This window comes from Proteus sp. MB838, assembly GCF_054767435.1.
This window is the reverse complement of record NZ_BAABMO010000014.1, coordinates 1-57671: the sequence shown is the minus strand read 5'-3', so window position 1 is coordinate 57671 and position 57671 is coordinate 1. Positions and strand designations below refer to the sequence as shown.

Annotated in this window: 52 protein-coding genes, 1 tRNA gene and 1 pseudogene (1 of these 54 running past the window's edge); 20 read left to right on the top strand and 34 right to left on the bottom strand. The window is 38.4% G+C overall.

Annotated elements, in window-relative coordinates; all coding sequences use genetic code 11:
• The 15 genes from ACYUCW_RS08265 to yceD all read right to left on the bottom strand — a co-directional run.
• Positions 1–298, bottom strand: the 5' portion of a protein-coding gene (locus ACYUCW_RS08265) for a YcfL family protein (protein WP_004247095.1). The gene continues 104 nt to the left of window position 1, outside the view; only the first 298 of its 402 coding nucleotides appear in the window; the start codon lies at positions 296–298; the stop codon falls past the left edge of the window.
• Positions 299–339: 41 nt separating this feature from the next.
• Entirely contained in the window at positions 340–690 is a 351-nt protein-coding gene (hinT, locus tag ACYUCW_RS08260; RefSeq protein ID WP_004247827.1) for a purine nucleoside phosphoramidase, read from the bottom strand.
• A 64-nt stretch (positions 691–754) separates the two neighbouring features.
• On the bottom strand, positions 755–1540 hold the full coding sequence (locus ACYUCW_RS08255) for a metal-dependent hydrolase (protein WP_004247093.1): 786 nt from the start codon (positions 1538–1540) through the stop codon (positions 755–757).
• A 67-nt stretch (positions 1541–1607) separates the two neighbouring features.
• A complete protein-coding gene (holB, locus tag ACYUCW_RS08250) occupies positions 1608–2594 on the bottom strand; it encodes a DNA polymerase III subunit delta' (protein ID WP_163748244.1) in 987 nt (328 codons plus the stop codon).
• A complete protein-coding gene (gene tmk, locus ACYUCW_RS08245) occupies positions 2591–3235 on the bottom strand; it encodes a dTMP kinase (protein WP_020945515.1) in 645 nt (214 codons plus the stop codon). The genes holB and tmk overlap by 4 nt, the downstream gene beginning before the upstream one ends.
• A gap of 2 nt (positions 3236–3237) precedes the next feature.
• Positions 3238–4260, bottom strand: a complete 1023-nt coding sequence (gene mltG, locus ACYUCW_RS08240; protein WP_004251852.1) for an endolytic transglycosylase MltG — start codon at positions 4258–4260, stop codon at positions 3238–3240.
• A 17-nt stretch (positions 4261–4277) separates the two neighbouring features.
• Positions 4278–5105 (bottom strand): aminodeoxychorismate lyase, encoded by an 828-nt coding sequence (gene pabC / locus ACYUCW_RS08235; RefSeq protein WP_004247824.1) that lies wholly within the window; start codon positions 5103–5105, stop codon positions 4278–4280.
• Positions 5106–5249: 144 nt separating this feature from the next.
• Positions 5250–6491, bottom strand: coding sequence for a beta-ketoacyl-ACP synthase II (gene fabF, locus ACYUCW_RS08230; RefSeq protein WP_004247823.1), 1242 nt, complete (start codon positions 6489–6491; stop codon positions 5250–5252).
• A gap of 74 nt (positions 6492–6565) precedes the next feature.
• Entirely contained in the window at positions 6566–6802 is a 237-nt protein-coding gene (gene acpP / locus ACYUCW_RS08225; RefSeq protein WP_004247087.1) for an acyl carrier protein, read from the bottom strand.
• A gap of 157 nt (positions 6803–6959) precedes the next feature.
• Entirely contained in the window at positions 6960–7694 is a 735-nt protein-coding gene (gene fabG, locus ACYUCW_RS08220) for a 3-oxoacyl-ACP reductase FabG (protein WP_004247085.1), read from the bottom strand.
• Positions 7695–7702: 8 nt separating this feature from the next.
• A complete protein-coding gene (fabD, locus tag ACYUCW_RS08215; protein ID WP_012367763.1) occupies positions 7703–8635 on the bottom strand; it encodes an ACP S-malonyltransferase in 933 nt (310 codons plus the stop codon).
• Between the two features lie 19 nt (positions 8636–8654).
• On the bottom strand, positions 8655–9608 hold the full coding sequence (locus tag ACYUCW_RS08210) for a beta-ketoacyl-ACP synthase III (protein ID WP_004247821.1): 954 nt from the start codon (positions 9606–9608) through the stop codon (positions 8655–8657).
• Between the two features lie 4 nt (positions 9609–9612).
• Positions 9613–10650: a phosphate acyltransferase PlsX gene (plsX, locus tag ACYUCW_RS08205; protein WP_012367762.1), complete on the bottom strand. Its 1038-nt coding sequence runs from the start codon at positions 10648–10650 to the stop codon at positions 9613–9615.
• Between the two features lie 24 nt (positions 10651–10674).
• The gene (gene rpmF, locus ACYUCW_RS08200; RefSeq protein WP_004247080.1) at positions 10675–10845 is read right to left on the bottom strand and encodes a 50S ribosomal protein L32; all 171 of its coding nucleotides are present in this window, start codon (positions 10843–10845) and stop codon (positions 10675–10677) included.
• A gap of 5 nt (positions 10846–10850) precedes the next feature.
• Entirely contained in the window at positions 10851–11384 is a 534-nt protein-coding gene (gene yceD, locus ACYUCW_RS08195; RefSeq protein WP_004247079.1) for a 23S rRNA accumulation protein YceD, read from the bottom strand.
• Between the two features lie 141 nt (positions 11385–11525).
• Between yceD and ACYUCW_RS08190 the strand changes: the two genes are divergently transcribed.
• Together ACYUCW_RS08190 and ACYUCW_RS08185 are read left to right on the top strand one after the other, a co-directional pair.
• On the top strand, positions 11526–12125 hold the full coding sequence (locus ACYUCW_RS08190) for a Maf family protein (RefSeq protein ID WP_460408362.1): 600 nt from the start codon (positions 11526–11528) through the stop codon (positions 12123–12125).
• Between the two features lie 44 nt (positions 12126–12169).
• A complete protein-coding gene (locus ACYUCW_RS08185; protein WP_004247077.1) occupies positions 12170–12568 on the top strand; it encodes a hypothetical protein in 399 nt (132 codons plus the stop codon).
• A 106-nt stretch (positions 12569–12674) separates the two neighbouring features.
• Here ACYUCW_RS08185 and rluC read toward each other — a convergent pair whose 3' ends face one another.
• Complete coding sequence (gene rluC / locus ACYUCW_RS08180) at positions 12675–13628, bottom strand: 23S rRNA pseudouridine(955/2504/2580) synthase RluC (protein WP_004247076.1); 954 nt, start codon at positions 13626–13628, stop codon at positions 12675–12677.
• 531 nt (positions 13629–14159) lie between these two features.
• Here rluC and rne point away from each other — a divergent pair.
• On the top strand, positions 14160–17681 hold the full coding sequence (gene rne, locus ACYUCW_RS08175) for a ribonuclease E (protein ID WP_063215325.1): 3522 nt from the start codon (positions 14160–14162) through the stop codon (positions 17679–17681).
• A gap of 173 nt (positions 17682–17854) precedes the next feature.
• On the opposite strand, the gene tmaR is transcribed toward rne, so the two are convergent.
• Positions 17855–18193: a PTS system regulator TmaR gene (gene tmaR / locus ACYUCW_RS08170; protein ID WP_004247073.1), complete on the bottom strand. Its 339-nt coding sequence runs from the start codon at positions 18191–18193 to the stop codon at positions 17855–17857.
• A 260-nt stretch (positions 18194–18453) separates the two neighbouring features.
• Positions 18454–19716: an MFS transporter gene (locus ACYUCW_RS08165; protein ID WP_004247818.1), complete on the bottom strand. Its 1263-nt coding sequence runs from the start codon at positions 19714–19716 to the stop codon at positions 18454–18456.
• Between the two features lie 419 nt (positions 19717–20135).
• Here ACYUCW_RS08165 and sbcB point away from each other — a divergent pair, with 419 nt between their 5' ends.
• Positions 20136–21566, top strand: coding sequence for an exodeoxyribonuclease I (gene sbcB, locus ACYUCW_RS08160; RefSeq protein ID WP_004247817.1), 1431 nt, complete (start codon positions 20136–20138; stop codon positions 21564–21566).
• Between the two features lie 81 nt (positions 21567–21647).
• Here the strand turns inward: sbcB and dld are convergent, their stop codons facing one another.
• Both dld and ACYUCW_RS08150 read right to left on the bottom strand, forming a co-directional pair.
• Positions 21648–23417, bottom strand: coding sequence for a D-lactate dehydrogenase (dld, locus tag ACYUCW_RS08155; protein WP_460408359.1), 1770 nt, complete (start codon positions 23415–23417; stop codon positions 21648–21650).
• A 217-nt stretch (positions 23418–23634) separates the two neighbouring features.
• Entirely contained in the window at positions 23635–24528 is an 894-nt protein-coding gene (locus ACYUCW_RS08150; RefSeq protein WP_460408357.1) for a LysR family transcriptional regulator, read from the bottom strand.
• Between the two features lie 149 nt (positions 24529–24677).
• Here ACYUCW_RS08150 and ACYUCW_RS08145 point away from each other — a divergent pair, with 149 nt between their 5' ends.
• A complete protein-coding gene (locus ACYUCW_RS08145; protein ID WP_460408356.1) occupies positions 24678–26327 on the top strand; it encodes an alpha-keto acid decarboxylase family protein in 1650 nt (549 codons plus the stop codon).
• Between the two features lie 317 nt (positions 26328–26644).
• Positions 26645–29578: an autotransporter domain-containing protein gene (locus tag ACYUCW_RS08140; protein ID WP_460408355.1), complete on the top strand. Its 2934-nt coding sequence runs from the start codon at positions 26645–26647 to the stop codon at positions 29576–29578.
• 64 nt (positions 29579–29642) lie between these two features.
• Here the strand turns inward: ACYUCW_RS08140 and ACYUCW_RS08135 are convergent, their stop codons facing one another.
• From ACYUCW_RS08135 to yieE, 5 genes are all read right to left on the bottom strand, one after another.
• Complete coding sequence (locus ACYUCW_RS08135; protein WP_460408354.1) at positions 29643–31022, bottom strand: APC family permease; 1380 nt, start codon at positions 31020–31022, stop codon at positions 29643–29645.
• A complete protein-coding gene (locus ACYUCW_RS08130; protein ID WP_017628390.1) occupies positions 31012–31221 on the bottom strand; it encodes a hypothetical protein in 210 nt (69 codons plus the stop codon). The genes ACYUCW_RS08135 and ACYUCW_RS08130 overlap by 11 nt, the downstream gene beginning before the upstream one ends.
• A gap of 750 nt (positions 31222–31971) precedes the next feature.
• Entirely contained in the window at positions 31972–33978 is a 2007-nt protein-coding gene (locus tag ACYUCW_RS08125; protein WP_460408353.1) for a ligand-gated channel protein, read from the bottom strand.
• 780 nt (positions 33979–34758) lie between these two features.
• Positions 34759–36246, bottom strand: a complete 1488-nt coding sequence (locus tag ACYUCW_RS08120; RefSeq protein WP_004247812.1) for an amino acid permease — start codon at positions 36244–36246, stop codon at positions 34759–34761.
• Between the two features lie 122 nt (positions 36247–36368).
• Positions 36369–37259, bottom strand: a complete 891-nt coding sequence (gene yieE / locus ACYUCW_RS08115; protein WP_460408352.1) for a DNA-binding transcriptional regulator YeiE — start codon at positions 37257–37259, stop codon at positions 36369–36371.
• A gap of 184 nt (positions 37260–37443) precedes the next feature.
• On the opposite strand from yieE, the gene ACYUCW_RS08110 reads away from it, so the two are divergent.
• The 5 genes from ACYUCW_RS08110 (at position 37444) to yeiP (ending at position 42268) form a co-directional block, all read left to right on the top strand.
• Entirely contained in the window at positions 37444–38529 is a 1086-nt protein-coding gene (locus ACYUCW_RS08110; protein WP_004247810.1) for a YeiH family protein, read from the top strand.
• A 147-nt stretch (positions 38530–38676) separates the two neighbouring features.
• Positions 38677–39522, top strand: coding sequence for a deoxyribonuclease IV (nfo, locus tag ACYUCW_RS08105; RefSeq protein WP_163748250.1), 846 nt, complete (start codon positions 38677–38679; stop codon positions 39520–39522).
• An 84-nt stretch (positions 39523–39606) separates the two neighbouring features.
• Positions 39607–40023 (top strand): nucleotide triphosphate diphosphatase NUDT15, encoded by a 417-nt coding sequence (locus ACYUCW_RS08100; RefSeq protein ID WP_004247058.1) that lies wholly within the window; start codon positions 39607–39609, stop codon positions 40021–40023.
• A 296-nt stretch (positions 40024–40319) separates the two neighbouring features.
• Positions 40320–41561: a tryptophan permease gene (gene mtr, locus ACYUCW_RS08095; protein ID WP_004247056.1), complete on the top strand. Its 1242-nt coding sequence runs from the start codon at positions 40320–40322 to the stop codon at positions 41559–41561.
• Positions 41562–41695: 134 nt separating this feature from the next.
• Positions 41696–42268, top strand: coding sequence for an elongation factor P-like protein YeiP (gene yeiP, locus ACYUCW_RS08090; protein WP_004247807.1), 573 nt, complete (start codon positions 41696–41698; stop codon positions 42266–42268).
• A gap of 134 nt (positions 42269–42402) precedes the next feature.
• On the opposite strand, the gene ACYUCW_RS08085 is transcribed toward yeiP, so the two are convergent.
• Together ACYUCW_RS08085 and ACYUCW_RS08080 are read right to left on the bottom strand one after the other, a co-directional pair.
• On the bottom strand, positions 42403–42729 hold the full coding sequence (locus ACYUCW_RS08085; RefSeq protein ID WP_004247806.1) for a hypothetical protein: 327 nt from the start codon (positions 42727–42729) through the stop codon (positions 42403–42405).
• A 264-nt stretch (positions 42730–42993) separates the two neighbouring features.
• Complete coding sequence (locus tag ACYUCW_RS08080) at positions 42994–43305, bottom strand: hypothetical protein (protein WP_004247804.1); 312 nt, start codon at positions 43303–43305, stop codon at positions 42994–42996.
• A gap of 346 nt (positions 43306–43651) precedes the next feature.
• Here ACYUCW_RS08080 and ACYUCW_RS08075 point away from each other — a divergent pair, with 346 nt between their 5' ends.
• Together ACYUCW_RS08075 and mepS are read left to right on the top strand one after the other, a co-directional pair.
• Complete coding sequence (locus ACYUCW_RS08075) at positions 43652–44374, top strand: phosphatase PAP2 family protein (protein ID WP_004247803.1); 723 nt, start codon at positions 43652–43654, stop codon at positions 44372–44374.
• 348 nt (positions 44375–44722) lie between these two features.
• The gene (gene mepS, locus ACYUCW_RS08070; RefSeq protein ID WP_004247050.1) at positions 44723–45337 is read left to right on the top strand and encodes a bifunctional murein DD-endopeptidase/murein LD-carboxypeptidase; all 615 of its coding nucleotides are present in this window, start codon (positions 44723–44725) and stop codon (positions 45335–45337) included.
• Between the two features lie 185 nt (positions 45338–45522).
• Here the strand turns inward: mepS and ACYUCW_RS08065 are convergent, their stop codons facing one another.
• The 3 genes from ACYUCW_RS08065 to rsuA all read right to left on the bottom strand — a co-directional run bounded on the left by ACYUCW_RS08065 (position 45523) and on the right by rsuA (position 48310).
• On the bottom strand, positions 45523–45870 hold the full coding sequence (locus tag ACYUCW_RS08065) for a YejG family protein (RefSeq protein WP_004247049.1): 348 nt from the start codon (positions 45868–45870) through the stop codon (positions 45523–45525).
• A gap of 515 nt (positions 45871–46385) precedes the next feature.
• Positions 46386–47570: a Bcr/CflA family multidrug efflux MFS transporter gene (locus tag ACYUCW_RS08060; RefSeq protein ID WP_004247802.1), complete on the bottom strand. Its 1185-nt coding sequence runs from the start codon at positions 47568–47570 to the stop codon at positions 46386–46388.
• Positions 47571–47605: 35 nt separating this feature from the next.
• Positions 47606–48310, bottom strand: coding sequence for a 16S rRNA pseudouridine(516) synthase RsuA (gene rsuA / locus ACYUCW_RS08055; RefSeq protein ID WP_004247801.1), 705 nt, complete (start codon positions 48308–48310; stop codon positions 47606–47608).
• A gap of 194 nt (positions 48311–48504) precedes the next feature.
• Between rsuA and ACYUCW_RS08050 the strand changes: the two genes are divergently transcribed.
• Together ACYUCW_RS08050 and rplY are read left to right on the top strand one after the other, a co-directional pair.
• Complete coding sequence (locus ACYUCW_RS08050; RefSeq protein WP_004251887.1) at positions 48505–50268, top strand: DEAD/DEAH box helicase; 1764 nt, start codon at positions 48505–48507, stop codon at positions 50266–50268.
• A 140-nt stretch (positions 50269–50408) separates the two neighbouring features.
• Entirely contained in the window at positions 50409–50693 is a 285-nt protein-coding gene (gene rplY / locus ACYUCW_RS08045) for a 50S ribosomal protein L25 (protein WP_004247799.1), read from the top strand.
• A gap of 83 nt (positions 50694–50776) precedes the next feature.
• Here the strand turns inward: rplY and yejK are convergent, their stop codons facing one another.
• Positions 50777–51781, bottom strand: coding sequence for a nucleoid-associated protein YejK (gene yejK, locus ACYUCW_RS08040; RefSeq protein WP_004247043.1), 1005 nt, complete (start codon positions 51779–51781; stop codon positions 50777–50779).
• A 163-nt stretch (positions 51782–51944) separates the two neighbouring features.
• On the opposite strand from yejK, the gene ACYUCW_RS08035 reads away from it, so the two are divergent.
• The 4 genes from ACYUCW_RS08035 to ACYUCW_RS08020 all read left to right on the top strand — a co-directional run bounded on the left by ACYUCW_RS08035 (position 51945) and on the right by ACYUCW_RS08020 (position 54983).
• Complete coding sequence (locus ACYUCW_RS08035; RefSeq protein WP_004247042.1) at positions 51945–52172, top strand: YejL family protein; 228 nt, start codon at positions 51945–51947, stop codon at positions 52170–52172.
• Between the two features lie 23 nt (positions 52173–52195).
• Positions 52196–53929, top strand: a complete 1734-nt coding sequence (gene yejM / locus ACYUCW_RS08030; protein WP_460408351.1) for an LPS biosynthesis-modulating metalloenzyme YejM — start codon at positions 52196–52198, stop codon at positions 53927–53929.
• 126 nt (positions 53930–54055) lie between these two features.
• Positions 54056–54132 (top strand) — tRNA-Pro (locus ACYUCW_RS08025).
• Positions 54133–54356: 224 nt separating this feature from the next.
• Positions 54357–54983, top strand: coding sequence for a LysE family translocator (locus tag ACYUCW_RS08020; RefSeq protein WP_460408350.1), 627 nt, complete (start codon positions 54357–54359; stop codon positions 54981–54983).
• Between the two features lie 112 nt (positions 54984–55095).
• Here ACYUCW_RS08020 and ACYUCW_RS08015 read toward each other — a convergent pair whose 3' ends face one another.
• Together ACYUCW_RS08015 and ACYUCW_RS08010 are read right to left on the bottom strand one after the other, a co-directional pair.
• Positions 55096–55674, bottom strand: coding sequence for an RBBP9/YdeN family alpha/beta hydrolase (locus tag ACYUCW_RS08015; protein ID WP_012367750.1), 579 nt, complete (start codon positions 55672–55674; stop codon positions 55096–55098).
• Between the two features lie 162 nt (positions 55675–55836).
• A complete protein-coding gene (locus ACYUCW_RS08010) occupies positions 55837–55959 on the bottom strand; it encodes a hypothetical protein (RefSeq protein ID WP_020945455.1) in 123 nt (40 codons plus the stop codon).
• Positions 55960–56524: 565 nt separating this feature from the next.
• Here ACYUCW_RS08010 and ACYUCW_RS08005 point away from each other — a divergent pair.
• A pseudogene (locus ACYUCW_RS08005) lies at positions 56525–57271 on the top strand (SAM-dependent methyltransferase); the annotation flags it as partial.
• A 177-nt stretch (positions 57272–57448) separates the two neighbouring features.
• Here the strand turns inward: ACYUCW_RS08005 and ACYUCW_RS08000 are convergent.
• On the bottom strand, positions 57449–57625 hold the full coding sequence (locus ACYUCW_RS08000; protein WP_004247793.1) for a hypothetical protein: 177 nt from the start codon (positions 57623–57625) through the stop codon (positions 57449–57451).
• Between the last annotated feature and the right edge of the window lie 46 nt (positions 57626–57671).

Below are 57671 nucleotides of genomic sequence, written 5' to 3'. Positions count from 1 at the left end.
CTGCCGGAGAAATTTCCAGTCCTTGCTCGTTATACCAATAAAAACGATAACGAATAGAGACAGGATAAGATCGCGTATTCGATAACGTCACCGTGGCGCGACTCCCCTGTTCATAACGCGTCAATAATGGTTTGCCTGCCACAATACCTACAGCTAAAACCGACGGCTCCATCACAATAGATTGTTGACGATTAAAATAGAGTTTATTGTCTGAATGAGACGCAAAACATCCAGCCAATAACGTTGTCATCAACAATACTATAAGTAATGAATAAACCCTTTTAGCTTGTTTTATCATGCTGCTACCTTGTTGCCATGATGATCTATTATCACATTAGATTATTTGCTTAATAATGGCCCTAATGGTTTTCCACCTAAAAGATGCATATGAATATGGAAAACTTCTTGCCCACCATGTTTATTGCAATTCATTACTAAACGATATCCCTCTTCTGCAATACCTTCTTGCTGAGCAATTTTAGCTGCCACAACAAATAGATGACCTAAAACTTGTTCATCTTGTGCAGTAACATCGTTTACCGTTGGAATAAGTTTATTGGGGATAATTAAAATATGAGTAGGCGCTTGGGGTGAAATATCACGAAATGCAGTGACAGTATCATCTTGAAAAACGATATCTGCAGGAATTTCACCACGAATAATTTTACTAAAAATTGTCTCTTCTGCCATTTTTATCACCTTATTATTTATTTTAATTCCTAGCCATCACTCGCCAATATTTCTATTGAACAACTTAGTCTGCGAGGTTTGGTATTTGAAAAAGTGTTGCAAAATTACGGGTGGTTTGCTGAGCAAGCTCTTCTATGCTCACCCCTTTTAATACGGCCATATACTCAGCAACATCACGTACATAAGCGGGTTGGTTCTCTTTACCACGATGAGGCACTGGCGCTAAATATGGTGAGTCCGTTTCAACCAGAATACGATCAAGTGGTACGATACGTGCAGCTTCTCTAATTTGCTCGGCATTTCTAAATGTCACAATGCCTGAAAAAGAGATGTACATACCAAGATCAAGTAGCGCCATTGCTGTTTCTTTATCTTCCGTAAAACAGTGCAATACACCGCCACAGTCTTGAACCTTTTCTTCTTTTAAAATAGTTAGCGTATCTTCACGAGCGCTACGCGTATGTACAATAACAGGTTTATTAACTTGGCGCCCAATGCGAATATGTTCACGGAAAATTTCACGCTGAAGTGACGCATTTTCTTGTTGATAATAGTAGTCTAAACCTGTTTCGCCTAATGCAACAACATCGGCCTCAGCTGCAAGGCGCGCAAGCTCAGCGACATCGTGTCCCTCATCAAGGTTTAATGGGTGAATCCCACAAGAAAAAGCCACATTATCACGCTTGCCGATCAGTTCGCGCATATTTTTAAAGCCAGGTAATGTTGTTGCGACAGCTAACATATATTTGACATCACGCTGTTGTGCTTTTTCTACAACATCATCAATATTTTTGTGCAGTTTTTCATAATCTAAGCTGTCAAGATGGCAGTGTGAATCAACTAAAAACATAATGTACTCTCATCGTTATATAACTTTATATTATTTCTTTTACTTGTCTGCTAAATGGAAAGGGAAATTATTTCCCTAGAGCAACTAGCTGGGCTTCCCAATCAAGTAACTGTTCTGCCAACAATAGCTCTTTATTGATTGCTGGAATGGTAACTAATTGATGGCGACACTGTTTCCAACTTTCGCTCACCGCTAACAACATTGCAGAAGGCAACTGTGATAACGCCATAATTAATGGCTGCTTATCTTGGTTGACACAATACACTTCAGCATGAGTTTGTCGTTTTAAAGCATCCAACAGTAATGATAATAACCAATAGATCTTACGTTCAGCATTATCTTGATTGAACTGAGCTAACAACCCATATAAATTTCGTTGTTGTAAGCTAACATATAACGCTTGGCAGAAGACTTCCCTTTCTTGCCATTCTTGTTTTAGTAATGATAACGCTAAAACGGGCGCACCTTGAGATAGGTTTAATGCTGTGACACCATCGGCATAAGCCATATTAGGTAGCTGCTGTTGTAACCAATGTATCGCATAATTCATCTCAGGCGGTGCTAAATGGTAATAGAAACAGCGACTACGTAGTGTTGCTAGCAATATTTCAGGTTGTTGACAATTCAATAAAAAATAGCAATTAACTGGTGGCTCTTCTAAGGTCTTTAATAACGCATTGGCTGCCGCTTCTGTTAATGCCTCAACCTCTTTTATCCATACCACTCGTGAGCCACCTTGTTGTGCATGGTGCTCAAGCTTTTCGGTGACTTTTCTAACCGCTTCGATCCCTATTGATGACTTTCCCTTTTCATTTTGCAAGATATGCCAATCTGGATGTGTTTCTGCCAACATCAAACGGCAACTATGACACTCATTACAGCTTTTTGAACCCTGCTTATTCTGACACATTAACCAACGACTTAACCCATAAGAAAGTGCATCAGCCCCCATTCCTTGAGATGCATGCAACAAAATCGCATGATGACCACGCCCTTCTTGGTACATATTTACCAGTTGTCGATATGCCTGATTTAACCAAGGATACCAATTCATAATGCGCTATTTTCCTGAGTCAGCCACTGATTGAGTACATCGCGAATATCCGCTTGTACTTTATCAATATCTTGTGATGCATCAATGGTAATAATCGAGGCGTCTTCTTTTGCTAATGCTTGATAACGTTCACGAGTGCGGTAAAAAAAGTCCATAGACTCTTTTTCTATTCTGTCCAATTCACCTCGTGCTCGTGCTCTGGCTAGACCAACGGCCGGATCTAAATCAAGATAAAGGGTAAGATCAGGTTTAAAATCTGCTAATACCGTATCACGTAGTGACTTCATCAGGGCTTTGTCTATTCCTCGACCACCACCTTGATATGCTTGTGAAGAGAGATCGTGTCTATCTCCTATCACCCACTTACCTTGGGCTAAAGCTGGTTTTATCACATTTTCAACCAGTTGCACACGTGCAGCATATAACATTAGCAATTCAGCTTTATCAGTAACTTTTTCGCCTTTAATACCTTGTTTAATCAATTCCCGTAATTTTTCTGCAAGCGGAGTTCCCCCCGGCTCGCGCGTAAAGGCCAAATCGGTGATCCCTTGTTGTTTTAATGTATCAACAACCGTTTGAATAGCACTGGTTTTGCCAGCCCCTTCTAATCCTTCAATAACAATAAATTTGCTGTTTTTCATAATTATCTTTGTTGTAAGCGTCGGTATTGTGCGACGGCTTTATTATGCTCCGCCAACGTTGTAGAAAATTTATGCCCCCCAGTGCCATCTGCGACAAAATAGAGATAACGCGTATCCGCAGGATGTGCTGCGGCTTTAATGGAAGCAACACTTGGCATAGCAATCGGTGTTGGCGGTAGCCCATCAATTTGGTAGGTATTGTAAGGCGTATAGCCATTAAGATCACTGCGATAAATCGTACCGCGATATTTATCACCTAACCCATAAATCACAGTGGGATCAGTTTGTAAGCGCATATTACGTTTTAAACGATTAACAAACACCGAGGCCACTTTGTTTCTTTCTGCATCAATGCCAGTCTCTTTTTCAATAATCGATGCCATAATCAACATTTCATAGGCAGATTTATAGGGTAAATCACTATCGCGTTTTAGCCACTCTTCTTCTAATGTTTTTTCCATTTGCTGATAAGCACGTTTTAAAATGGCGATATCCGTCGTGCCTGCGGTGTAATGGTAAGTATCAGGAGCAAACCAACCCTCAAGATGGGTAATTTCAGGCTTCATTCCTATCTCTTGGCGTAACTTATCGCTTTCCATACCATTTGCGACAATCTTTAACTCAGGGGCTTTATCAAAAATAGCTTGCCAATCACTTAAACGGCTACCCTCGATAAATCGAATCGTAAACTGCGCCTCTTTGCCACTTTTTATTAACAGCAAAACATCCCGCAGTGTCATACCTTTTGTTAAACGATAAGTCCCTGCTTTAAATTGACTGAGTTCTGGTTTTACTTTTAATAAAATTTGAAAATAATCTCCTTGTTTAAGAAGATTATTCTTAATAAGCAATTGTTCCATCGCAATACGCCCTGTTCCTGCCGGAACAGTAAGCAGCATTTCATCTTGCTTTACCACAACATTGTTCTCTAACCCACGAAGGCTTTGCATAATATATAATGTGGCTGCGCCAGCGCTAATCAATAATGCAAAAAAGGCTATCCAAACTAATTTTTTTATCTTCATTTATAACTCATCAAACGTTAAGTCAGTGACAAACAGTGTTGTAAAACAACATGGTAAGCGTCTCTATCGCGATATTGATAGTGCTTATCATCTGAAAAATAGATCTGTTTTACGGGAATAATGGGCATCAGTGCATTGGTTAACCAAATTTCATCTGCTTGATAGAGCGTTTGCGGTTTTTCTCGCACAATGTGAATATCCCAGTCCAATTGTTGCGCAAAATCTAATACCTGCTGGCGCATGATCCCATTCACCCCCGAAAGGCTAATATCCGGAGTAAATAATTGATTTCCTTTACGCCAGAAAAGATTTGCGGCATTCGCTTCAACTAAATATCCTTCATTGTCACACACTAACATGTCATCAAATGGGGTTGTTTCTAAATGGTGTTTAATCAGCACTTGCTCTAAGCGATTAAGATGCTTGATACCGGCTAATAAACTATTTTGTCCCAATCTCACTGGGCTAATGGCTAAAGAAACCCCTTGCTTTTGTAATTTATGATAATAAAACGGGTAAGTTGAGCAGGATGTGATCACTGTGGGTGTGTCAAAGCCTTTCGATGAATAGCCTCGCCCACCGCTTCCGCGGCTAATAATCACCTTAATAACACTTTTTTCAGTGATTGTGGACGCTATTTGTAGAAGATGGCTGGCTAACCATTGCCAGTCTGGTGAGGGCAAAAACAGTGCATCACAACCGCGTTGTAAACGTTTAAGGTGAGCAGATAATAGAATAGGTTTACCTTGTTCAACGGCAAGTGTTGTAAAACAGCCATCGCCAAATTGTACCGCACGATCACTTACATTGATGCTTTGTTGCTGTTGCCCATTTACCCAATACATCAAACACCTTATTTATAATCTATGTTATTGATATTTTTTGTACATGATAAACAAGTTAATGTAAAAGGACAAAGCTATAGATAAAATAAAAGACCCAGCATGACGTCTGGGTCTTTAGACTAATTCAATACGCGAATAAGCGGTTTACACACGCTTAAAGAGAATCGAACCGTTGGTACCACCAAAGCCAAATGAGTTACATAGTGCATAGTCCATGTTCTCAACTTTACGCGCTTTATGTGGTACGAAATCAAGGTGACAATGTTCATCTTGATTATCAAGATTGATTGTTGGCGGTACAATTTGGTCACGTAAAGACAAAATAGTAAAGATAGACTCAATCGCCCCGGCAGCACCTAATAAGTGACCCGTCATCGATTTTGTTGAGCTAACTAATACATCAGTCCCTTTGCCAAATACCGTTTCAACAGCTTGCGCTTCTGCAATATCACCCGCATTAGTAGAAGTACCATGCGCATTGATATAACCGACATCAGCAGCGGTAATACCCGCATCTTTCAATGCGTTTTCCATTGCAAGTGCACCACCGGCGCCATTTTCTGCAGGAGAGGTCATATGGTAAGCATCACTACTCATACCAAAGCCAACAACTTCTGCATAAATTTTAGCGCCACGTGCTTTAGCGTGTTCATACTCTTCGAGGACTAACACACCTGCACCATCACCTAACACGAAACCATCACGATCTTTATCCCATGGGCGACTTGCCGCTTGAGGATCATCATTACGTGTTGATAATGCACGTACTGCACCAAAACCACCAACACCTAATGGTGTTGTTGCTTTTTCAGCACCGCCCGCTAACATCACATCAGCATCACCATAAGCGATAATACGAGCGGCATGCCCGATATTATGTACACCTGATGTACATGCAGTTGCGATAGAAATGGTCGGTCCACGTAAGCCATAAATAATGCTTAAATGGCCAGCAACCATATTAATGATGGTTGAAGGAACAAAGAATGGGCTAATTTTACGAGGGCCACCATTGATTAATGATGAATGATTTTCCTCGATAAGGCCTAAGCCACCAATACCAGAACCAATAGCAGCTCCGATACGACTTGCATTGGCTTCTGTTACTTCAAGACCTGAATCCGCAATGGCTTGAACACCTGCTGCAATACCATATTGAATAAAGAGATCCATCTTGCGCGCATCTTTACGCGAAAGATTGTAATCTTCATGATTGAAATCTTTTACCAATCCTGCGAATTTAGTCGCATGATGACTGGTGTCAAATTCTTCGATAAGGCCGATACCACTCTGTCCGGCACACACAGCTTTCCAAGAAGCTTCTGCGTTATTACCGACAGGAGATAACATGCCTAGTCCGGTCACAACTACACGACGCTTAGACACGCTTATCCTCCAAGGAGGGAAAAAGTTTAGGATTAAGAATATAGGCGGTCGAGTGACCGCCTAGATTAGCAAGCTTATTTACCTGCGTTTTCAACGTAATCAATAGCAGCTTGAACTGTAGTAATTTTTTCTGCTTCTTCGTCTGGGATTTCGATATCGAATTCTTCTTCCAGAGCCATTACCAGCTCAACTGTGTCAAGAGAATCAGCGCCTAAGTCATCAACAAATGAAGCTGAATTCACAACTTCTTCCTCTTTAACACCCAGTTGTTCAACAATGATTTTCTTAACGCGTTCGTCGATAGTGCTCATACTATTAAATTTCCTATCAAAACTCGCTTGCGCGATGATTTTCTTAGTTTATAAATACAGGAAAAGATCTAACCAATCCCGACTGTGTGGACTACTTTATTCGCTATATTTTGCATTATATTGTACGCAAAAAGCAAATATAAAGACGTCCCCGTAATTAGACCATGTACATGCCGCCATTGACATGCAATGTTTCACCCGTGATATAGCCTGCTTCATCAGAAGCTAAGAAAGCTACAGCACTGGCAATCTCTTTGGCATCACCTAAACGGTTAGCTGGCACTTGAGATAAAATACCGGCTCTTTGGTCTTCTGTTAACGCTCTGGTCATATCAGTTTCGATAAAGCCAGGAGCAACAACATTTACCGTAATGCCACGGGAAGCAACTTCGCGTGCTAATGATTTACTAAAACCAATCACACCCGCTTTTGCTGCCGCGTAGTTTGCCTGTCCAGCATTACCCATGGTTCCAACTACTGAACCAATAGTAATTATGCGACCATAACGTTTTTTCATCATAGCACGCATAACTGCTTTAGACAGACGGAAGACTGATGAAAGATTAGTGTCAATGATATCTTGCCACTCATCATCTTTCATGCGCATCAACAGGTTATCACGAGTAATACCTGCATTATTGACCAAAATATCAATTTCGCCAAATTCCGCGCGCACATCAGCTAAAAATTTTTCAATAGAGTCAGTTTCTGTGACGTTTAACACAAAACCTTTACCTTTATTGCCTAAATATTCGCTGATCGCTTTAGCACCGTTTTCACTCGTTGCTGTACCAATTACGGTAGCACCACATGCTATTAGCTTTTCTGCAATCGCACGGCCAATACCACGGCTTGCACCAGTAACTAGCGCTATTTTTCCGTCAAATCCCATGAGATCCCTCAGTCATTTCCTAATGCAGCGTCTAATGATGCAATATCATTAACTGCCGCAGCGTTCATCTCTTTAGAAATACGTTTCGTTAAACCAGTTAATACTTTACCGGGTCCTATTTCTAATAATTGTGTGATGCCCTTGCCAGCAATAAATTCAACCGTTTCAGTCCAGCGGACTGGGTTATAAAGCTGACGAACTAATGCATCTCGAATAGCATTAGCATCGGTTTGTGCTTTCACATCAACATTATTAACAACTTGAATTTCAGGTTGTTTAAATTCAATTTCTTGTAATGCAACAGCTAACTTATCTGCAGCAGGCTTCATTAAAGCACAGTGAGAAGGCACACTTACCGCTAAAGGTAACGCACGTTTTGCTCCAGCTTCTTTACATAATGCCCCTGCACGCTCTACGGCTTCTTTATTACCCGCAATCACCACTTGACCGGGTGAGTTAAAGTTCACAGGTGAGACAACTTGTCCTTGAGCCGCATCTTCACAAGCTTTTGCAATAGCATCATTATCTAATCCGATAATTGCATACATGGCGCCAGTACCTGCAGGTACAGCCTCTTGCATTAATTGACCGCGCAATTCTACTAGTTTAATCGCCGCAGCAAAATCAATTACGCCAGCACAGACTAAAGCAGAATACTCACCAAGACTGTGACCTGCCATCATTTGTGGCATTTTGCCTTGCTTTTCTTGCCATACTCGCCAAATAGCAACGGATGCTGCTAATAATGCCGGCTGTGTTTTCCATGTTTTGTTTAACTCTTCTTCAGGACCATTTTGCACTAAATCCCAAAGAGAATAACCCAATACATCAGATGCTTGAGCAAATGTTTCTGTCACTATTGGATAATGCTCGGCAAGTTCTGCAAGCATTCCAATCGCTTGTGATCCCTGTCCAGGGAAAACCATTGCAAAATCAGTCATGTTTATTTTCCTGATAATATTAAAAACGGATAAGTGCAGAGCCCCAAGTAAAGCCGCCACCAAACGCTTCTAACAGAATTAACTGCCCACGTTGAATGCGATTGTCTCTTACAGCTTCATCTAATGCTGTAGGAACGGATGCTGCTGACGTATTACCGTGGCGATCTAATGTCACCACGACTTTATCCATTGTCATATCCAGCTTTTTGGCTGTTGCTGAAATAATTCTTAAATTTGCTTGATGAGGCACAAGCCAGTCGAGTTCCGATTTATCAATATGATTCGCTTCTAATGTTTCATCCACAATGTGGGCAAGTTCACGAACTGCGACTTTAAAGACTTCATTCCCTGCCATGGTGACATAAGCAGGTAAGTCTTGATTTTCTCTATCCTGATAAGGCAGAGCTAACAGCTCACCAAAACGCCCATCAGAATGTAAATGTGTAGAAATAATACCTGACTCTTCAGAAGCACCGACAACGACGGCACCAGCAGCATCACCGAAAAGAATAATTGTACCGCGATCGTTAGGATCTAACGCATGTGATAAGCGATCAGCACCAATCACTAAAGCTTGTTTCACCGTGCCAGCCTTAATAAATTGATCAGCGATACTTAACGCGTAAACGAATCCTGAGCACGCGGCTGCAACATCAAACGCGATACAATCAGCAATACCGAGGGCGTGTTGAATTTGACATGCCGCACTCGGAAACGCATGAGAGCCTGATGTTGTGGCAACGATAATTAAGCCAATTTCTTGTCTATCAATATCAGCCATTTCTAATGCATTCTCAGCGGCACTCGCACCCATTTTGGCAACAGTTTCTTCTTCTGTTGCGATACGACGTTCATGAATACCTGTTCTGGTGACAATCCACTCGTCTGATGTATCAACCATTTTTTCTAAATCGGCATTAGTTCGCACTTGTACAGGCAAGTAACTACCAGTACCTAAGATTTTTGTATACATACTATCAATCACTCTTGGGTAATACTGTATTCAGACGTGAGGCAATTCGTTCTGGAATTTGTCGCTCAATGGCCTGAACAGCCTGTTCTATTGCTGCTGTAAACGCGTTTTCATTTGCGCCACCATGGCTTTTAATGACGATACCGCGTAATCCTAACAGAGAAGCACCGTTATACTGGTCGGGGTTCATATGGCCAAAACGCTTATTTAGGCGTTTTTGTAACCATTTCTTCAATAATTTCATCCACCACGACGTTTTTTTATTGTCACCAGTAGAAGATTTAATCAATGAAAGGAAGACTCTAATCACCCCTTCCATTGTTTTAAGGGAAACATTACCTGCGAAGCCGTCACACACCAACACATCTGTTTTGCCGGTCAGTAACTCGTTACCTTCCACATAACCAATATAGTTTATATTTGGTGTCGCCTTAAGAACGGTGGCGGCTTCGCGGATATTATCTAATCCCTTACTCTCTTCTTCACCAATATTTAAAAGTGCCACTTTAGGTGAATGTATACCTGCAATTTCTTCTGCCATCACGGCACCCATAACAGCAAATTGAACTAACATTTGGCTATCACAGTTAACGTTCGCGCCTAAATCAAGAACGACGGTCTTGCTTTTTTTCTGATTAGGTAACACAGAAACCAATGCAGGACGTTCTATTCCATCAATCGCTTTGAGCCGAAGTTTTGCTAACCCCATCAACACACCGGTGTTACCTGCACTTACACATGCCTGTGCTTCCCCTGTTTTCACCAGATCGAGTGCCACGCGCATTGATGTACCTTTACTTGCTCTAATAGCATGTGAAGGTTTGGCATCATTGGCGACAATATGTTCAGCCGGTATAACATGTAAACGGGAGATTAGCTCAGCATTTTGATTTGCAAGCAGAGGAGAGATAGAGTCTGGTTGACCCACCAGCAATATTTTTAAATGAGGATTAGATGCCAGCGCCCGCAAACATGCAGGCACTGTGATACGAGGACCGAAGTCCCCGCCCATCGCATCTAACGCTATGGTTAGATTTGTCAAAGTATCAACGAGCTATAAAGCTAATTACTTGTTGATAACCTTGCGGCCACGGTAGTAACCGTCAGCAGTTACATGGTGACGCAGGTGAGTTTCACCAGAAGTTTTGTCAACAGAAACATGAGTTGCTGTCAGTGCGTCATGAGAACGACGCATACCACGTTTAGAACGAGTTGGTTTGTTTTGTTGTACGGCCATTGACCTTACTCCTTAGTACTTTTCTTTAAACTGGCTAATACGGCAAATGGATTCGGCTTCTCTGATAATTCTTCAGGGAGTTCACCGAACACTTGTTCCGCGTCGGACACTTCACAGTGTTCAAAATCATGTACCGGAACCACCGGCAAGTTGAGGATTATTTCATCTTCAATCATCGCCAGCAAATCTATTTCACCAAAATCGTCTACGTCGATTGGCTCATATTCTTCCGGTAATGCTTCAGCCCGTTCATCACTAACAACAGGGCTAAAACAATATGTTGTGTGAACATGATAGGGAAAATGGCCCCCGCAACGCTGACACTCTAAAGTGACATCCACATCGGAATGCCCTTTGATGACTGCCAAACGTTGATGGTCAATATCAAATGATAAAGCCACATCAATATTACTGTCCACACTGACCACCGATTCAGCTAAGCGGCTAACTTGCTCAGAGGAATATTGACCGTCATAGTCTAAATTCTTCTGTGCTGCTCGCAGCGCATCAATGGTCAGGGGTAATTTTACCTTTTGCATAAGGCGCGCATATTATCTTTGTAATGGAATATAGTCAAAGAAAAAGGCGGGTTATCTACACCTTTCCACCAAAATTCGCTTTATCAGCGGCGCATAGTTTAGAATGTCGGGCATCATTTTGCTACGGATTTTATAAAAAATATGTTGCCACTGGTTCTTGCGTCGAATTCACCCTTCCGAGCTCAGCTTCTGAAAAAGCTTGGAATGCCCTTTATACAGGCCTCCCCAAACATTGACGAAACCCCTTTGCCCACAGAGTGTGCACAAGCGTTAGTCACTCGTTTATCCTATGAAAAAGCGCGTGCTTTAGAGGTACAATACCCAAATCACTTAATTATTGGTTCAGATCAGGTTTGTGTACTCAATAAAAAAATTACGGGTAAGCCTTTTAATTTTGAAAACGCTTTTGCACAATTAAAACAAGCATCCGGTCAATGTGTATCATTTTATACTGGATTAACTTTATATAATAGCTCAACATTAGCCTATGAAAGTCATTGTGAATTATTTCAAGTTCACTTTCGGCATTTAACCGATGATGAAATTATCGGCTATTTAAATAAAGAAACGCCGTTTTATTGCGCAGGAAGTTTCAAATCTGAGGGGTTAGGAATTACTCTGTTCGATAAATTAAGCGGTGATGACCCAAATTCTTTAATCGGATTACCACTTATCCGATTGAATAAAATGTTACTCTCACAAAGAATTAACCCATTACTTTCCACAGATAATCAGGAATAGTCGTGATTGTCTTATTTTAATCTTATTTAGCGATAAAGCGTATTATGAATAAATTAGCATCAATTTTGGCAGCTTTAATCCTTACGGCATCGGTAGTAGGTTGCTCTGATGAGAAAGCACCTGACAATTCAGCCGTAAAAGCAGACAACAGTAGTAATGTTGCCCAAAATACTGATCCCAAAAAAGAAGATGAAAGTGCATCTTCATTTAAAAAGAACTTTATTAGTAGTTGCATACTCGGTTCTGGTGTGACTGATGATGCACTAATACCACAAATTACCGAAGTTTGTAGCTGTACTTACGATAACATCATCAAAGATTATGGTATGACCGAATTTATTCGTGTTGATATGGAAATGAGAAAAGACGGCTCTAAATCGCTACCGAAAGAGTGGAATATCGATAAAATTGTTGAGCAATGTATATCAACCATCACCAAATAACCTTGGCTGGATACTGATCCTATTTTCTAGGACGACAACGGTAAATCATTTGCAAACAAAGTGGGAAAAAATTTTCTCCCACTTTGCTAGTTTGAAAACAGTAGTATTAAGATTTTTGATTGCGTAATACTTGTAAACAGTAACGTAACGTTTTATCCATCGGCGCTTCAATACGCATTTTTTCCCCTGTTGAGGGATGAATAAAGGTTAATGAACTCGCATGTAAAAAGAGACGATTAAGCTTGGTTGAAGCTAATTGTGTATCAAAATCACGATCACCATAGCGATCATCAAAAGCAATAGGATGGCCGGCATGTAATGTATGGACACGAATTTGATGAGTTCGTCCCGTGACAGGACTTGCTTTAACTAAGGTCGCAAATTCAAAGCGCTCTTCTACCTTAAAGCGTGTTTCTGATGGTTTACCTTCACTACTTACTTTAACCACACGCTCACCACTTTGTAGGATATTTTTCAATAAAGGGGCTTGTACTACTTTTGTATGAGATTGCCATTGACCACGTACTAAGGCTAAATAATCTTTTTGCATCTGTTTTAATCTTAGCTGTTCGTGTAGTGAACGCAGGGCTGAGCGCTTTTTAGCAATCAACAATACCCCAGAGGTATCTCTATCAAGGCGATGCACTAATTCTAGAAATCTCGCTTCTGGGCGCAATGCCCTTAAACCTTCAATCACACCAAAACTGAGTCCGCTACCACCATGTACTGCCGTCCCTGATGGCTTATTAATCAGCATCACATGTTCATCTTCATATAAAATACACTCAGCAAGTGCTGATACTTTTTCTAACTTAGGCGATACCGCATGTTCTTCTTTTTCTGCTACCCGGACAGGAGGAATACGAATGCTATCCCCTGCAGCTAATTTATATTCAGGCTTAATGCGCCCTTTATTAACCCGAACTTCACCTTTGCGGATAATTCGGTAAATCATACTTTTCGGTACACCTTTTAAGCGTGCCAGTAAAAAATTATCAATACGCTGGCCTGCTTCATCGCCATCAATGGTGACGAACTGAACTTGATTAAATGATTTCATAGTGGCGATTTTTTAGCTCTCTTAAAATAAAAAATGACAAACAAATTATTGGTGCACAAAATAACATCAAATTGGGTGCCTATTTTAACCTGATTAATGGGAAAAAGACGAAACATTAACTAATCTCTCATATTTATACAGAAAAAGTCACCAAAGCGGAAAAGTCATCTTGCTATAACCCCAACACCAATGGAATAATGCAGACTCTCCTGATTAAGTTTATCAGGTATATTTATGAAATTTTGTTTGTTTGATATTCAAATGCAGCAATGGCGTAAGACATAGTCGAATATCAAACAATTTAGTATGCCATAAATACATCACTTATTGAGTTGGCACATTACGTCTCAATTAAAGAGTGCTGAATTTTAGAACTGAAAATCAGACTCACCGACAAATTGCACCTCTATACAATCGACAACCGTGAGGTTGACGCCTTTGTAAAAGACACGAGGTCATCGGTTATCAATAGTGTAATTACGTATGTCAGTGGCACATTATAAAACGTGAAAATAACGAGTAAGTCACAATATGAAAAGAATGTTAATTAACGCGACTCAACAGGAAGAGTTGCGTGTTGCCCTTGTTGATGGGCAACGTTTGTATGATCTGGATATCGAAAGCCCCGGACATGAGCAAAAAAAAGCCAATATCTATAAAGGTAAAATCACCCGAATTGAACCCAGTCTAGAAGCCGCTTTTGTTGATTATGGTGCGGAACGCCACGGTTTCCTTCCTATCAAAGAAATTGCCCGCGAATATTTTCCTAGTAATTATCACTCACATGGTCGTCCTAACATCAAAGATGTTTTAAAAGAAGGTCAAGAGGTAATTGTACAGGTAGATAAAGAAGAGCGCGGAAATAAAGGTGCTGCTTTAACCACCTTTATTAGCCTTGCAGGTAGCTATTTGGTATTAATGCCAAATAACCCTCGTGCTGGCGGTATTTCTCGTCGTATTGAAGGGGAAGATCGCACTGAATTAAAGGAAGCATTATCTAGCCTTGATATTCCTGATGGAATGGGGTTGATTGTTCGTACTGCAGGTGTGGGTAAATCCGCAGAAGCATTACAACAAGATTTAAGCTACCGTTTAAGACATTGGGATGCTATCAAAAAAGCAGCGGAAAGTCGCCCTGCTCCTTTTCTGATCCACCAAGAAAGTAACGTGATTGTACGTGCTTTCCGTGATTATTTACGACCAGATATTGGTGAGATCTTAATTGATAACGCTAAAGTAGTTGAAATGGCTCGTAGCCATATTGAAGCCATTGGTCGTGGTGATTTTGCTAGCAAAATTCGCCACTACACAGGGGCTGTACCACTATTTAGTCACTACCAAATTGAATCTCAAATTGAATCAGCCTTCCAACGTGAAGTCCGTTTACCTTCGGGTGGCGCTCTGGTTATTGATACAACAGAAGCATTAACCGCTATCGATATTAACTCATCTCGTTCAACACGAGGTGGCGATATTGAAGAGACAGCCTTTAACACTAACTTAGAAGCTGCTGATGAAATTGCGCGCCAACTCCGTCTACGTGACCTTGGTGGTTTGATTGTTATCGACTTTATCGATATGACCCCTGTTCGTCATCAGCGTGAAGTAGAAAATAGAATGCGTGAGGCTGTGCGCCAAGATCGCGCACGTATTCAAATAGGTCGCATTTCGCGTTTCGGCTTATTAGAGATGTCACGTCAGCGTTTAAGTCCTTCATTAGGTGAATCAAGCCATCATGTTTGTCCGCGTTGTTTAGGCACAGGGACTATCCGTGATAATGAGTCACTTTCTCTTTCTGTATTGCGTCTTATCGAAGAAGAAGCATTAAAAGAAAATACTCATGAAGTACACGCTATTGTGCCCGTACAAATTGCCTCTTACTTGCTCAATGAAAAACGTAAGGCAGTCACCGATATTGAGTTGCGCCAAGCCAATGTCAAAGTAGTGATTGTTCCTAATGATCAAATGCAAACACCGCATTTCTCAGTTATTCGTGTGCGCAAGGGCGAAGAGATCTCTTCATTAAGCTATAATTTAGCGCAATATCACGAAACTCAGTTAAATGAAGCAGAAGATGAAGCCGTACCTGAGCGTAAAGCGCCAGAGCAACCGGCGATATCCGCTTTTGCATTACAAGATAATAGCGCTGACACCACCAATAAGAAAAAATCTGCACCAACTCCAGCTAAACAGGTGAAGAAAAGCGAAACAACAGAGAATGGTGGATTCTTTAGTGCTATTGCAAAATTCTTCTCTAACTTATTTGCGAGTCAGCCAGAGCCTGTAGTTGAAGAAAAACCGCAAGAAAGCAAAAAAGAGAATAATGAAAACCGTCGTGAGCGCCGAAATAATAACAATCGTCGCAATAATAACCGCCGTGAACGCGATAATGATCGCAATCGTGACCACGAGCGCAATCGCGATAACGTAACGAGCGAAGAAAATCGTAAGAACCGTAATCAGAAAGCGCAAAATGCCAATACTGAAGTCAGTAATGAGCAAGAAATCGCTGAACGTGAAGCCCGTCGTCAACAACGCCGTGAACAACGTGCAGAACAACGTCGTCGTCAGGAAGAAAAACGTCAGCAACAACAAGAAGCTGCGAAAGCCGCACAAAATACAGCGGAAAATGACAATGTAGCAAAACAGGCTGAGAAGAAAGAAGAACCTCGTCGCCCTGTTATGCCTCGTCGTGCTCGCCGTCAATTAACGCAATCTGTTCGTGTTACTGATGCTGTCGCAACACCTGCTATTGATGTTGCTGTGAGCGACTCACCGGTTTCTGAGCCACCAGCGACAGTGGTTAGTCAATTACCATCATCAGAAAAACAGCAAGTTGCGAAACCAGTAGCGACGGTTAAAGATGAGCAAGAACAAGTTTCTGCTAATGCGTTAACTGATACTGTAAAAGCACAAGAAGAAGTGAAAAAAGAAGAGAATGCGGGCCAACAAGAAAATGTGATGCCACGTCGCTCTCGCCGTTCACCTCGTCATTTACGTGTTAGTGGGCAACGTCGTCGCCGTTATCGTGATGAACGTACATTAGTCTCCCCTATGCCGCTAACGATGGCCGTAGCTTCTCCAGAGCTTGCGTCAGGTAAAGTATGTATTCATTACCCTGTCACACCAATTAGTGATGCACCATTTGTTGAGAATAATGTTGAAAATAGCACTGACAATACAGTTGCTAAAAACTTCATTACACATAAAGATCCACAAATGGTTGCTATTGCACCAGAAGTATCAGAAACCATTGCTGCAGATGTTGCTCAGGCTCAAACAGCAAATACTGAAGCAACTGAAGCGACTTATTCGGTCACAGTTAGTACTGAATCAACCACTGAAGCTGTAGCTGAAATTGTCGCAATTGCACCGCAAGAAACGACTGCTGATATTAATGAGTCAACTGCCGATCATGTAGAAGAAAACGCTGTTAACAACGTTATTGCTGACGTTAATACCCAAGAGCATGTTACTCGTAAAGAGAATATCTCTGCGGTATTAAATACAACGGAAGCTTATCTACATGAAGTGACTGAGCAAGCAGATGTTGCCGAAGAGAAAACAGAAACCACTCATAATAAAGTCATAGCTAATGCTGATCATGAAACCGCTAGTGAAGACACCCATAGTGACATGACAACGCAAGCGCCTGTACCTGAGATGCCAGCAACAACCCAAGCATCGACTGAATGTGCGGCAGAGCAACATGTAGAGCAAACTGCTTCTCAATCTACACCTGTAGAAACACAGCCTGAAGTGACCGAGCCTGTTACTGAAACTAAAACGGAAACCGAAGTCGTATCGGTTGAAGTTAAGCAGCCAGCTAAAGTGACCGTTATTCGTCAAGAGCCAGCAGTACGCCAGTTACATGCTAGCTCGCCAATGACGAAAGCTCCGGCATCTACAGATGTGCCTGTAGCAATTGAAATCAAAGCATGGGATGCACGTCCAGCCTTTGATAAGCAAGGCCGTAGCGGTGCGGGTGGTCATTGTTCAACTAATCATGCTTCATCTGAAATGACTAAAGCGTCAACGCATAGTGAGTCATAAGAGAAAAGAAGCAATAATATAACGCGATAAAATATCCGTTGTTAATCCAAGAGCCTGTTAATTAGCAGGCTCTTTTGTTTTATGGCTTGTGTGACCATAACTATGATGAAAAAACGAAAAAAAAGGCCTCTGAACAACCATTCAGAGGCCTTTGAATTTGCCAGCTAATATAATTAATTTTTAATATTAGGAATATTTTTAATTTCACCCATCGCTTTTAATTGTTTTGACAATTCACGACGCTCTTTAGAGAGATCTGCATTTTTTATGATGTAATCATCTACACGATCTTCATAGTCACTACGCATATTAGCGATAATACCGAGTACATCTTCAATTGACATACCAGGCTTAATGTATTCACTTAAGTTGTCTAATAAAAGAACACGTTTTTGGTTATCACGGATCTTTTTCTCATTGTCAGTGATCTCACGACGGATTTTGTTTTTACGACGATACATACGCACAAACTCCAGTACGTTTTGGAAAGACGGCTTGCTTGCGTTATCCATTTCCTACACCTTTACAATTGATATTTAAGAAAAATAGTACTGTTTAAGATTATCGCTTAATCGTGTCAATAAACAAGTAAAGTTTATAAATTTAATTGATTTGGCTTAATAAACAGTAGATTAGAATGATACGCTCTATTCAATATAGTCAATCAGCCGATATTCGTAAACCTAAATAAAATCGATAAAAAAAGCTACCACTCACGAATGGTAGCCATAAAAATTATCTAGCAGCGCTGTAATAGCTAATGCCTACCCGCTTAAATCGGTTGAGCTTTATTGTTACTATCGAGATCAGTCATATCATGTTGTGGTAATGCTTTCGAGTCAGCACGTAACAACACAGCAGAAAGTAACGTAGTACCGACTACCATACATCCCATCACCATATACGTAGGGGCAAAACCGTAATGATCATAGCCATAACCCGCTAATGGGGATAACAATGTTGCCACAATGGAACTGACACATTGGAAACCGACTAAATACAATGTAGAAGATAAACGCTTATCAAAATGTTGGCTGTTATATTTAAAAATAGAAATTAACAGGATAGGAAGCTCAACGGCATGTAATAACTTCATACAAGAGATCATTATCGGCCCTTCAACTAATCCAGAACCAATAATACGCGCAGCCATCACACTACTCGCCAATAATAAACCGTTTTTCGCCCCTATTTTGTTCACTAAGAAAGGCGCAACAAACATTCCTCCCGCTTCTAAGAAAACCTGTAAGGAATTAAGATACCCGTACATCTCATTACCTTGCTGTAATGATGCAAATTGTGAAGAGAAGAAAACCGGGAACTGTTGATCGTAGACGCTATAAATACAGGTTCCGACCACAAATAATATTAATGCCCAAAAGCGCGGTAATGACAGTAAGTTTAATGCATCTTTGATGGTGAGTGCAGAAGGTTTACCATGCTCTAATTGATTAAAAGCATCTGGTTTATCTGTTTTTAGTAACGCCAACAGAATTAAGAAGATCACCCCCGCTATCGATGCCATAAAAAAGTTATAGTTAGGATCGATATTGATATTATGCCCAGCAATAAAGGTTGCCGATGCCCATCCCAAAGAGCCCCACATCCTCGCCCTGCCATACTCAAAACCACGAATACGGCTAACACGCTCAGTATAAGATTCTAAAACGCCGATCCCGGCATTAAAAGTCATTCCTACATAGAGCCCTCCGAGAATAGAGCCAATAAAAATATTCCAGCGTAATATTGCCGCAAAGCTAAGAAAAAAAGGCCCCGATAAAATAAGCAATACCGCGATAACCAGCAGTAAATTTTTGCGTAAACCCAGTTTATCTTGAATAAAGCCATAGAGTGGCTGGGCACATAAAGCAATCAATGATATAGCCGAGAATATCAAACCAGTATCTGTTGCTTTAAGTCCAACATATTGATGTAACCAAATAGAGATTAATGAAAACGATGAAGACCATGTAAAAAAGAAGAAAAATAGCAACGCACTTAAGATCACATAGTATTTTTTAGCATCTTTATTCATTGTTAAGCGCCTTATAAAGTCATTTTGCGACCAGAATGTTAACGTTAACTCTATTTATAACGTAGAAAATATTTACCATTATGTGATTTAACGCACTAAAGTTAACGTTAACATATAAGTTATGTGCGATAGATCGCTATTTGTATATCCCCATTAAACGAGGTTCTCCCTATACTCAACGCTATGCTCCTTTTATTTCTTATTCATTAGATATTTCACGTTTTAGTCAATATGGTTTACCATACCTTTTATCGCAGTTAAGCATTGTTAACAATTTGATATTTGTGACACTATCATCAATCAAACTTTGTCGTTATATCCATTGTTTAAACCCGATGCAACTCAATAGTGCAAGGTTTAATGCTTTAAAACTCATTTAAAAATCAATTAATTAAGCAGATAAATTACGGTAGGAAACCTTGTCAAATTCAGCTAATACCCCCACTTTCTATATCCATGACTACGAGACCTTTGGTACGCATCCTGCGATGGATCGCCCTGCGCAATTTGCCGGTGTCAGAACAGATATGGATTTTAATATCATTGAAGATCCTCTGGTCATTTATTGCAAACCGAATGATGATTACTTACCTCAGCCAGAAGCCGTCATGATAACGGGGATCACACCACAAATAGCACTAAAGCATGGTGTATCAGAAGCTGAATTTACTCGCCAAATTCATCAAGCTTTTAGCCAGCCTAATAGTTGTATTATGGGTTATAACAATTTACGCTTTGATGATGAAGTCACCAGAAATATCTTATATCGTAATTTTTATGATCCCTATGCCTATAGTTGGCAAAAAGGAAATTCACGTTGGGATTTACTTGATGTTTTACGTGCATGTTATGCATTGCGTCCTGAGGGAATTAATTGGCCTGAGAATGATGATGGTTTTCCGAGTTTTCGCCTTGAGCTATTAACTAAAGCAAATGGGATCTCCCACGAAAATGCGCATGATGCCATGTCAGACGTTTATGCAACTATTGCGATGGCAAAAAAACTCAAACAAGCGCAACCTCGTATGTTTGATTATTTCTTTAATTTACGTGATAAACGTAAAGTACAAGCACTGATAGATATCCCAACCATGACGCCGCTTGTGCATGTCTCTGGTATGTTTGGTGCAGCGCGTTCTAATTTAAGCCTTGTAGCTCCTTTAGCTTGGCATCCAGATAATCGTAATGCGGTAATTGTTTGTGATTTAGCTGCGGATATTTCCCCTTTATTAACCCTCACTTCAGAGCAATTGCGTGAGCGCTTATATACTCCTCGCAGTGAGTTATCTGCCGATGAGCCACCTGTTCCGATAAAATTACTGCATATTAATAAATGCCCTATCGTTGCACCTAAAAATACCCTCAGATCTCAAGATGCCGATAGAATTGGATTAGATATTGATAATTGTTTAAATAACCAAGCAATATTGCTGTCTAATCCTGAGATCCGCAATAAAGTCGTCGAGATTTTTGCTCAGCAAACACCATTTACCCCTGCAGATGATGTTGATGCTCAATTATACAATGGCTTTTTTAGCGATAATGATCGTAGCGCGATGGAAATTATTCGCTCAACACAGCCACAAAACTTACCAGCACTTAATTTAACTTTTGAAGATCCACGTATGGAGCCACTGTTTTTCCGTTACCGTGCGAGAAACTTCCCAGCCACATTAACTTATGATGAACAACAACGTTGGTTAGCGCATAGAAAAGAGCAATTAACGCCAGAAAAGCTGACTGAATATATCAATACCATTCAGCTGTTAGCAGAAGAACATAGCGATAACGAAGAAAAGCTAAAACAACTGCAAGAGCTATATTTATATGCTCAAGAAATTGCGAGTTAATAACATCAGATAAGCAATTAAATTACGCAAAAGGCAGGTTTCCCTGCCTTTATTATATTTAGCTGTCAGAGAATAAAAAACTTATTCTTTGTTTTCTATATGATTAACTTCAGCTTGATTATGATTATGCCCGCAACCACACTCTTCTCCCCAATATTTTAATTTGGAGGTTTTACCAATGCCTGGGTTCATGCTATTTGTCGGATCGTTATGTTTATAAAACGCTTTTAATTGCGGTTTTGCATAATAGAGATGCCCTACATTATGCTCTGCTGGATATTCCGCACCACGTTTGTCTAGTAAGGCTAACATCTGTGCTTTAAGTGCCTTAGCGTCAACACCTTTTTTAATAATATAATCTTGATGCATAACGTGACACATAAAGTGACCACAGTACAATTTATAGAGCAATTGGTTTTCTATTTCAGGAGGCAGTTTTTCAAACCAATCTCGATCATTACGACGTAATGCAATATCCAAAGGTAGCACATCTTCCACATCGTTAATATGAACGGCATGATAACGCACCGCGGCACCCGCGGCGGCAAAACGATGTAAAAAGGCTTTATTACCTTCTTCTTCTGTACATTCGAAATAATCCCCCGTGGCATGTTTAAAATATTCTTTTAAATAAGTTGAGGCTTCTTCTATACCACTATCCGCCATTCTTAGCATTAAATGGTGCTCATATTTATCGCGATATTCTGTCATACGAGCAGGTAAATGAGCAGGCCATAACTTACTCATCAATTGCATTGTTCTATCAGTTAGATTCTTAGGCAAAAATGGCACTTTATTAAGAACAGCATCAACACGCCCTTTAATAGCAAATAATGCTGGCATCTTATCTGTACCTAACTTATCAATAATTAAAAAGGTATCTTTGCCATAAACTTCTGCCATCTTGTAGTAACTTCGATGCATATACTCACCCGCAACGGGTAATACCTTAAATTGACTGAGAATATGGCGACGGATATCTTCTAACTCATCAGGATCATTGGTCCCAATATAGAAAACTTGTGTGCGATGATCTGCTGGGAAAGTATCTAATCTCACGGCAAAAACAGAGAGCTTACCGGCGCTTCCCGCCGCTTCAAAGAGACGTCTTTCGTCATTATTAAATCGAGATGGTGTATCTGCATCAATATCACGTACTCGCTCACTATATTCATGATCAGATGCCAGTTTATCCGTCGCATGAATTTGTTTCGCATGATAATGTCGATTATCCAGATTGGTTAATATCTCTTCCGGAGTGTCACCTAAATCAATTCCCAAATGGTTGATAAGCTCTGCTTCACCTTGTTCATTAACACGGGCATAAAGAGATAACTCAGTATAAGCAGGACCGCGGCGCACTAATGCACCCCCTGAGTTATTACAAATGCCTCCAATTACCGAAGCACCAATACAAGAAGAGCCTATCACTGAATGTGGCTCTCTTCCTAATGGCTTTAATACTTTTTCTAAGTGCCATAATGTACTGCCAGGAAAGGCAATAACTTGGTTATATTCAGAAAGAACTTGTATTTTATCTTGGCGCAAGGTACTGATGATAACAATATCACGATCATAGTCATCACCACTGGGGGTTGAACCTTCTGTTAACCCGGTATTTGCCGCTTGCATAATAATAATTTTATCGGCTTCAACACAGGTTTTAAAAATACGCCACTGTTCTAATAAAGAGCCGGGGAATACCACTACCAGCGCTTTTCCCTGTCCGGAACGAAACCCTTTACGATATCGCTCTGTTTTATGCTCTTGGGTTAATACATGTTTTTTACCGACAATACCTTCTAACTTACGAATAAAATGCTGGTTTGTGGAGCTGCTACTCTCATTCATTGTCCCTATCCTATTCCTGTCTTGTCTGATTTTTCTATTTATCACTGTTTAATTTTTATTTAAAAATAATGAGATAAAAAGAAATGTATTATCAATATAACCACTTTTATACCATTGTGGGCAAGTTAATCACAATAAATTAGCCGCTAGTTTGATAAAATAATTATAGCTACCATTAATAAAACACTTTTTACAAAGCGTATTTATCATTCCATGATTAAATATTCTCTTTCATTAATTTCTCTATTGCTAATTTATTCCATGCTTGGCAACTACGGCTTTGGTAACTATTTTGATTGGTGGCTAAAGCTAATTGATAAGATAACCTAGGGGAAGTAATGGGAATAACCACTAAATCATCGATAGGATATTTATTACACATGCTATTAGGCAACAGTGTGATCCCGACACCGACTTTAACCATTGCAATAATTAAATCTAAATGATTACTTCTCCCCACAATTTGTGGTTCAGTGTTATAAATCCCACAAGCACTACGTACCAAATCATTAATACGAAAATCTTCTGAAAAAAAGATAAACCGCTCTGTAATAAGCTGTTTAAAATTAACCTTCTTATCTTTAGCCAAAGGATGGGATTGTGCTACTAATAACATCAAGTGATCTTCTGAAAAAATGGTTAATTCAAAATCTTTATCATTAAAAGGTAACATCACTGCCGCAGTTTCTACCGTGCCTTCTAACATCGCATCTTCCATCTGTTTGGTGCCCAGCTCAAAAATTTTAAGTTCAACATTGGGATGGCGAGAGCTAAACGCCATGATAATATCAGCAAAATAGGTTGAGGCTATAACAGGAGGTAATCCGACATTTAAGGCGCCTGTTAAAGGTTCATCTTTATCATTTAATGCTTTATTCATACTATTAAATTGAGCGAGGATCTGCTTTGCATGCTCATATAAAATAGCACCGTCATCAGTTAATTTTACCCCATCCACTTCTCTTATTAATAAAACAGTGCCTAATTCATCCTCTAATTTTTTAATGCTACTACTAATGGCTGGTTGTGTAATAAATAAAGCATCAGCGGCTCGGCTAAATCCATTTAATTGAACAACTTCAATAAAATAGCGTAAAACACGAATATCCATAAATAATTTTTACCTTATTACTTTTGGTTATACCCCCAATAATAATAAACCATTTCCTTAAAAACAAAATTAGCGATAGAACATTAAGCATAATGTAAGAACTTTACTATCATTTAGTAGATTATTATTTCAGATTTTCTGGAGATTATATGACAAACACAGTTATTAAGTACGTTTTAGACCGATTATATGATTTAGGTATCAAAGATATTTTTGGTGTTGCTGGTGATTACGCCTTCCCTATTGAAGACACTGTTTGCAACAACCAACAACAACGTTGGATTGGTAACTGTAATGAATTAAATGCGGCATATGCTGCAGATGGCTATGCCCGAATTAAAGGTATGGCAGCATTATCCACTACCTTTGGCGTAGGTGAATTAAGTGCGATTAACGCTATTGCCGGTGCCTATGCTGAAAATTTACCGATTTTCCATTTAGTTGGCATGCCAGCAAGTGGCGTACAAAAAAGTAAACGCCTTGTGCATCATACTTTAGGTAATGGTGATTTTGATGTTTTTTATCAGATTGCTCAGCGCCTTGCTTGCGCTCATACTATTTTAACACCCGAAAATTGTGTGGAAGAAATGGAGCGCGTAATAGATGTGGCATTAAAAGAGCGTCGTCCTGTTTATATTAGTATACCTTCAGATTATGCTAATAGCCAAGTAGTAGCGCCGTTATCTGTTACCGCACCACAAAAGCCAACAAGTGATAAAGCAACATTAGAAAAAGCAGTATCAGCAATCATTGAGAAACTCACCCACAGCAATAATGTCTGTGTATTACCAGGCTTTTTATCTGCACGTTTAGGGTTAACAGATAAAATCCAGCATTTTATTGATAAAACAGGTTTACCTTATGCCACTATGTTTATGGATAAAAGCATATTAAGTGAATCTAACGCTCAATATGTTGGTATGTATGACGGACAATTAATGACACCAGAGGTCAGAGAATTTGTTGAAAGTAGTGAATATATATTAGGGATCGGTACATTACTGACTGACTTTAATACAGGCAGTTTCACTGCTAATATGAAATCAGAACAATTTATCAGTATCATGCCAGACTATGTTGAAATTGATTCTGTGATCTACTCCTGCGTTTATATGACAGATATTCTTTCTGAATTAACCCAACGACTACCAAATAAAACTTATCATAAAATAACAGCGAAAGGATTAGGTGAAGCGGTTGCATCTGATAATGATAAAATTACAGCACAATATCTCTATCCTCGTTTAGAAAAATTCTTTAAGCCTAATGATATTATTATTGCAGAAACAGGAACCTCATCCATGGGATTAGGCTTCGCTTTATTACCTGAAGGTGCACAATTTCATAACCAAACACTATGGGGCTCTATTGGTTGGGCAACACCGGCTGCATTAGGCGCTGCATTAGCGGCACCAGAAAAACGTATTATTTTAATTACCGGCGAAGGCTCTCATCAGTTAACAGTACAAGAAATTAGTCAATTTGTTCGTTTCGGTTTAAAACCTATTATTCTAGTATTAAATAACGATGGTTATTTAATAGAGAGATTATTATGTGATTACCCCGAAGCTTATTATAATGATTTAGCTCAGTGGAACTATCATCAGTTACCGCAAGCCTTTGGTGCAACAGATTGGTATAGTGAAAAAGTAACTACAGCAAGTGGACTAGATAATGCGTTAAATAAAGCCGCACTAACAAATAGCGCATCTTATATTGAGATAGTCACAGAGCGATATGAGGCCTCTGAATTAGCGCAAAAATTAAAAGAATCAAAAAGTTCATTATATTCATTCTAAAATGAATAAGTAGAATAACTAATTAAGCATTTAACAGTACAAAATAGATAAAGCTTAGCTAATTTGCTTAATAAATAAGGTATAATTTAAATCATCGGCATACTCTAATTTTTATTTTTAATATAGAGAATATGCCGATATTTTTTACTACATTGATCACACTATATTCAAACTATCATATAATGTTAGTAAAAATAATAAAAAAAACGCTGAATAAATTACTGCAAAACAATTTAGAAAATATCTCTAATATAATAATGCCTGTCATAAAAATTAAATATAGCTAATATAAATTAGCTCTCAATTTTTTAGAGATTATGGCTTATTTTATGAAAAATATCGTAATACCTACCTCGTTAAGCTGCTTTTTTTTACTTTTTTCCCATTCAACATGGTCTGAAACCAATATTTCACAAACCAAACAACGAATTATCGACCAACGTAATTATTGGTTAGATGAGATCAAAAATGGTGTTATCACAACTAGCCCTCAAAAAGGATCGAGAACCGCCGAATTAGATAGAATAATCAGTAATAATTATCAAGCCATTACCGGCAAACGTAGAGAACTTGCCGAAGCGGATAAATCACAGTCTCATACTTATGTGTTGAATACCTATGCTAATATTTTATTTGGTGATAAGGCTAAATCGATCAACTTTAGCGATATTCAAGCTTATCAAGATCTCAATAAATTACATAGCACAGGCACCTATGCTTATGATACAAACAAAAAAAGAGTACGCTCGATAGATTTTATCTTAAAAGAACTTTTTTTACGTGGCCGACCTTATCAAGTACTTGATAAAGAAGGTCATTATCTTGATAACTACACCACTATAACAGGCTCATCTTATCCCAGTGGTCATACGTGGAACGGATACAAACAAGCTGCAGTGTTATCCATCTTATTCCCTGAAAAGGGCAGTGAAATGTTTGCCAGAGCAATAGAATATGGTGAAAGTCGAGTTATTGTCGGGGCACACTTCGCAACAGATACCATTGCATCCAGAATAGGCAATTATTACCTGCTGTCACAAATACTTGCAGATGATGACACCACCCGCACTTTTGTAGAGCTTGCCAAAGAAGTCCGCCAAAATGTTGCTAGCCAATGCAAAAATCAACATTGCTTAACGACCTCGACAACAATCACTAACGATGAAACAGGTTATTACGCAACCAAAGATCCAGAGCCTGCACCACGCATTACCCCTAATGAAATACCAACATCTGCCAACGCTTTACTGCGTTTACGCTTTGCCTATTTAACCAAAGAGCAACGACAATCTATCTTAGCGAGTACCGCCTACCCGAGTAATTCATTGGCTGGCTGGGCTGCAAACAAAGATGATCCAAACGCCAATTGGGGATTAATTAATCTCCCGAAAGCCTATAATGGCCCTACTTATTTCTACAATCATTTTATTGTTAATCAAATAACTAATGAATTTGACTTTGCTGAATTTGGTCAACTTGATGAATGGAAAAATGATATTAGTGGGCCTGGCAAATTAATCAAACAAGGTAATGGCACCTTGATCTTATCAGGCAATAACCATTTTGCTGGCGTTGAAGTTAATCAGGGTCATTTACTGCTCACTAGTGAAAACCACTATGCAAAAAATTCTTCCATTAATGGTGGTACATTGCTTCTTGAAGGAACACTAAACACTTTACTAGATGTCAACAAAGGAGCATTGCTATTAAATGGTGGGAGCGTTGATTCTCAAGTCAATATCAATAACAAAGGGATACTTTCTGGTAAAGGAAAAATTAATAAGCTGGCCGTTTATTCAGGAGGCATCGTATCACCGGGTCATTCAATAGGTACAATTAATATCGATGATACTGTTATTTTTAATTCTGGTGGCAACTACCATGTTGAAATAAATTCACAAGGTGATAGCGATAAAATAATCAGTTTGGGTACCGCGACACTGAATGGTGGAATGGTTAATGTATCGCTTGAAAATAGCCAAAATCTGCTAACAAAAGATGATGTTCAAAGTTTATATAACACAAAATATACCATTTTAACGGCAGATCACGGCGTTAATGGTCAATTTACTGATGTAAATCCAAACTATCTTTTTTTAGGTACCACACTGTCCTACGATAAAAATTCAGTAATACTAAATGTCGGAAGAAATAACACCGCCTTTTCAAGTGTGGCTAAAACAAAAAACCAACTATCAATCGCCAATGCGATAGACGCATTACCCTTGGGACATCCTATTTATGAAAGCATTATAAGAATGGATACAGGGAATGATGCCCGCTCTGCCTATAATCAATTAACAGGTCAAATTCATGCGGATATCTTATCTAACCAACTCAACAATAGCCGGCAAATAAAAGAAACACTCCTCTCTCAGATTAAAAATGCAGAAATAATTAATAGAGAGAAAGAAAGTGCAGATAACAAAGGTCATGTTTGGGCTAAAATTCTCTCTAATTGGGAAAAGACTTCCAATGATGGCAATGCAAATAGCTATGATGCTTCCACCTATGGCGTACTATTAGGTGCAGATCAGCGGGTTAGTCACGATAAAATGCTGCTTGGTATTGCAACAGGGGTCACCAAAACCTCACTATCTGGTGATAACAGTCACGCAAATAGCGAAAATTACCACTTATCACTCTATGGTGGCTATGATTTTGACACAATCGCGTTACGTGCTGGTGCATCTAATACCTTTCATCGTATCCATACAACAAAATCGGTCAACTATGGTGTACAGTCAGATAAAAATAAGGCGAATTACAATGGGAACACTAGCCAAATTTTTATTGAAGCAGCTTATCCCATCACCCTCTCAGATACACAATTAGAGCCTTTTGTTAATTTTGAATATGCCAAAACGAAAAATGCTACCATTAACGAGCAAGGTGGACGAGCAGCCTTACAAGCCCATTCGCAAACTCTAGAGTCAACCACCTCCACTACAGGGCTACGTTTAAATAACCAATGGAAATTTAACAGTAAATCAACGGTTTCTCTCTATGGTGAGCTAGGCTGGCGACACCAATATAACGATGTAGAACGAGGGATCCATTTACGTTTCACACAAACCCAGCCTACATTTATAGCAAATAGTGTTGATACTGCTCGAGATGCACTGGTGGTAAAAGCTGGAACAACTATCCAAATCAATGAGACATCAAAAGTCTCAATTGGATACAGCGGACTAGTGGCAAGAAATCAGCACGATAATGGTATTGATATGAAACTCTCTATCGCGTTCTAACATAAACAAAAAATGGCCTCACTGATGAGGCCATTTTTAAACAATCAACACACTAAATACAATGTTATTTCTCTGGCATTTGAGGCATAGGTCGACGGAATCGACGAGTGATCCACACCATATAAAGTATACCAATTGCCCCCCAAATCAGTCCTAATTCCATAGAGCCTGGTTCAAGGTTTACCCACAGTACCCCCATTGTCGCGGCACCAATAATCGGTAATATAAGATAGTTAATATGATCCATTAACCCTTTATTACGACGCTCACGAATGTAGAACTGCGAAATAACAGATAAATTGACAAAGGTAAATGCCACTAACGCACCAAAGTTAATTAACGCTGTAGCAGTGACTAAATCAAAAAAGATCGCCCCTAGCGCTAAAAAGCCAACTAATAGTACGTTAAATGCCGGTGTACGCCATTTGGGATGAACACAACCAAACGCTTTTTCAGGGAATACACCATCACGTCCCATCACATACAGCAGACGCGCAACACCTGCGTGAGCCGCCATACCCGATGCTAATACCGTCACACAAGAAAACACTAAGATAATAGACTGGAACAAGGCTCCTGCTACATACAGCATAATCTCAGGTTGTGACTCTTCTGGATTTTTAAAACGTGAAATATCTGGGAAATATAATTGTAAAAAATAAGAAACAGCGATAAAAATTAAACCACCGATTAACGCAGTTAAGAAAATCGCTTTTGGTATCACATTACCGGCATTGGGTGTTTCTTCAGATAAGGTACTAATGCCATCAAACCCTAAGAACGAGAAGCACAAAATTGTCGCGCCGGTTATCATTGGGATTAATTCAGCATCTACTGACGCAAATGGGCGGAAAGTCCATAACTCCCCTGTACCTTCGCCGTTATATACGCCATGAATTAATAAACCAACAAATACCACCATTACAGCTACTTGAATAACAACAATAACGGTATTTAAGTTAGCCACAACGTTAATTCCGCGTAGATTAAAAAATGTCATTAACGCGACTAACGCAACAACAAAGATCCACGGATCAACGCCTGGGAATATGGCTTGTAAATAAATTTTAGCCAATAAGATATTTATCATTGGCATAAATAAGTAGTCTAATAATGAAGACCACCCAACCATAAAACCAACATGTGGACTCATGGATTTTTGTGCATAAGTATAAGCAGAGCCTGCTGAAGGGAAACGCTTGACTAATTTCCCATAGCTCACTGCGGTAAATAAAATAGCGGTTAACGCAATAGCATATGATGTTGCCACATGACCATTGGTTATGCCTGATACAATACCGAAAGTATCAAAAATCGTCATAGGTTGTAAAAATGCCAACCCCATCATGACGACTTGCATTAGCGTCAATGTTTTGCGTAATTGAACACGGTTATTAACACCAGTTTGATTGGTGCCGATAGAGGAGATGACATTATCTGACATGAGCGAACCCTCCCATAACTTCGAACTGAGTACTTGATAAACTCAACCGACAGTTACTGGGAAGACTTCGCATCTGTCTATAAACAGAATAGAAAGAAGTTTTTGAGGACAGGAGTGAGTTTAGGAGACGCCGTGCTCCGTAGTCATCATTACCGCAGGTGCCGTTAGGCCCGACTGCGAAAGAGAATAATTGTACCATATTAGCATTCCTCTATCACGACAACCCTTTCTCTAAGGGGCTGGCTGCTAATCAAATTATGTTATCTATTCAGACTAAAATAAGTCTGACCTCTTGGTGTAGTAATAAGTAAAAAGCAAAAAAAACCGATGCAGTTAAAACGCATCAGTCATATTTTTAGTGGGCGCATTTTGCACGTCTCAGACTTAAATAGCAATAGATTTTCATCAAAAAACCACCTTTTTTTACGATCTTTTTAAATAGCAAACTAAGTTAGCCTTTACTGTCACATTTCATTGACAATATTTGCGTTTTTATCACAAAGCCTAACTTTGAGATATAGCCTATTGTCGTTTGGTATTAAACAACAAAAATCATTAATACATTAACAATCAAAAAGTTAATTAATTCTGCATGTTATATACAACAATACCAACCAAAATAAAGTATTAATAATGCATAAATAAATCTAATGTAAATTAATTGCTTATTTCACGCTATAAAGACTAAAAAAGATACAGCCAACTGAAATACCATTATTTTTCAACAAGCCATATAGAGTAATCAAAAATGATTTTCAGTAATAAGAAAAAAAGATTAAGTATTCAGTAAAGATAGTCAGTGGTTAAAACAAATGAACCTTATTTTTAGGTGATTCATTAAACTAAATATAAATGCCTATTATGCATTTTGCCAGTATTGGCTTTAATTAAATAACAAAAAAAGCTCCACATAATGTGGAGCTTGATTGACACACACTGAGGGATAAAACTAGAAGTTGTAGTTTAATCCGATGTTATAACGACGGCCTTCTAAGGTTGAACCGTAATTATCTCTTTCGATGCGACGATCAAAAACATTATAGACGCCACCGATCAGATTTAGTTGCTTCGTTAGACTATAGCTAGTACCTACATCAACAAAGGCGTATGAAGGTGTGCTCTTAGACATTGAAGTACGTGATAAATATTCTGATGTCTTACCACGGAAATTAATGCGTGCCCAAGTTTCCATTTCAGGGGTGGTTTCCCAATTTAAGGTCGCGTTTGCCATATGGCGCGGTTGCTTATTCAGAGGCTTACCTTTGAAATCACCACTCTTTTGTTCCGTATCTGTGAACGTGTAGTTTGCTGCTAAATTCCATTCAGGGGAAATAATCCAGTTAGCAGTAACTTCAACACCGCGCATATTGGCTTTATCAACATTAGTTCTATCACTTACAAAATCATAAGGGTCGCCACTATTACCAACACCATCAGCTAATGTACAATCGCGCATACCCGGTGCTTTGTCTGAACGACTATCGCAACGACGAACTTCTGTTATTTTATCTTTAAAATCAGTATTATAAATCGTCAAACTTGCCGTTAAGTTATCACGATTATCCCAAATAATACCAATTTCCTCTGTCACCGATTTTTCTGGTTTTAAGTCAGGATTACCGTAAATAACTGCATCATAACGACCACCGCCAGTCCCTTGTCCCCAAGTAGCTGTCGCTTGACGTAAATCCGGTGAACGATATCCAGTAGATACCCCACCTTTTAATGTCCATTCATCAGCTAAATGCCAAACACCATAAACTCGCGGTGTCCAGTGAGTACCAAAGTTTTCATCTTTATCCATCCGTAAACCGGCGGTTAAAGCGAAGTCGTTTGTCAATGTCCACTCATCTTCAGCAAACAGCGCCCAACTATAGCGATCTAGCTTATTATTACCTTTAAGCTTATTGCCTTCATCTTTCAGCTCTTCATAGCGATATTGACCGCCGACACTTAACATATGATCACCAAACATAAAGACGGTTTGGTTACGAACAGTTGTATCATCATAATCCATTTTACGTGATGGATTGCGGCTTTCATCGCGCTGAACATAGGTATTCATAGTACCAAAATCATAAATACCATCATGGGTTAAGGCATAATGCGTTAACTCATAATCAGTAAAGCTACTTTGTGGTTTTTTCCCTTTAACAAGTTCAGCTGATTTTGAATAGCCAACACGTGAATCACGATGTTGATTATCTTTTTTAAATTCAAATTCAACGGTATTTTTCTCATCTGGTGTCCAGCTTAATGTACCGCCACCACTTGCCGTGATCTGACGATTATAGCCATCAACACGTCTATCTTCACCGCGGTGAGAATATTGCCCTTGCAGCTTTAGACCTAACACATTATCAATCAATGGACCTGCAGCATAGAAACTACCTTGTCCTGTATTTCCTTCATTTTTACGCTCAGTCAACGTTGTGTCACCACGTAAACTAAAGTTCCATTCTTTTTGCGCTTTACGCGTAATAATATTGATAACGCCTCCCATGGCATCAGAGCCATATAAAGAAGACATTGGGCCTCTTACTACCTCAATACGCTCAATCGCGGGTAAAGGAGGTAACCAGCCTTGTTCAATACCTGAGTTATCACTATTAGGACGCGTTTCACGAGATGCAACACGCTTACCATCGACTAAGATCATGGTATACTTAGGATCCATACCACGAATACTAATATCAGAGCTGCTACCGCCCCCCGTCACTAGCACCCCCGGAACATCTTTTAGCGCATCAGTTACATCACGATATGATTTTGTTCCTAATTGTTCACGAGTTACAACTGAAACAGAAGCTGGAGCATCTTCAACAGTCTGTTTAAACCCCGAAGCGGTTGTCACCAGTAACCTTTCAGGATCTTCTGCGGAAGCTGTCATCACAAAACTTGATGCAAGAGCAGCAACAACGCCAAGCGCAATTTTATTTTTCTTTAACACTACCATTCCCGATTCTCCAAGAATATATATTCTTTAAGTTTTATATAGATGGACAGATCGACAGTTGCTCAACAATGAAGGTAATTAATTTAATTACCCTTAGTTATTTTGATATTATTTTTATATCCCTATTGACTAAATTCCTATACTTCTGCAGTTATTGTTTTATGCTTCTATAAGATTTTTATCACTCAAATAATTTGACATATAAATTTTCTTTTAAAACAATGTGTTAATAAAATCCTATTAATAGTGACAATATATTTATCAGGCTTGTCTGTAGATTAATCAAACAAATATATACCTACATCTATTTGCATGTTGCTATTGATTTTCTATCCAGCTGTTTTATTAACAGATAAATATGCCAAAGTTTAACCTGATAATTTATTCATCACTTTTTTGCATTAAAATTGATTAATTGAGAATAATGTGTCAAATAAGAAGAAAATTCGCTTAATTGATATAATACGCGATATTCAATATATGACTTCTTATACAACGATGCGTTATTAGATGAGCTAAAAATCGCTCTAGAGAGTGGATGATGACGCTTTACATACATCAGATCTATTTTCTATAACCAATAACACTGTCGTCACATTATTATGCAATAAATTGTTTGCTAACAATAAAGCAAATAAGAATACTTATCAATGCGATTGCGAATATAAATTATAATTTTCTCTTATTTGTGTAATTATTAGTCATAGAATAGAAAAAGAGCCGGCTAAATTGTGATAAAGTTCACAAATTAGCCAGCTCTCTATTTAGTGATAAAACTAACTATTTTTTGTTTTCAATATGCTCAGGAAACTGCATTTCACTGTAGCGAATAAAACGTGTTTTCTTCACTATTTTATAGGTAAACCAAATCAGCAGGAATAATGGGATCCCAATATAGGTTGCCACAACACCATACCAGTCAATAGTATCTTCTAAAAATGCCTGATAGTTTTGACCTAATGTAATAATTAAACAGAGAATAAAGGCAAAAATAGGTCCTACAGGGAAGAAGCCTGAACGATACGGCAATTCATTCAGATCACGACCTTGTGCTACATAACCTCGACGAAAACGGTAATGACTGATTGCAATACCTAACCAAGCAATAAATCCTGTCATACCTGATGTATTTAATAACCATAAATAAACCGTTTGGTTACCATACATTGAGCTTAAAAAGCATAAACCCGCAACCACTGTTGTTGCATAAAGTGCATTACGTGGAACACCGTTTTTGGATAATTTACCAAAAAATTTCGGCGCTTTACCTTCTCTTGCTAAGGTAAATAACATACGCGTAGATGCATACATACCGGAGTTCCCTGCCGAAAGAACCGCCGTTAAAATAACTGCGTTCATGATAGCGGCAGCTGAAAGTAACCCTGCATTTTTAAATACCAGTGTAAACGGACTCACACTGATGTCACCCACATCATTACGTAGCAAGTTAGGATCGGTATAAGGAATGATTAAACTGATAATTAAGATAGCTAGGATATAAAACAGTAAAATACGCCAAAAAACTTTACGTACTGCTTTAGGAATATTTTTCGCAGGATCTTTCGACTCCCCCGCTGCGATACCGATAAGTTCAGTTCCTTGGAAAGAGAACCCAACAATCATCGCTACCCCTATCATGGCGGCAAAACCACCAGCAAAAGGCGCATCGCCGATTTCCCAGTTGTGCCAACCTGCATTTTCAGCGCCTTTCATAATACCGGTGATCATCGCAATACCCACCGCAATAAAAATAATCACGGTCGATACTTTAATTAATGAAAACCAATATTCAGCTTCACCAAATCCCTTTACAGAAATATAGTTAAGCAAGAAAATAACGGCTAAAAATAACGCACTCCAAATCCAACCATCCACATCAGGGAACCAATACAGCATCACGAGCTGCGCGGCGACTAAGTCAACTGCAATCGTCACAGCCCAGTTGTACCAGTAGTTCCAGCCTAGTGCGAAACCAAATCCTTCATCAACATATTTAGAGCCATAGGTTGAAAAAGATCCGGAAACAGGCATAAATGCCGCTAACTCTCCAAGGCTGGTCATAAGGAAATAGACCATAAGTCCTATTAATGCGTAAGAGAGTAATGCGCCCCCAGGCCCTGCTTGAGCAACAGTTGCACCTGATGCGACAAAAAGCCCTGTACCAATTGAACCACCAATAGCGATCATCGCTAAATGTCGCGCCTTTAATTCTCGACGCAAAGTGCGTACCGCACCCGATTTTGCGGTATCTGTTTGTTGTTCTGACATTATCATTCCACGGTTATATTCATATTCCTAGCATCAATTGTAACAAATCTGGCTGTGGTGAATAGCAAGGATCTAGGATTATAAGATACCTTCATAATCGGGCTTCAATTATTAGTAACTTATCAAGCGTTGTCGATTAAATGTTCAGCATTACAATATGAAAGTAATTTTTTGAGGGCATCAGAGACATGTTTTTGGCGATGATAGACCAAATATAAAGTACGTTGTAATTTTAGACCTTCGACCTTTATCTCTTTTAAAGAGCCACTCTCTATTTGATCTTGGATCACTCGGCGAGATAAACAACTAATCCCCATTTCATACATTACAGCATGTTTTATCGCTTCTGAATTACCTAATTCCATTTCGATTCGATATCCGGGTAATGAAGCAAACAGCAGATGATTGAGTACATCTCGCGTCCCAGAACCGTTTTCACGTAGGATCCACGGCGCGGATTGAAGATCGGCTAATGTCACTGTTTTCGCCTTAGCTAAAGGATGTTCAGGAGAACAAAATATGACCATTTCATCCAGTAGCCATTTTTGGCTGATCAATTCAGAGCTTTGGCAAGCCCCTTCAATAAGGCCTAAATCAACACGGAATTCACTGACTGATTTGACGACTTCTTCCGTATTGCCAATACTCATTTCAAGTGGAATATCGGGGTAGTTACGATGAAAATTACCCAACATTTGTGGCAAAATATAATTACCAATAGTGGTGCTTGCAGCAATACGTAAAGCACCATTTCCGGCTTGAAATAACTGCTCTACTTCAGTAGCACGCTCAAGTAAAGAGAGTGCCCTTGGATATAATAATCGCCCGTGTTCATTAGTCACTAAGCGCTTCCCCACTCTATCGAAAAGTTGTACTCCTAACTGATTTTCTAGATCAGTTAAAGAAGCACTCACAGCGGATTGAGATAATGCCAACTGTTGTAAAGCCTGTGTTGTAGAACCACTTTTAAGTACTTCAGTAAATACTTCCAGTTGTCGCAATGTAATACGCATGTCCATCCCACCTTTTAGCTGTCATAGTAATAACATACTATCCACAAACCAATAACATACCAAGAACAATTGTGAAAATATACCTATATTAGTTTTAGTGGTTATTATTATAAAAATAATGAATTTAATAAATAATAGTATCTGTTATATGCTTATGCAAAATTTACATAAGCAAGGTTTTTCTATGTCAGAGCAAAGTCAAACAACCACATTGGCTAAAAAATGTTTTATTCCTGTTTATCGCTGGCTCCCCGGCTTGCTGCTAACAGGTATATTAACCGCCCTCGCTATTTACGTAGGTGATATTCCATGGTTTTCCAGTATGGGGTTAGGTGCTCTTACACTGGCTATCTTATTTGGCATTATTGCGGGTAATACGGTTTATCCCATCGCTAAACCTTATAGTGATGAAGGCGTTAAGTTTGCTAAACACTATTTACTACGTGCGGGGATCATCCTATACGGATTTAGACTCACTTTTCAGCAAATTGCAGATGTAGGTGCAACAGGATTAATTATTGACGCTATTATGTTGACCTCAACGTTTCTCATTGCAATGTGGGTGGGGAAAAAATATTTTGGTCTTGATGATCAAACCGTCATGTTAATTGGTGCGGGTAGTAGTATTTGTGGTGCGGCTGCGGTCATGGCAACAGAGCCTGTTGTCAAAGCTCAGGCGAGCCAAGTTGCGGTGGCTGTATCCACTGTCGTAATTTTTGGAACTATCGGTATTTTCCTCTACCCATGGTTTTTCCATCTTAACGCTTTTGCGGGTTGGTTACCTTTTAGTGAAGAAACTTTTGGTATCTTCGCTGGTTCAACCATACATGAAGTCGCTCAAGTTGTTGCGGTGGGTCATTCAATTAGTCCAGATGCAGAAAATGCAGCCGTAATTAGTAAAATGATCCGCGTGATGATGCTGGCACCTTTCTTAATTATCCTTTCTACTTATATTAGTAAAAAGGGCCGTAAAACAGTAGGTGCGACAACAGAAAAAAGTCCGATAACTATTCCTTGGTTTGCTGTGTTCTTTATCTTAATGGCTGGTTTTAATTCATTTAATTTAATTCCTGCCGCTATTGTGAGCTATATCGTTACTATTGATACTATTTTATTGGCAATGGCGATGGTAGCACTAGGTTTAACAACGCATATTAGTGCGATACGTCAAGCGGGTGTAAAACCACTACTGCTAGCTTTATTTCTCTTTTTCTGGCTAACGTTAGGTGGTGCTGCTATTAATATCTTTATCCAATCTGTGTTGATGTGATTGTTTAATCTATCCTTGAGTATGTACCTCCGTATTGCGCAACTTATTCTAGTTTAAGTTGCGCTTTTTTATATTTCCTCATATTCAGATGTCAATAAGCCCACGATTTGTTATCGTAGTGTGAAATAAGATTAGAGGAGAACTATGATGAAATTTGTTGGCGCACATGTCAGTGCTGCAGGTGGTGTTGATCAGGCTGTATTACGAGCTCATGAGATCAAAGCAACGGCATTTGCTCTTTTTACTAAAAATCAGCGCCAATGGAAAGCAGCCCCGTTATCAACTGAATCGATTGATAAATTTAAAAAAAATTGTGAAATCTATGGCTATGGTCCAGCACAAATTTTACCACACGACAGCTATCTGATTAATTTAGGGCATCCAGAAGAAGAAGCCCTTGAAAAATCAAGAGCCGCTTTTCTCGATGAGATGCAACGCTGTGAGCAATTAGGCATTGAATTACTTAATTTTCACCCAGGTAGCCATTTAAAAAAAATCGATGTTGATAAATGTCTGCAACGCATCGCTGAATCAATTAATATCACCTTAGATAAAACCCAAAATGTGACCGCAGTGATTGAAAATACCGCTGGACAAGGCACTAACTTAGGCTATCGTTTTGAACATCTCGCCGCCATTATCGATGGTGTAGAAGATAAATCTCGAGTGGGCGTTTGTATTGATACTTGTCACACTTTTGCTGCAGGTTATGATCTACGTACTGTTGAAGACTGCGAAAAGATCTTTGCTGAATTTGATAATATTGTCGGCTTTCAATATTTAAAAGCCATGCACTTAAATGATGCTAAAAGCGAATTGGCTAGTCGTGTCGATCGCCATCATAGTTTAGGGCAAGGCAATATTGGCAAAGTACCCTTTACTTATATTATGCAAGATATCCGTTTTGATGGGATCCCACTTATCTTAGAAACAATTAATCCTGATATTTGGCCAGAAGAAATAGCTTGGTTAAAATCACAACAAACTCAATAACCTTATTTCTTTTTTACTTGCGATTTGATGTACTAAAATCGCAAGCCTCTATTTTTTTATCCGTATGCTATTTTGGAGTCTCTCATGTCTGTAGTCGTTGGTGTTGGAGTGATCATCGTCAATGAAAAAGGTGAAGTATTATTAGGTAAACGCTGTGGTAAACACGCCCCTTATTGGTCAATTTTTGGTGGCCATGTCGATCCGGGGGAAACCTTTGAGCAATGTGCTATTCGTGAAATTGAAGAAGAGATTGGCATTACCATCCCTACTCCTGAAGTGATTGGGATCAGCAACAATCTACAAACTTATCAATTAGAAGGTAAACATACCGTATCTATCTGTATGATTGCGCAATATCAAGGTGGCGAGCCTAAGTTAATGGAGCCAGATAAATGTTCTGAACTACGCTGGTGCTCACCTGATGATTTACCTGAACCTCATTTTGAAGCGAGCCGTAATTCTATTGCTTTATGGAAAAGTAAACGTTTCTATCAACCTTAATTAACACTCTTCATCATTATTCTGAATATTCTTTATTCAGAATAATGTTTTCCCCTACTTAGTTATTATTCAACGTGATCTTTTTTCTGTTTAATTTCCTTGACTCTATTTGGCTTATTTTTGAGCACAAATAATTTAATCCATTGATTTATATATAGATAAAAACTTATTGTACTATTTTTATTCATTTTTTTATTTAATAAACAAGGAAGTGCTCTATTTACACCCTCAGATCAAGCGTGTATTCTTTACACTATCAAGCTAGTACATTGAGTCATTTTTTATAAGGACATGTTATGTCAGAAGTCACATCCATTGCTAAACGCCCATCTATACTCGGTGGTGCGATGATTATTGCCGGTACGGCGGTAGGCGCCGGTATGTTCTCCATCCCTATTGTGACTTCCGGTGTGTGGTTTACCGGCTCTATCTTTTTACTCATTTATACTTGGTTTTGCCTATTTATGTCTGGCTTAATGATCTTAGAAGTTAATCTTCACTACCCCCTAGGATCAAGCTTTCATACTATTACCAAAGATTTATTAGGTAAGGGATGGAGTACCATTAATGGTCTTTCTATTGCTTTTGTTCTCTATATTTTAACTTATGCCTATATTTCTGCAGGTAGCTCCATCATTGTGCAAAATTTTGCTAATGTGGTTAGCTTGCCACAAGCCGTTGCAGGCTTAGTATTTGCCCTTGTTGTTGCTTTCTTCGTTTGGTTATCAACCCGAGCCGTTGATCGCTTAAGTACCATATTAATTGGCGGTATGATTGTGGCTTTTGTATTTGCTATCGGTGGATTATTTACCGAAGTGAAAATGCCAGTATTATTTAATACAACAGAAAGCCATGCCAGTTATTTACCTTATGCACTAGCCGCATTACCTTATTTATTAACCTCCTTTGGTTATCACGGCAATATTCCTGGATTAGTCACCTACTACCGTAAAGACGGTAAAGCCGTGATGAAAAGTCTATTAATTGGTACCTTGATTTCGCTGGCTATCTATATTTTATGGCAGTTTGTTGTACAAGGTAATATTCCTCGTGAAGGCTTTAAACAAGTCATTGCTGAAGGCGGAAATATTGGTAACTTACTGGCACAAATGCGTATCAATACAGCAAATACTTCCGTTTCATTCTTATTAGACTTGTTCTCATATATGGCATTAGCGAGTTCATTTTTAGGCGTATCTTTAGGGTTATTTGATTATTTAGCTGATTTCTTTAAATTCTCAAATACTGGGACAGGACGTTTAAAATCGGCCATCGTAACTTTTGTACCACCCACCATTTTAGCGATTATTTTTCCTGATGGCTTCTTGTATGCTATTGGCTTTGCAGGACTTGCAGCCACAATTTGGGCGGCGATAATTCCAGCATTAATGGCAAAAGCCAGTCGTCAACGTCATCAGCAACAAAGCTTTAAAGCACCTGGTGGCACCTTTATGATTATCTTTGTGATCTTATTTGGTGCAATTAATGCGATTGCACACATATTAGCAAACTTTAATCTCCTACCTATTTACCGCTGATCTTCCGTCAAGCCAGCAATATGCTGGCTTGAACCTTCTTCTGCCAAAAAAATATTGCGAAATACTTGCCAAGTTTCAGTACTACGAGTAATTTTGTCGCCATTATCGTCAATGCTATTTATAGAAGGTTACCTATGGCAAAAGCTAATGAAATTAAGCGCGGTATGGCTATCAGTTATAACAATAAATTATTATTGGTAAAAGATATCGACATCCAAGCGCCAAGTGCTCGCGGTGCAAGTACTTTGTATAAAATGCGCTTTACTGATATTCGTACAGGCCAAAAAGTAGAAGAACGTTTTAAAGGGGATGATATCCTCGATACTATCAACTTAACACGCCGTGCAGTCAGTTTCTCGTATATCGATGGTGATGAATATGTCTTTATGGACAATGAAGATTATACACCTTACACCTTCAAAAAAGATCAGATTGAAGAAGAGCTGCTGTTTATTCCAGAAGAAGGCTTAGCTGGAATGCAGGTCTTAACTATGGATGGACAAGTTTTAGCTTTAGAGTTACCGCAAACTGTTGATATGGAAATTATCGAAACAGTACCGGGCATTAAAGGCGCATCAGCGAGTGCTCGTACTAAGCCTGCGACTTTACCTACTGGATTAGTCATTCAAGTCCCTGAATATCTTTCTACAGGGGATAAAATCCGTATTCATATTGCTGAACGTCGCTATATGGGGCGTGCTGATTAATTAACCGCCAAAAACCTCCCTCACAAAGTAACATTTTACTGATGTGATGCTAAATAGGTCAGATAATCGTAAGAAACCCACTGTGACAACGATTATTTGACTTGTTTACCTAATCATTCCCTGTCAATACACAATTAAAAATATTGCACATTAATCAATCCATTTTTTTCAGCGCCATCCATCCAACGGATTTCAGCTTTCCCCATATTTTGAGGCAGTATAATTGATGATGATTGTTCAAAAGAGGTAGGGAAAATAGACTGGGTTGATGTAAAGACTTTGTTATTTTTGTAACATTGGTACTCAGCTTGATCGAGTGTGAAATTAATTTCACAAGCTGGATCAACAATCGCCCCTCGTACATAAATCTGTCCTGTAGTTTGCTGTGCTGTTGACGCCCAAGCAAATGATATCGAACTGGAAACGAGAAGACTGCATAAAATGGTCAGATATTTTTTCATAACGACCTCACTTCTTGTTTGCGCAGTAGGTATGAGGATCACGCCTACTCGACATACTTTTATCATAGCAATAAAATATGACATTCATATAGACACAATAAGAATGTTTGATGTCTATCAAATATGAGTGGTTTTTATTTATAAATAAAAAATCAACGTTGATTTAAGCTTAAGTCAAATATTCATAACTTTAATAACCTAATTATTTAAACATCAACTTTCTATTTAATTAACACAATTTATTTTATTATTAGTATTAATTAACTAATTATAAACAATATTCATTACTGCTAGATGATCGTTAATCCATTCGATATCCATAAAACCTTTATTATTAATTAATTGCGAGTTAAATTGCTGATTAGCATCTAGTTTATATTGGAAGTCTTTCATCTCCTTACCATTCCAACAACTTGTTTTAACAGTATTTTCTTCTGATGATGCATAACATCCTCCTTCGACAATAGCACCAACAAAAGTAATTGTTGTTGAGCCTAACACTTTACTTTCACGTGCTAAACTAGGTGCCGTTAATAATAGACCTAGACATGCTAAAACTATCGGTATCTTTTTCAAAATAAACCTCCTCTCATTTATTTAAGTACAGAATGTCCACGAGCCAATATGCTATTAAACTAATAACTAATATCGGCTAGTAACTTTATTTATTTAACTTTTATCTTTGATTAAAGTTTAGAAAGAAATTATAAAATACTCAAATTAAGACTATCAATAAAAAATATTCTATATTTGACTTATATCAAGATAAGAGAAGATAACAAGCCTGAAACAAAAAGATAACATTTACCTTAGCAATTAATTGCAAAGATATTTTTTTTTATTTTGGCTATAGTCCCTGCCATAAACTTAGAGTATTTGTGATTTAGATCACAATTAATCAACGAATTTTTTAATTATCCTTATGAAACTTTCTACTGTTAAACAAAAATTGTCTCTTATCTTGCTGTTAAATTTGGTTGGATTGACTCTTTTTTTATCTTGGTATCTTCCCGCACAACATGGCTTTTGGCTTTCAATAGATACACATATCTTTTATTTTTTTAATCGGCAACTATTGCCAGACTCTTCTTTTGCTATGTTTGTGGCTTATGTCAATAATCGAGCATTCGATGTGATTATTCTGCTGGCGATGGGAGGGTTGTATTACCATACCTTTCGTCAGAAAGATTATCAGGGCAAACGCCATCTCATTATTGTGGGAATAGTCATGGTGCTAAGTGCAATCGTAATTAATCAGATTGGACAAAATATTCCTATCGAAAGACCTAGCCCAACACTTCATTTTCACGATGTGCACCGTGTAGGTGTAGTGACAGGAATACCGACTAAAGATGCATCAGGTGATAGCTTTCCTGGCGATCATGGTTTGATGCTACTGATCTTTTGTAGCTTTATATTACGTTATCTTTCATTTCGCTCTTTTTTATGCGCTCTTTTAATTACGGTAATTTTTTCATTACCTCGTGTTATGGCTGGCGCACATTGGGCTTCTGATATCTTAGTTGGTTCTATCTCGCTCACTTTAGTCACAACAAGCTGGTTATTAATAACCCCTGCATCCGATATCATCATTCATTGGCTAGATGAACATCTCCCTTTTAAAGGCAAAAAAGCATTTAGCTAATTAAGTATAAAAAATAAGTAAAAGTAAAAATAAGCGCCCTACTGAGCGCTTATTTTTTATCTGTAAAAGGATAGTTTTATAACAAAAAGATAATCATTTTTAGTATGTGTTCTTTATTATCTAATGTTTTGTAAATTAAGCCTCTTTCCTCTCGCCATTTGACTTTTCTTTATGTAAACTTTTTACGTTTCCACATTATTTATTGTTTAATGTGGATATTTACGTGCTTTAGAGCACGTTTTTCGCGAAATAGGGTTGCCAGAGTTAAATTACACTATATTCTCTGGTTATTTGGTGAATATTCATGTGCTCATCTGGCACATAAGGATGTAAGGGAAATCTGTCACAATGAGAAATAAACCGTTTATGAGAATGCTTAAGCTCATACCGGCGTTTATTGTCGTAGCTACGTTATCAGCCTGTAGTTCACAAAACGCGTCTTCACGCTTAGCTAATTCAACAACAGCCCCACTTAATAAATCTTCAAGCACATCTATTTCCCAAGCATCTCAAGATGAATTTGAATCATTGGTGAAGAATCTCGATATAAAATCTAAGATACTTGACCAATATGCAGACTGGAAAGGTGTTGCATACCGATTAGGTGGCAATACAAAAAGTGGTATTGATTGTTCCGCTTTTGTCCAAAGAACTTTTCGTGATCAATTTGGTGTCGAATTACCTCGTTCAACCTCCGATCAGCAATTTGCTGGTACCAAAGTTAATCGTTCAACCTTAAAAGCGGGTGACTTAGTACTGTTTAAGACTGGTCGCACTATGCGCCATATTGGTATTTATATCGGTAATGATAAGTTTGTTCACGCGTCAACCAGCAGTGGTGTTATCGTTTCTGAAATGTCCAATGTCTATTGGAAAAACCGTTTCTATACAGCGCGTCGGATCATTGATAATAATACAACAACAAGTCTTGCTGATAACTATTCTCAAGCGTCATTAAGATAAAATTTTCCCTTATATCTTATCGCAATAAAAAAGCCCCAATACTTATTGAGTATGGGGCTTTTTTATGTTGTTTTTTCTTGCATAACAGAGCCATATAGCCATCGTTAGTGAGTATTTTTATCTAAGTACATAGCAATAGATTGTGCATATGTCGTAGAGAAATACCCATTAAGAACAAAAAAGAACTACAGATAAGAGTAGTCTGTTGGAAATGGCTCAGCAATTGCAACCCCAGCATTTTTTAAGCAACAAAGTGCTGCGCACTCATCATCACTATGTAAAAATAAACAAGGTACGCCATCCCACTCAATAATCACATTTTCAATATTGAGATTATTCAGATACTTTTGTAAGTTCTGTATTGCCTCATCTAAAGTCATACCATCATGACTTAGCAGTTTTAAGCCAATCAAGGTATTTTGTCTACTAGCATCATTCTCAGGTAGAATTTCTACCCTTGTTCCTGTAAAGCCTGCTAGCCACCGATAACTCAGCGGCAGCTTATGAACCACCGAAAGTTGTACATTTTCCACAAATCAATCCTGTTTCATCAACACGTTAATTTAATACATCATCAATACGAGTTTGAACTGACTTGCTCACACACATATTAAAATATTGTTAAAAATAAAGCATGAACGTTACAATAATCTTACAAAAAGAGAGGTGTTTTAAGTTGTTTATTTCGCTTAACCTTTATCAACCTTCCTATCAGCCCTGATTACTCTTTTCAATTATTCTTTCATTTATTTAACATTTTATCAACTATATAAAATAATTGCATAAAATTTTACGCATTTAAGTAAAACAATCTATCAATTTTTATCATGATATTTCATATTACTAAAACAATAATAGATGATTATTAAAATAAACCCTAGTTAATTTAACAAAAACACAACATTAAGTGTTGATACAAATCAAATAAGTTACATTGAAGGGAAAGAATTTAGAGAAATATTTAGTGAAAAACGTGGCGATAATGACATTTTAAAGATAAATAGAAAGGAAAACGCTATAAATATAGTGTATTTATAGCGTGATATTCTTATTTATAACGACGAGCAAGTAACAAGAAACTCATGGCACAGATAACACAAAATGCCATCGAACTCACCATCGGCCACTCAGTTTTAGCGGGTAACATTGCAATAGCGGTTCCAACTAAAGCCCCCACACCAAAACGGATAGTACCGGCTAAAGAAGATACCGTACCCGCCATATGTGGATAGTCTTCAAGAATAACGGCCATCGCATTTGAGGTTATCATGGCTATTCCACCAACATACATAGCCACCCCCACAACAAGGAAGTAAAAATGTAAATTAAGGGCAACCACCAATATTAAGAATATGCCCATTAAAAACTGCACAGTTAACCCAAAACGTAACATATTCAGTGCACCAAATCGGCGCACATAGCGCCCATTGATACTGGTCATGACAATCAAGAAAATAATATTAAAACCAAAGTACAAGCCAAATTGGTCGAATGGAATACCATGTAGTTCGATATAAACAAAAGGCCCTGCACTTAAAAATGAAAACATCCCTGCAAAAGAAAATCCCGATGCCAGGATATAGCAAAGTACTCGACGTGCTCTAAATAAGCTAATAAATTGACTAAATGTCACTCGCAGGCTAAAACGTTGGCGATGCTGTTTGGGCAAAGTTTCCGGTATATAGAGCGCAATTAATGCAGCAGCAATGATCGCCGCAATAGCGATACTCCAAAAAATAGCATGCCATGAGAACCAGTTCATCACCCAAGCACCAAGTAATGGCGCTAATAATGGAGCAATCGTCATGACTAATGCAACAAATGACATGCTTCTTGAGAACTCATCTCTTGAAAACATATCCCGCATTAAAGCATTAATGACAACACTTGCAGCGGCAGCAGCAAATCCATGTAGAAAACGCATACCAATTAGCATATCGATCGAGTCAGATAATGCACAAGCGCTCGACGCTAATGCAAAAACAATCACACCACCTAGAATAACCGGTTTACGCCCTAGACTATCTGCCATCGGCCCATAGACCATTTGCCCAATAGCAAAACCAAAGATATAGCTACTTAATGTCATCTGAACTTGACCACCAGGCACGCCAAAATCCCGCGCTATAGTAGGTAAACTTGGCAGGTACATATCGATAGCCAGTGGCATAAGCATGGAAATAAGCCCCAATATTAAAATGAGGCTAAAGTACGACGGACGTTGCTCTTGCACGCAGTTAAACTCCAAAAAACGACAAAATATAATTATTATTTAGGTAGATGAATGCTATTGATTTCTTCTTCTGTTAGCGGTCGGTATTCTCCTGGCGCTAAAGCATCATCTAATGTGATATCACCGATACGCTCTCGATGTAACGCGACAACATGATTACCCACCGCAGCAAACATACGTTTAACTTGATGGTACTTCCCTTCACTAATGGTCAGTTTTACCTCAGTCGGTGTTATTACTTCCAATGTCGCAGGCTTAGTCAATTCTTTTTCGCCATTTAACTGGACACCTGTTTTAAATTTCTCAGCGACATCCGTAGCAATAGGCTGTTCCAACGTTACGACATACGTTTTTTCACAGTGATGTTTAGGTGCCGTTATACGATGAGACCATTGACCATTATCGGTTAATAGCACTAACCCTGTAGTATCAATATCTAAACGCCCCGCAGCATGTAATTTATGTGCTAGTGGCTCATCAATAAAATAAAGAATGGTGGGGTTAACAGGATCATCCGTTGAACACACATAACCAATAGGTTTGTTCAACATAAAATAACGCGGGCCTAAAATTTGTGTCAACACATTGCCATCATAAGCAACTTCTTGTTCAGGTGTGATTTTAGTCGCACCTGTTTTTACCATTTCACCATCTATAGTCACGAGCCCTGCTCTAAGTTCACGAGCTACTAAATTACGGCTAATCCCCAATTGCTGGGATAAAAATTTATCTAATCGCATGAATTTCTCTGAAAAATGGAAGAGTACCATCTGATATGAGGCATCTATTAAAAATGAATATTAACAATAAAACAACTAATTAATTTACCCTTAAATCATTTAGCCTTTCACTGTATTTAATTACAGTCTTTCTGTTCGCACTCATCGCTAAAAAGTGCTACGCTGGTGCTCTGTTTTGCTTTTGATGTATGGTTATGGCTTTTACACTTAGACCTTATCAGCTTGACGCGGTTAACGCGACAATCACTTATTTTCGCCAACATAAAACACCAGCACTTATTGTATTACCTACCGGTGCTGGAAAAAGCTTAGTCATTGCCGAACTTGCTAAAAGAGCACGTGGGCGGGTATTGGTTCTAGCACATGTAAAGGAATTAGTAGAGCAGAACCATAGCAAATATGAAGCCTATGGTCTATCTGCGGATATTTATGCCGCCGGATTACAGCAAAAAGAGAGTCGAGGCAAGGTTGTTTTCGGCAGTGTACAATCGGTAGCACGTAACTTATCGCAGTTTGAGCATGCTTTTTCTCTATTAATTATTGATGAATGTCACCGTATTAGTCTGTCTGAAGATAGCCAATACCAACAAGTGATCAAACAACTTCAAACCATTAACCCCCAACTACGCATCTTAGGATTAACGGCTACTCCTTATCGTTTACCGACTGGTTGGATTTACCAATATCACTATCACGGTATGGTAAAAGGAGATGACAATTGTTTTTTTCGTGACTGTATTTATGAATTACCTTTACGCTACATGATAAGTCACCATTTCTTAGTCCCACCAACACGTTTAGATATGCCTATTTTGCAATATGACTTTAGCCAAGTTAGAACTAGCCAAAATGGTATTTTTAATCAAGAAGATCTCAATCGCGAAGTAAAAAAACAACAGCGTATTACACCCCATATTGTGTCACAGATAATTGAATACGGTGAACAACGCCGTGGTGTGATGATATTTGCGGCAACAGTCGAACATGCGACAGAAATCTTCACATTATTACCCCAAGGACAAGCCGCGTTAGTCAGTGCTGAGACCCCCTCTTCTGAGCGTGACGCATTAATTTCACAGTTTAAACAGCAACAGCTACGTTATATGGTTAATGTTGCTGTATTAACCACAGGCTTTGATGCGCCCCATGTTGATTTAATTGCTATTTTACGCCCAACGGAGTCCGTCAGTTTATATCAACAAATAGTAGGACGAGGATTAAGGTTATTTGCAGGAAAAACAGAATGTTTAATCTTAGATTATGCAGGTAACCCTCACGACCTTTATCTTCCTGAAGTGGGTAGTAAAAAACCCAATCCAAATAGCAAACCGGTACAAGTGTTTTGTCCTCTCTGTCAATTCGCTAACACTTTCTGGGGCATAGTTGATGCAGATGGCGATATTATTGAGCACTATGGGCGACGTTGCCAAGGTTGGGAGCTTGATGAGCAAGGACAAAAAAAACAGTGTGATTATCGCTTTCGTTTTAAATTATGCCCACACTGTAATGAAGAAAATGATATCGCCGCACGGCGTTGTGTGCACTGTAATGAAATCCTAGTTGATCCTGATGATATGCTCAAAGCTGCTTTAAAGCTAAAAGGCGCCCTTATCCTTCGCTGTGGAGGAATGCAATTACTCAGTGGTCAAGATGAAAAAGGTGAGTGGCTTAAAATCAACTATTATGATGAAGAAGGTACTTCTGTTTCAGAACGATTTCGTTTAAAAACGCCTGCCCAACGTAAAGTATTTGAACTCAAGTTTTTACGCGAACACCAGCGCGCCCCTGGCGTTCCTTTTGTATGGCATAACGCTCAAGATATTATTAATCAGTTTGATTTATTACGTTATCCTGATTTTATTGTGGCACAAAAAAATAAAAAAGATGGCTTTTGGCAAATTCGTAATAAGTTATTTGACTATCATGGACGCTTTCGTAAAGCAGATACCTTATATTAAAGTCGATTTATATTTGCTGTTAGAGTGCTTTTTCGTTAAAATGCGCCCCGCTTTATCTGTTTTTAGATAAACCAAATCTCGAGCTTGTTGCTGGGTCGCCTGTAACAAGTATGTATTTTCTTTTTCATAAGAGAAAAAAGATGTTAACTATTAATGCAACAGTACGTAAAGAGCAGGGTAAGGGTGCGAGCCGCCGCCTGCGTGTGGCTAACCGTTTTCCAGCTATCGTTTATGGCGGAAATGAAGAGCCAATCGCTATCGATTTAGATCACAACGAAGTTATCAACCAAGAACACAAATCTGAGTTCTACGCTGATTTCGTTAACCTCGTTATCGATGGTAAAGCAACTAAAGTTAAAGTTAAAGCAGTGCAACGTCACGAGTATAAGCCAAAAATTACTCATATTGACTTCCTGCGCGCTTAATAAGCCAACCTTCGAGCTTTATTTTTCGGGACGCCGAGCATGTAACGCCACTTAATGTGGCGTTATTTGTTTCTATCTATTGCCTATTTTTCTGAGACTCTACGCTGTAACTGGTCGCGTAAATTAGGTGGAGTTCCTTTTATCGTCAGTGTATCGGTAGCGGGATCCCAAAAAATTCTTTCCCCCAACAGTTTCGCATCAAAATTAACCGTTAACCCCCCACCACTTCCTGAATACTTCATTAATTGGCGTAATGTACTGCGATCTGCGGGAAAAGTTTCCGCTAATTCATACCCTTTTTCTTCTGTAAACTGTGCAAAGTTTTGATCACCTAATGGCGGTAACTCTTGTGCAAGTTCAGTTAATGCAATCTCTTCACCCGATTGCAATTGCTCATTACAATAGCTGTAGACTTGTTCACGACAAGTTTGGCGCTCTTGTTTATTCATGTCTGATGCTTCACAAAAGTCATCAACCGCTTGTAATAAGCCTTTATTTTGTACTTTAGTATTTAAACCTTCTTGCGCCCCTAAAAAGTCCATAAAGAAATCTGAAACTTTGCGTCCTACACGCCCTTTTAAGAAGGTTAAATAACGTAAAGAATCGGGTGAAGTTTCCCATTCAGTTAAATCAATACGAGCGATAATATCTGCATGAGGAATATCTAAATAGCGTGTTGAAGATACATCAAGACTGTCATTGACCCACATGCTATTACAGCTATTCAATACAGCGATTAATAAATATTCCACCGCGAGATAACGATAATGACAAAAAAGAACCGTTCCCCCTTCAGCAAAAGGGTATTTCGCTAACTCATCTTTAAGTCTAACCGTCGCTGCACGAGAAAAACCTAAAAATTCTTCTTCACCTTGACGTTGTAAACGTAATGCTTGAGCTAATTCGCTCTCTTCATTAAATAAACCATAGGCTTTACTTTTTGCACTATAAACACGATGTAACTCTTCGACCATCTCTTGAACAACCGGCTCAATGTCTAAGAGTGAATCACGTAGTACCACTTCTAATGTCTGCTCATCACGCTTAATAAGTTGGTGCAAGACTAACTGGTTAATATCTAGACTCATGGGCGCCCTCCTTTATCCCGATTCTTTTTGTGCGCGTATTCAAACATCCCCTACTTTTACTATCAAGGGGTATAACCGCAAAATAATTAATTTAATAGCAGAAAAATAACACGCCTTGCGGTAACATATAGCGTTTTATCCATTTAGTAGGAATTCAGATTTTATGCCACAAAAATCCCGTTATAGTGATGAACAAGTTGAGCAATTACTTGCAGAACTTGTCAGCGTTCTTGAAAAACATCATACTCCTACAGATCTTTCTTTGATGGTGTTGGGGAACATGGTGACAAACTTAATCAATACAAGTATTGCCCCTGCTCAACGAATGCTGATTGCAGACTCTTTTGTTCACGCTTTACGTGCTTCAATTGATGAAGGCAATATTCACTAATAAACACAGAAATATTTATAGACATGGTAACGAGAAATCAGTCCTATCGTGAAAAAGTATCCCAAATGATCAGTTGGGGTCACTGGTTTGCGCTGTTTAATATTATTCTAAGTCTTTTGCTTGGGAGCCGTTACCTGTTTATTGCTGATTGGCCAAGTACCTTTGCAGGTCGTCTTTACGCTATTGTCAGTTGGATGGGCCATTTTAGTTTTATCGTGTTTGCCATTTATATCCTTATTCTTTTTCCGTTGACCTTTGTGGTAGTTTCGCAACGATTACTTAGGGTGATATCCTGCGCCTTAGCTAGCGCAGGATTGACATTACTTATTTTTGATATAGCTGTTTACCAGCAATTTCAACTTCATTTGACCCAGTTGGTTTGGGATTTGGTTATCAATCCAGATGAAGGTGAAATGGCGCGAGAATGGCAACTTATTTTTATTGGTATCCCCATTATCTTTCTTATCGAAATGCTATTTGCTACATGGAGTTGGCAAAAGCTGCGCAGCTTAAACCACCAGCGATGGGGAAAACCATTAGCCTGTGTATTTATTAGTTGCTTTATTTTATCCCACTCTATGTCTATTTGGGCAGATGCTAATTTTTATCGCCCTATTACTATGCAACGTGCAAACTTACCACTGTCTTATCCAATGACTGCACGTAAATTCCTTGAACGGCATGGTTTTATTAATCAATCTGAGTATGAACAGCGCTTAATGAGCGAGGGTAATCCTGCGGCACAAAGTATCACCTACCCGCTTGCACCTCTTGATTATTCTAAAGATGAAAGCTCATATAACTTACTTATGATTGTGGTTGATGGATTAGGTAATGAAGACGTTGCCAAACTACCGAGCTTGCAACAATTTGCTGATAATAACCTCTCTTTCTCTCAGCACTATTCAGCAGGCATAAATAACGAAACGGCGCTGTTTGGATTATTTTATGGCATTTCACCGTCTTATTTAGATAGTGTGTTAAGTAGCCGCAAAAACTCAGCGCTCTTTGATGCTTTAAATTATCGTCACTATCAATTAGCACTATTTTCAACTAACGGATTTAAATCGCCATTATTTACACAAGCGGTGCTGGCTGATTACTCACTACCTACTTCACGTAGTGAGGATAACGACACAACGATTAATAGTTGGCGTTCATGGTTGTTAAAAAATAAACAAAGCACACCTTGGTTCTCTTTCTTACAAATCAACGGTGATAAGCATACATCAGCTTCTCAAGCACAGTTAAATAGTCAATTAGAGACCATTTTTACTACTTTAAAAGAAAGTAACATACTTGATAATACCGTTGTAGTCGTAACGTCAAATTATCATCAGAACAATGATAAACAAGATAGCCAATGGCTTGTTAACAAAGACACTTTTAACTTAAGTCAATCGCAGGTTCCGCTGGTAATACATTGGCCTAATGTTACACCACAAAAACTAGATAAACTAACCAGCCACCAAGATATAATGACAACGCTAATGCAACATGTATTAGGTGTTATTAGCCCTGCAGATAACTATTCTCAAGGCGAAGATCTATTTGCTAATACGCGTAATCACCCTTGGATTTTTACTGGTGATAATGAAACTCTAGTGGTCTTTTTACAAGATAATACGTTAATGATAGATAAACATGGCAGATATGCTTTATTTGATAAATCAGGCAAAGAGATCCAATCCGCCAAACCTGATTTACGCCTATTATTGCAAGTACTTGCTGAGCAAAAACGATTTATTGAGCGTTAGTATTAAAAAAAGACTATAAGTAAAAAGTTAATAACAACTGACGTCACTATAATGAATAAAAATACAGCAGTTAAGTATCTAAAGGGTTGCTTTAGCAGTAAAAAATAGTAATATACTAAGCACAATCGGCATGTAGCGCAGCCTGGTAGCGCACTGTCATGGGGTGTCAGGGGTCGTAGGTTCAAATCCTATCATGCCGACCATTTTTATTTAAGAAAACCAACCACTTACGGTTGGTTTTTTTATGTCTGGAATTTTCTTGGTGTAATACTGGTGTAAAACTGGTGTAAAACCCACATCAGATTTACCTTGTTTAAGTTCCAATTTTCGCCCTATTCTTATGCTGTAATTATTCTACAATTCATTAATATAGCTTATAGAATGAGAAACCTTGCAAACATACATTAAAAAATACAAATGGAATTATATGGAACTTTCTACATTACTTCTTTTTATCCCAGCCTGTTTTGCTTTAAACCTTGCACCAGGGCCAAACAACCTGCTTTCAATCAATAATGCAGCCTACTATGGGTTTGCTCGTTCATGTGCAGGAGGTCTCGGTAGATTACTCGCATTCGTGATTATGATTGTTCTAGCTTCATTTGGGCTAGCTGTTGTATTGCAAACATCTGAGTTCATTTTCAGTGTAATTAAATTTGCTGGGGTTGCTTATCTTTTGTGGCTCGCATATCAATTATGGAAAGCCCCAACTGATGAATTCAAATTTGATTCAAATAAGAAGAATAACTCTATTGTCAAATTAGCAAGGCAAGAGTTTTTTATTGCAGCAGGAAATCCAAAGGCAATACTTATCTTTACGGCCTTTCTTCCGCAATTCGTTAGCCCACAATTACCGGCTAGTTCCCAGTTTCTAATACTTGGTTCTTTATTCTTGTTACTCGAGTTTATTGCAATAATGCTCTACGCTTGGTTAGGCTTACACATGAAAAAGTTGCTAAAAAAACCACATGCTAAAAAAGTGTTCAATCGTATGTGCTCAAGTTTATTAGCTAGTGCAGGGATTGGGTTTTTAGTTTCACAGAAAAGCCATTAAATAACACCACACGCTGAGTAAACAGTCGCCTTTTATAAAGGTAAAGGCGACTTTTCTTTCTTTTATTTAAATGACTGATAAAAACCAATTGACGAATATTCTGATATTGTATTTATAGCTTATATTGATTCAGCATATATTTAAAAATATCAAGCATGACTGGCAATTTAATATAGCCTTCTTTATCAAGAAAATGTCCCGCATCTTCTTCAATAACAATTTGAGTTTGTAATTGACTAGCTAATTTTTTGGATGAATCAGGACTCACAATCCAATCATTGGATGATATTAATGACACCCTTTTATCCGATATTTTAATTAACTTACTATAATTCAGGTTATTATAAATATGAGAGTTCAACTCAGGTAAAGTTTTTTGTTCACTATTAAAACCAGCGACTAAAATATACCCGCCTATTGTTATATCTTCACAAGCCTGTTCAGAAAGAAAACGTAATAAAGTTATACATCCCAGACTATGCCCAACAAGAATAGTATCTTTATCAAGTATTATGTTTTCATCGGCAAGTTTTTGTTGCCACTCATTAGGGTTAGGATGATTAGGCTCAGGCATCATAGGTATACTGACATCATATCCTAATGATCCAAGCTCTTCTTTCAACCATGGAAACCAATTATCCTTGGGAGATGCAGTATAGCCATGAACAATAACAACTCTTTTGCCTTTCACTCATCCTCCTATATAGATACACATTATCAAAATAATAAGTTTAATACCTGTATACCCTAGGTATTGATAAAATTTAGTATGGTAAGTAATAAGTCACCCACGATTTAGAAATAATAAGATAATCACGGACACAACACAAGCAAGTACTGTTTTTATAACCAGTTATTTTGTATTCTTATTAAACATAGCTTCTGCACTACTCTCTTCACTGAGGACAAGGTTTTGCGATACACCTGATAAAACACCGCATGAAATAGTTTGGTCTGCAAGATAAGCGTCGGCCAAAGTCCGAGGCTCCCCCTGTTCACTATCTTTTACTTTGATATATTGTAAATAGATGGCTCAACCAAAATAAAACTATCATCCGGCTCACACTTTACAGACTTACGCATTTACAAATCTAAAAAATCGATGAAAATGTCCTAGTGTAAACAACCTTTAATTCCTACCTGAGGCTTTGATGCTGGAAAATGTAATCATCTAATAACCACTATTTCGACCTTTTAGGGCGAATAGCTGGTTTCAATGCGCTGTATTCTCATGCAAGCACCACAATGTGTTTGCTTATATTGCATATGATGATTAAACAGGTTTTCTAGTATGGATCCATCACATCAAAAATACTATTCTTTACTTATTTCTACCCAATTTACGTTTATTGGCGCTATAGCTAGTTGTATCACTCTTATTAAAGATTATTGCCAAAATCTAGATGTCCTAACATATAAGCTTACCTTTCTAAAAAAATTAAAAAGCAAATTAAATCAGTTAGATAGTAATATTATATCAATAATATTACTAGGTTTAATAATGTCCACACTCTCTTTTATAACAATTAAAGGAAATTAAAATGGATATTCCTCGTATTTTCACTATTAGCGAAAGTGAGCATCGTATTCATAACCCTTTCACACCAGAGAAATATGCCACCTTAGGTCGAGTATTACGAATGAAAGAAAACTGGCAAATTCTTGATCTCGGAAGTGGCTCTGGTGAAATGCTATGTACTTGGGCTCACGATTACAATATTACAGGTATTGGCATCGATATAAGCCCGCTGTTTACTTTACAAGCAAAATCTAGAGCAGAAGAGTTAGGCGTCAGCCATCGAGTGCATTTTATCCATCATGATGCCTCAGATTATATTAGTGATAAAAAATGTGATATAGCAGCATGCATAGGAGCAACTTGGATTGCTGGTGGTGTAATTGAAACTATCGAGCTACTAGCAAAAAGTATTAAAACAGGTGGGCTTATTCTTATCGGAGAACCATATTGGCGGCAAATTCCAACAACACAAGAGATAGCACAAGCTTGTGGTGCTTCATCCATATCAGATTTTTTAACTTTATCTGAGCTTGTTATCTCTTTCGACAATCAAGGATACGATCTAGTCGAAATGGTACTGGCAGATCAAGAGGGTTGGGATAGATATGAAGCTGCTAAATGGATGACTATGCGCCGTTGGCTTGACAAAAATAGTGCCGATGATTTTGCTCAAGAAATTCGAACAGAATTGACTATAGCCCCTAAACGTCATGTTAGTTTTACACGAGAATACTTAGGCTGGGGGGTATTTGCATTAATTGCTCGATAAAATAACACTAAAGGTATAGTCTAAACGGACTATACCTTTTAAATTATTATATTTATATAAATTTAATATCCACAGATAAATATATAAAGTCATCCAAGATGGATAACCTTATATAAGACTACCCATCTTATAAACACTTCGAAAATATATATTATTTAATATAATTATTTTTTATGATTAAAAATTCATTAGCTTTTTAAAATAATAACCTTTTTTAGTTTTAGGGAATTTTCTGCCGTAGTATATTTTTCTTTCGTGTTCACGGCCTGCGTATTGATCATTCCCATAAAATTGTCCATATAAAGCAGTTTTAGGACATATATCGTTAGAAAAAAACTTATCACTATTATCCATTATTATTTTCCTCAATTATTTTAGAGTAAATGGGTTCCTCTTAGAT

Excerpts from the sequence above, each read along its gene's own strand:
- mltG (WP_004251852.1), bottom strand. The coding sequence starts at position 4,260 with ATGAAGATAAAAAAATTAGTTTGGATAGCCTTTTTTGCATTATTGATT.
- yejK (WP_004247043.1), bottom strand. The coding sequence starts at position 51,781 with ATGAGTCTAGATATTAACCAGTTAGTCTTGCACCAACTTATTAAGCGT.
- pabC (WP_004247824.1), bottom strand. The coding sequence starts at position 5,105 with ATGTATTGGGTAAATGGGCAACAGCAACAAAGCATCAATGTAAGTGAT.
- ACYUCW_RS08035 (WP_004247042.1), top strand. The coding sequence starts at position 51,945 with ATGCCACAAAAATCCCGTTATAGTGATGAACAAGTTGAGCAATTACTT.
- mtr (WP_004247056.1), top strand. The coding sequence starts at position 40,320 with ATGTCAGAAGTCACATCCATTGCTAAACGCCCATCTATACTCGGTGGT.
- ACYUCW_RS08120 (WP_004247812.1), bottom strand. The coding sequence starts at position 36,246 with ATGTCAGAACAACAAACAGATACCGCAAAATCGGGTGCGGTACGCACT.
- dld (WP_460408359.1), bottom strand. The coding sequence starts at position 23,417 with ATGAATGAGAGTAGCAGCTCCACAAACCAGCATTTTATTCGTAAGTTA.
- ACYUCW_RS08135 (WP_460408354.1), bottom strand. The coding sequence starts at position 31,022 with ATGTCAGATAATGTCATCTCCTCTATCGGCACCAATCAAACTGGTGTT.
- ACYUCW_RS08190 (WP_460408362.1), top strand. The coding sequence starts at position 11,526 with ATGTTGCCACTGGTTCTTGCGTCGAATTCACCCTTCCGAGCTCAGCTT.
- tmaR (WP_004247073.1), bottom strand. The coding sequence starts at position 18,193 with ATGGATAACGCAAGCAAGCCGTCTTTCCAAAACGTACTGGAGTTTGTG.
- hinT (WP_004247827.1), bottom strand. The coding sequence starts at position 690 with ATGGCAGAAGAGACAATTTTTAGTAAAATTATTCGTGGTGAAATTCCT.
- ACYUCW_RS08110 (WP_004247810.1), top strand. The coding sequence starts at position 37,444 with ATGTCAGAGCAAAGTCAAACAACCACATTGGCTAAAAAATGTTTTATT.
- ACYUCW_RS08140 (WP_460408355.1), top strand. The coding sequence starts at position 26,645 with ATGGCTTATTTTATGAAAAATATCGTAATACCTACCTCGTTAAGCTGC.
- acpP (WP_004247087.1), bottom strand. The coding sequence starts at position 6,802 with ATGAGCACTATCGACGAACGCGTTAAGAAAATCATTGTTGAACAACTG.
- rluC (WP_004247076.1), bottom strand. The coding sequence starts at position 13,628 with ATGAAATCATTTAATCAAGTTCAGTTCGTCACCATTGATGGCGATGAA.
- tmk (WP_020945515.1), bottom strand. The coding sequence starts at position 3,235 with ATGAAAAACAGCAAATTTATTGTTATTGAAGGATTAGAAGGGGCTGGC.
- ACYUCW_RS08050 (WP_004251887.1), top strand. The coding sequence starts at position 48,505 with ATGGCTTTTACACTTAGACCTTATCAGCTTGACGCGGTTAACGCGACA.
- ACYUCW_RS08075 (WP_004247803.1), top strand. The coding sequence starts at position 43,652 with ATGAAACTTTCTACTGTTAAACAAAAATTGTCTCTTATCTTGCTGTTA.
- ACYUCW_RS08130 (WP_017628390.1), bottom strand. The coding sequence starts at position 31,221 with ATGGTACAATTATTCTCTTTCGCAGTCGGGCCTAACGGCACCTGCGGT.
- rne (WP_063215325.1), top strand. The coding sequence starts at position 14,160 with ATGAAAAGAATGTTAATTAACGCGACTCAACAGGAAGAGTTGCGTGTT.
- rpmF (WP_004247080.1), bottom strand. The coding sequence starts at position 10,845 with ATGGCCGTACAACAAAACAAACCAACTCGTTCTAAACGTGGTATGCGT.
- rplY (WP_004247799.1), top strand. The coding sequence starts at position 50,409 with ATGTTAACTATTAATGCAACAGTACGTAAAGAGCAGGGTAAGGGTGCG.
- ACYUCW_RS08020 (WP_460408350.1), top strand. The coding sequence starts at position 54,357 with ATGGAACTTTCTACATTACTTCTTTTTATCCCAGCCTGTTTTGCTTTA.
- ACYUCW_RS08145 (WP_460408356.1), top strand. The coding sequence starts at position 24,678 with ATGACAAACACAGTTATTAAGTACGTTTTAGACCGATTATATGATTTA.
- ACYUCW_RS08255 (WP_004247093.1), bottom strand. The coding sequence starts at position 1,540 with ATGTTTTTAGTTGATTCACACTGCCATCTTGACAGCTTAGATTATGAA.
- ACYUCW_RS08125 (WP_460408353.1), bottom strand. The coding sequence starts at position 33,978 with ATGGTAGTGTTAAAGAAAAATAAAATTGCGCTTGGCGTTGTTGCTGCT.
- yejM (WP_460408351.1), top strand. The coding sequence starts at position 52,196 with ATGGTAACGAGAAATCAGTCCTATCGTGAAAAAGTATCCCAAATGATC.
- holB (WP_163748244.1), bottom strand. The coding sequence starts at position 2,594 with ATGAATTGGTATCCTTGGTTAAATCAGGCATATCGACAACTGGTAAAT.
- ACYUCW_RS08100 (WP_004247058.1), top strand. The coding sequence starts at position 39,607 with ATGTCTGTAGTCGTTGGTGTTGGAGTGATCATCGTCAATGAAAAAGGT.
- nfo (WP_163748250.1), top strand. The coding sequence starts at position 38,677 with ATGAAATTTGTTGGCGCACATGTCAGTGCTGCAGGTGGTGTTGATCAG.
- mepS (WP_004247050.1), top strand. The coding sequence starts at position 44,723 with ATGAGAAATAAACCGTTTATGAGAATGCTTAAGCTCATACCGGCGTTT.
- ACYUCW_RS08210 (WP_004247821.1), bottom strand. The coding sequence starts at position 9,608 with ATGTATACAAAAATCTTAGGTACTGGTAGTTACTTGCCTGTACAAGTG.
- yieE (WP_460408352.1), bottom strand. The coding sequence starts at position 37,259 with ATGCGTATTACATTGCGACAACTGGAAGTATTTACTGAAGTACTTAAA.
- ACYUCW_RS08000 (WP_004247793.1), bottom strand. The coding sequence starts at position 57,625 with ATGGATAATAGTGATAAGTTTTTTTCTAACGATATATGTCCTAAAACT.
- ACYUCW_RS08085 (WP_004247806.1), bottom strand. The coding sequence starts at position 42,729 with ATGAAAAAATATCTGACCATTTTATGCAGTCTTCTCGTTTCCAGTTCG.
- ACYUCW_RS08185 (WP_004247077.1), top strand. The coding sequence starts at position 12,170 with ATGAATAAATTAGCATCAATTTTGGCAGCTTTAATCCTTACGGCATCG.
- ACYUCW_RS08150 (WP_460408357.1), bottom strand. The coding sequence starts at position 24,528 with ATGGATATTCGTGTTTTACGCTATTTTATTGAAGTTGTTCAATTAAAT.
- fabG (WP_004247085.1), bottom strand. The coding sequence starts at position 7,694 with ATGGGATTTGACGGAAAAATAGCGCTAGTTACTGGTGCAAGCCGTGGT.
- rsuA (WP_004247801.1), bottom strand. The coding sequence starts at position 48,310 with ATGCGATTAGATAAATTTTTATCCCAGCAATTGGGGATTAGCCGTAAT.
- fabD (WP_012367763.1), bottom strand. The coding sequence starts at position 8,635 with ATGACTGATTTTGCAATGGTTTTCCCTGGACAGGGATCACAAGCGATT.
- yceD (WP_004247079.1), bottom strand. The coding sequence starts at position 11,384 with ATGCAAAAGGTAAAATTACCCCTGACCATTGATGCGCTGCGAGCAGCA.
- ACYUCW_RS08165 (WP_004247818.1), bottom strand. The coding sequence starts at position 19,716 with ATGAATAAAGATGCTAAAAAATACTATGTGATCTTAAGTGCGTTGCTA.
- yeiP (WP_004247807.1), top strand. The coding sequence starts at position 41,696 with ATGGCAAAAGCTAATGAAATTAAGCGCGGTATGGCTATCAGTTATAAC.